At 42.8% G+C, this 57,671-nt stretch carries 51 protein-coding genes and 1 rRNA gene (1 of these 52 running past the window's edge); 21 read left to right on the top strand and 31 right to left on the bottom strand.

Translation table 11 applies throughout. The features are described from left to right. The 3 genes in view from FTU09_RS09480 to FTU09_RS09470 are tightly spaced (at most 32 nt apart) and all read right to left on the bottom strand, a layout consistent with a single transcriptional unit that may run on beyond the window. Positions 1-61: the beginning of a DUF6587 family protein gene (locus FTU09_RS09480; protein WP_154321146.1), read on the bottom strand. It extends 191 nt beyond the left edge of the window; 61 of the gene's 252 nt are visible here — the first part of the coding sequence; its start codon is at positions 59-61; its stop codon lies beyond the left edge, outside the window. Positions 62-93: 32 nt separating this feature from the next. Next, positions 94-1,950 carry a ferrous iron transporter B gene (locus FTU09_RS09475; RefSeq protein ID WP_004975715.1) on the bottom strand — a complete coding sequence of 619 codons (1,857 nt, stop codon included), beginning with the start codon at positions 1,948-1,950 and terminating at the stop codon, positions 94-96. Next, positions 1,947-2,207, bottom strand: coding sequence for a FeoA family protein (locus FTU09_RS09470; RefSeq protein WP_004975713.1), 261 nt, complete (start codon positions 2,205-2,207; stop codon positions 1,947-1,949). Before FTU09_RS09470 ends, FTU09_RS09475 begins: the two co-directional genes overlap by 4 nt. Before the next feature lie 185 nt (positions 2,208-2,392). Here FTU09_RS09470 and xerD point away from each other — a divergent pair, with 185 nt between their 5' ends. From xerD to thrC, 4 genes are all read left to right on the top strand, one after another. Then, positions 2,393-3,310, top strand: coding sequence for a site-specific tyrosine recombinase XerD (gene xerD, locus FTU09_RS09465; protein WP_004975712.1), 918 nt, complete (start codon positions 2,393-2,395; stop codon positions 3,308-3,310). A 149-nt stretch (positions 3,311-3,459) separates the two neighbouring features. After that, a complete protein-coding gene (locus tag FTU09_RS09460; RefSeq protein ID WP_004975709.1) occupies positions 3,460-4,275 on the top strand; it encodes a DsbC family protein in 816 nt (271 codons plus the stop codon). A 199-nt stretch (positions 4,276-4,474) separates the two neighbouring features. Further along, positions 4,475-5,779, top strand: a complete 1,305-nt coding sequence (locus tag FTU09_RS09455; RefSeq protein ID WP_004975708.1) for a homoserine dehydrogenase — start codon at positions 4,475-4,477, stop codon at positions 5,777-5,779. Between the two features lie 57 nt (positions 5,780-5,836). Then, on the top strand, positions 5,837-6,976 hold the full coding sequence (gene thrC, locus FTU09_RS09450; RefSeq protein WP_004975706.1) for a threonine synthase: 1,140 nt from the start codon (positions 5,837-5,839) through the stop codon (positions 6,974-6,976). A gap of 120 nt (positions 6,977-7,096) precedes the next feature. On the opposite strand, the gene FTU09_RS09445 is transcribed toward thrC, so the two are convergent. After that, positions 7,097-8,188, bottom strand: a complete 1,092-nt coding sequence (locus tag FTU09_RS09445; protein ID WP_131260992.1) for a serine hydrolase — start codon at positions 8,186-8,188, stop codon at positions 7,097-7,099. Between the two features lie 215 nt (positions 8,189-8,403). On the opposite strand from FTU09_RS09445, the gene FTU09_RS09440 reads away from it, so the two are divergent. The 3 genes from FTU09_RS09440 to FTU09_RS09430 all read left to right on the top strand — a co-directional run bounded on the left by FTU09_RS09440 (position 8,404) and on the right by FTU09_RS09430 (position 12,145). Next, positions 8,404-9,039 carry a response regulator gene (locus FTU09_RS09440; RefSeq protein ID WP_004975702.1) on the top strand — a complete coding sequence of 212 codons (636 nt, stop codon included), beginning with the start codon at positions 8,404-8,406 and terminating at the stop codon, positions 9,037-9,039. Between the two features lie 40 nt (positions 9,040-9,079). Next, the gene (locus FTU09_RS09435; RefSeq protein ID WP_004975700.1) at positions 9,080-10,642 is read left to right on the top strand and encodes a PAS domain-containing sensor histidine kinase; all 1,563 of its coding nucleotides are present in this window, start codon (positions 9,080-9,082) and stop codon (positions 10,640-10,642) included. Between the two features lie 69 nt (positions 10,643-10,711). After that, the gene (locus FTU09_RS09430) at positions 10,712-12,145 is read left to right on the top strand and encodes a sigma-54 dependent transcriptional regulator (RefSeq protein ID WP_004975695.1); all 1,434 of its coding nucleotides are present in this window, start codon (positions 10,712-10,714) and stop codon (positions 12,143-12,145) included. Between the two features lie 49 nt (positions 12,146-12,194). Here FTU09_RS09430 and FTU09_RS09425 read toward each other — a convergent pair whose 3' ends face one another. From FTU09_RS09425 to lptF, 4 genes are all read right to left on the bottom strand, one after another. Next, positions 12,195-13,358, bottom strand: coding sequence for a S41 family peptidase (locus FTU09_RS09425; protein ID WP_004975690.1), 1,164 nt, complete (start codon positions 13,356-13,358; stop codon positions 12,195-12,197). 24 nt (positions 13,359-13,382) lie between these two features. Next, positions 13,383-14,930 carry a 2,3-bisphosphoglycerate-independent phosphoglycerate mutase gene (gene gpmI / locus FTU09_RS09420; RefSeq protein ID WP_104852912.1) on the bottom strand — a complete coding sequence of 516 codons (1,548 nt, stop codon included), beginning with the start codon at positions 14,928-14,930 and terminating at the stop codon, positions 13,383-13,385. Positions 14,931-15,075: 145 nt separating this feature from the next. Continuing rightward, the gene (gene lptG, locus FTU09_RS09415) at positions 15,076-16,146 is read right to left on the bottom strand and encodes an LPS export ABC transporter permease LptG (RefSeq protein ID WP_004975683.1); all 1,071 of its coding nucleotides are present in this window, start codon (positions 16,144-16,146) and stop codon (positions 15,076-15,078) included. A 1-nt stretch (position 16,147) separates the two neighbouring features. Continuing rightward, complete coding sequence (lptF, locus tag FTU09_RS09410) at positions 16,148-17,248, bottom strand: LPS export ABC transporter permease LptF (RefSeq protein ID WP_004975682.1); 1,101 nt, start codon at positions 17,246-17,248, stop codon at positions 16,148-16,150. Positions 17,249-17,406: 158 nt separating this feature from the next. Here lptF and FTU09_RS09405 point away from each other — a divergent pair, with 158 nt between their 5' ends. The 4 genes from FTU09_RS09405 (at position 17,407) to FTU09_RS09390 (ending at position 20,287) form a co-directional block, all read left to right on the top strand. Next, positions 17,407-18,855, top strand: a complete 1,449-nt coding sequence (locus FTU09_RS09405) for a leucyl aminopeptidase (protein WP_179989748.1) — start codon at positions 17,407-17,409, stop codon at positions 18,853-18,855. After that, a complete protein-coding gene (locus FTU09_RS09400) occupies positions 18,848-19,255 on the top strand; it encodes a DNA polymerase III subunit chi (protein ID WP_096901966.1) in 408 nt (135 codons plus the stop codon). The genes FTU09_RS09405 and FTU09_RS09400 overlap by 8 nt, the downstream gene beginning before the upstream one ends. A 48-nt stretch (positions 19,256-19,303) precedes the next feature. Next, positions 19,304-19,924 carry a hypothetical protein gene (locus FTU09_RS09395; RefSeq protein WP_004975677.1) on the top strand — a complete coding sequence of 207 codons (621 nt, stop codon included), beginning with the start codon at positions 19,304-19,306 and terminating at the stop codon, positions 19,922-19,924. A gap of 144 nt (positions 19,925-20,068) precedes the next feature. Beyond that, complete coding sequence (locus tag FTU09_RS09390; RefSeq protein ID WP_004975675.1) at positions 20,069-20,287, top strand: hypothetical protein; 219 nt, start codon at positions 20,069-20,071, stop codon at positions 20,285-20,287. A 109-nt stretch (positions 20,288-20,396) separates the two neighbouring features. Here FTU09_RS09390 and FTU09_RS09385 read toward each other — a convergent pair whose 3' ends face one another. From FTU09_RS09385 to glnK, 7 genes are all read right to left on the bottom strand, one after another. After that, on the bottom strand, positions 20,397-20,942 hold the full coding sequence (locus FTU09_RS09385) for a VTT domain-containing protein (protein WP_004975673.1): 546 nt from the start codon (positions 20,940-20,942) through the stop codon (positions 20,397-20,399). Positions 20,943-21,065: 123 nt separating this feature from the next. Then, entirely contained in the window at positions 21,066-21,725 is a 660-nt protein-coding gene (locus FTU09_RS09380) for a riboflavin synthase (RefSeq protein WP_104852910.1), read from the bottom strand. A gap of 34 nt (positions 21,726-21,759) precedes the next feature. Further along, positions 21,760-23,052 (bottom strand): DNA adenine methylase, encoded by a 1,293-nt coding sequence (locus tag FTU09_RS09375; RefSeq protein ID WP_179989572.1) that lies wholly within the window; start codon positions 23,050-23,052, stop codon positions 21,760-21,762. Beyond that, entirely contained in the window at positions 23,049-24,152 is a 1,104-nt protein-coding gene (gene ribD / locus FTU09_RS09370; RefSeq protein WP_180080085.1) for a bifunctional diaminohydroxyphosphoribosylaminopyrimidine deaminase/5-amino-6-(5-phosphoribosylamino)uracil reductase RibD, read from the bottom strand. The genes FTU09_RS09375 and ribD overlap by 4 nt, the downstream gene beginning before the upstream one ends. Positions 24,153-24,188: 36 nt before the next feature. After that, a complete protein-coding gene (nrdR, locus tag FTU09_RS09365; protein ID WP_096902237.1) occupies positions 24,189-24,647 on the bottom strand; it encodes a transcriptional regulator NrdR in 459 nt (152 codons plus the stop codon). A 139-nt stretch (positions 24,648-24,786) separates the two neighbouring features. After that, entirely contained in the window at positions 24,787-26,196 is a 1,410-nt protein-coding gene (locus tag FTU09_RS09360; protein ID WP_167845702.1) for an ammonium transporter, read from the bottom strand. Between the two features lie 62 nt (positions 26,197-26,258). Further along, positions 26,259-26,597, bottom strand: a complete 339-nt coding sequence (gene glnK, locus FTU09_RS09355; protein ID WP_004650081.1) for a P-II family nitrogen regulator — start codon at positions 26,595-26,597, stop codon at positions 26,259-26,261. A gap of 276 nt (positions 26,598-26,873) precedes the next feature. Here glnK and FTU09_RS09350 point away from each other — a divergent pair, with 276 nt between their 5' ends. Further along, entirely contained in the window at positions 26,874-27,101 is a 228-nt protein-coding gene (locus FTU09_RS09350; protein WP_096902239.1) for an accessory factor UbiK family protein, read from the top strand. A 72-nt stretch (positions 27,102-27,173) separates the two neighbouring features. Further along, positions 27,174-28,661, top strand: a complete 1,488-nt coding sequence (locus FTU09_RS09345; protein WP_179996486.1) for a YifB family Mg chelatase-like AAA ATPase — start codon at positions 27,174-27,176, stop codon at positions 28,659-28,661. Between the two features lie 154 nt (positions 28,662-28,815). Here FTU09_RS09345 and FTU09_RS09340 read toward each other — a convergent pair whose 3' ends face one another. Then, positions 28,816-29,568 (bottom strand): TorF family putative porin, encoded by a 753-nt coding sequence (locus FTU09_RS09340; protein ID WP_026438393.1) that lies wholly within the window; start codon positions 29,566-29,568, stop codon positions 28,816-28,818. A gap of 1,128 nt (positions 29,569-30,696) precedes the next feature. Between FTU09_RS09340 and FTU09_RS09335 the strand changes: the two genes are divergently transcribed. Further along, complete coding sequence (locus FTU09_RS09335; protein ID WP_180080070.1) at positions 30,697-32,010, top strand: OprD family outer membrane porin; 1,314 nt, start codon at positions 30,697-30,699, stop codon at positions 32,008-32,010. A gap of 99 nt (positions 32,011-32,109) precedes the next feature. Here the strand turns inward: FTU09_RS09335 and ppa are convergent, their stop codons facing one another. After that, positions 32,110-32,646 (bottom strand): inorganic diphosphatase, encoded by a 537-nt coding sequence (ppa, locus tag FTU09_RS09330; protein ID WP_004975651.1) that lies wholly within the window; start codon positions 32,644-32,646, stop codon positions 32,110-32,112. A 124-nt stretch (positions 32,647-32,770) separates the two neighbouring features. Beyond that, a complete protein-coding gene (locus FTU09_RS09325) occupies positions 32,771-33,169 on the bottom strand; it encodes an MAPEG family protein (protein ID WP_104852906.1) in 399 nt (132 codons plus the stop codon). A 104-nt stretch (positions 33,170-33,273) separates the two neighbouring features. On the opposite strand from FTU09_RS09325, the gene FTU09_RS09320 reads away from it, so the two are divergent. Then, positions 33,274-33,654, top strand: coding sequence for a hypothetical protein (locus FTU09_RS09320; protein ID WP_180051991.1), 381 nt, complete (start codon positions 33,274-33,276; stop codon positions 33,652-33,654). A gap of 99 nt (positions 33,655-33,753) precedes the next feature. Here FTU09_RS09320 and FTU09_RS09315 read toward each other — a convergent pair whose 3' ends face one another. The 7 genes from FTU09_RS09315 to FTU09_RS09285 form a co-directional block, all read right to left on the bottom strand. Then, the gene (locus tag FTU09_RS09315) at positions 33,754-35,430 is read right to left on the bottom strand and encodes an AMP-binding protein (protein WP_179996483.1); all 1,677 of its coding nucleotides are present in this window, start codon (positions 35,428-35,430) and stop codon (positions 33,754-33,756) included. A gap of 148 nt (positions 35,431-35,578) precedes the next feature. After that, positions 35,579-37,798 (bottom strand): DNA topoisomerase IV subunit A, encoded by a 2,220-nt coding sequence (gene parC / locus FTU09_RS09310; RefSeq protein WP_180080067.1) that lies wholly within the window; start codon positions 37,796-37,798, stop codon positions 35,579-35,581. 174 nt (positions 37,799-37,972) lie between these two features. Continuing rightward, positions 37,973-39,292, bottom strand: a complete 1,320-nt coding sequence (locus FTU09_RS09305) for an MFS transporter (RefSeq protein WP_180080064.1) — start codon at positions 39,290-39,292, stop codon at positions 37,973-37,975. A 156-nt stretch (positions 39,293-39,448) separates the two neighbouring features. Then, a complete protein-coding gene (locus tag FTU09_RS09300; protein ID WP_178865912.1) occupies positions 39,449-40,093 on the bottom strand; it encodes a trimeric intracellular cation channel family protein in 645 nt (214 codons plus the stop codon). Between the two features lie 65 nt (positions 40,094-40,158). Beyond that, positions 40,159-40,626, bottom strand: a complete 468-nt coding sequence (locus FTU09_RS09295; RefSeq protein ID WP_154321159.1) for a YchJ family protein — start codon at positions 40,624-40,626, stop codon at positions 40,159-40,161. Positions 40,627-40,767: 141 nt separating this feature from the next. After that, the gene (locus FTU09_RS09290) at positions 40,768-42,351 is read right to left on the bottom strand and encodes a TerC family protein (protein WP_004975629.1); all 1,584 of its coding nucleotides are present in this window, start codon (positions 42,349-42,351) and stop codon (positions 40,768-40,770) included. Beyond that, positions 42,348-42,563, bottom strand: a complete 216-nt coding sequence (locus FTU09_RS09285; protein WP_180080061.1) for a hypothetical protein — start codon at positions 42,561-42,563, stop codon at positions 42,348-42,350. The genes FTU09_RS09290 and FTU09_RS09285 overlap by 4 nt, the downstream gene beginning before the upstream one ends. Before the next feature lie 121 nt (positions 42,564-42,684). Between FTU09_RS09285 and FTU09_RS09280 the strand changes: the two genes are divergently transcribed. Next, positions 42,685-43,305: a TIGR00730 family Rossman fold protein gene (locus tag FTU09_RS09280; protein WP_096902251.1), complete on the top strand. Its 621-nt coding sequence runs from the start codon at positions 42,685-42,687 to the stop codon at positions 43,303-43,305. 151 nt (positions 43,306-43,456) lie between these two features. Here the strand turns inward: FTU09_RS09280 and FTU09_RS09275 are convergent, their stop codons facing one another. Continuing rightward, positions 43,457-45,343 (bottom strand): choice-of-anchor I family protein, encoded by a 1,887-nt coding sequence (locus tag FTU09_RS09275; protein WP_180080058.1) that lies wholly within the window; start codon positions 45,341-45,343, stop codon positions 43,457-43,459. Between the two features lie 183 nt (positions 45,344-45,526). Here FTU09_RS09275 and mdtD point away from each other — a divergent pair, with 183 nt between their 5' ends. From mdtD to FTU09_RS09250, 5 genes are all read left to right on the top strand, one after another. Beyond that, a complete protein-coding gene (gene mdtD / locus FTU09_RS09270; protein ID WP_180080055.1) occupies positions 45,527-46,918 on the top strand; it encodes a multidrug transporter subunit MdtD in 1,392 nt (463 codons plus the stop codon). A gap of 133 nt (positions 46,919-47,051) precedes the next feature. Beyond that, a complete protein-coding gene (locus FTU09_RS09265; RefSeq protein WP_373685372.1) occupies positions 47,052-47,789 on the top strand; it encodes a GH25 family lysozyme in 738 nt (245 codons plus the stop codon). A gap of 34 nt (positions 47,790-47,823) precedes the next feature. Then, on the top strand, positions 47,824-48,834 hold the full coding sequence (locus tag FTU09_RS09260) for an MBL fold metallo-hydrolase (RefSeq protein WP_180080052.1): 1,011 nt from the start codon (positions 47,824-47,826) through the stop codon (positions 48,832-48,834). A 45-nt stretch (positions 48,835-48,879) separates the two neighbouring features. Further along, entirely contained in the window at positions 48,880-49,935 is a 1,056-nt protein-coding gene (gene dinB / locus FTU09_RS09255) for a DNA polymerase IV (protein ID WP_154321163.1), read from the top strand. Positions 49,936-50,398: 463 nt separating this feature from the next. Beyond that, positions 50,399-50,770: a RidA family protein gene (locus FTU09_RS09250; RefSeq protein ID WP_180080049.1), complete on the top strand. Its 372-nt coding sequence runs from the start codon at positions 50,399-50,401 to the stop codon at positions 50,768-50,770. Between the two features lie 97 nt (positions 50,771-50,867). On the opposite strand, the gene FTU09_RS09245 is transcribed toward FTU09_RS09250, so the two are convergent. The 5 genes from FTU09_RS09245 to rrf all read right to left on the bottom strand — a co-directional run. Next, positions 50,868-51,410 (bottom strand): DUF2726 domain-containing protein, encoded by a 543-nt coding sequence (locus FTU09_RS09245; RefSeq protein ID WP_180080046.1) that lies wholly within the window; start codon positions 51,408-51,410, stop codon positions 50,868-50,870. 345 nt (positions 51,411-51,755) lie between these two features. Next, a complete protein-coding gene (locus FTU09_RS09240; protein ID WP_180080043.1) occupies positions 51,756-54,128 on the bottom strand; it encodes a YgiQ family radical SAM protein in 2,373 nt (790 codons plus the stop codon). 194 nt (positions 54,129-54,322) lie between these two features. Further along, positions 54,323-55,531, bottom strand: a complete 1,209-nt coding sequence (locus FTU09_RS09235; protein WP_179997338.1) for an MFS transporter — start codon at positions 55,529-55,531, stop codon at positions 54,323-54,325. 423 nt (positions 55,532-55,954) lie between these two features. Next, entirely contained in the window at positions 55,955-57,304 is a 1,350-nt protein-coding gene (locus FTU09_RS09230) for an MFS transporter (protein ID WP_096902259.1), read from the bottom strand. A gap of 283 nt (positions 57,305-57,587) precedes the next feature. Further along, a 5S ribosomal RNA gene (rrf, locus tag FTU09_RS09225) occupies positions 57,588-57,671 on the bottom strand; the annotation flags it as partial.

Here is a 57,671-nt window from a genome sequence, read left to right as displayed (position 1 = left end):
TTTTAAAGACTACTACAGCACTCCACAGTACCAATGCAGCAACAATTAAAATTTCAACCATGTTCATCTACTCCTGTAGGTCAGGCATGTGCCTTAACCCAACAAATACGATGCCGTTTGATAAGTCAGGAATGACATGAAATAAGCCAAACCAAATAGATAGCAGGTCATAATACTGACCGTACGCCATGATCCTGTTTCGCGTTTTACCGTTGCTAAAGTTGCCAAACAATGCGGTGCATAAATAAACCACACCAATAACGATAAACCCGTTGCCAATGACCAGCCCAGTTCACCACCACCACTAATTAAAGCAGCCAAACCTTGGGACATGGCATCTTCATCCACTGCAGATAAGGCATAGACTGTGCCTAATGCAGCCACCACCACTTCACGCGCTGCCATCGCAGGAATCAAGGCAATCACGATCTGCCAGTTAAAGCCCACAGGAGCAAAAATTGGCTGTAATACATGCCCCAGCATCCCTGCAAAACTATAGTCAATTGCAGGCATGGTCGCGCCTTCAGGCGGCTGCGGGAACGTACACAAGAACCACAATAAAATCGACAGTGCAAAAATAATGCCACCGACACGCTTTAAGAAAATTTTGGCGCGATCTAGCAAACCAATCCAAACACTTTTTAGGTCTGGAAAACGGTAACTTGGTAGCTCCATCAACAAGACATGCTCAGATTTATCTTTTTGCAAAAATTTAAGCACAAAAGATACGCCCAAGGCACTCACAATGCCTGCCATATACAGACCGAACAAGACCAGACCTTGTAAATTAAACATGCCCCATACGGTTTGATTGGGAATGAATGCTGCGATGAGTAAGGCATATACAGGCAAGCGCGCAGAACAAGTCATTAACGGCGCAACCATAATCGTGGTTAAACGATCACGTGGGTCAGCAATACTACGTGTTGCCATAATGCCCGGCACTGCACAGGCAAAACTAGACAGCAATGGAATAAAGGCACGACCACTCAAACCTGCGCTAAACATCAGCTTATCGAGCAAGAATGCGGCACGTGGCAAATAACCCGATTCCTCTAAAATTAAAATAAACAGGAACAGAATTAAAATTTGCGGCAAGAACACCACCACACCGCCTGCGCCCGCAATAATGCCATCCACAATCAAGCTGTTCAGCAAGGGATGGCTAATGTTTTCGCCAATCACTTCACCTAGCCAGCCAAATAAACTTTCGATGCCATCCATAAACGGTGCAGCCCAAGCAAATACCGCTTGGAAGACAACAAACATCATCACCGCAAGGCTGACTAAACCGAATACAGGATGTAAAAAAATTTTATCGAGGAAGTCGGAGCGTTTGTCTTCTTGATCTACAAAGTGCACCACATCATGCAAAATGGTTTGAATCCGTTGATGCTGACTGCCTGTTAAGCCTGTCAATTCTGTCTGCGGAACAGCAAATTTACCCTGATCTAAGGCATGCATTAAGTTTTGAATACCTGAATCACGCACTGCCACGGTTTCCACCACAGGTACACCCAAACGCTCAGACAATTTTTGCGTGTTGATTTGCATGCCACGACGACGCGCCTCATCCATCATGTTGAGTACCAACAAAATCGGACGACCCAGTGCAATCATTTCCAAAACCAAGCCCAAATGCAATTTCAGGTTGGTGGTATCCACGACACAAAGAAAGGCATCTTGCTGACCTTCTTCGTCTATTTTGCCTTGTACAACATCTCGAGTAATAGCTTCGTCGGGACTGGTGGCTTCTAAACTATAGGTTCCAGGCAAATCCAGCACCCGCACCGCCTGCCCTGAAGGCAAGGTAAATTGCCCGACTTTACGCTCTACGGTCACGCCTGCGTAGTTGCCGACTTTTTGACGTGTCCCTGTCAAATGGTTAAATAAAGATGTTTTACCGCAGTTTGGATTCCCTACAAGTGCGATACGTAAGGCATCGCTCATGCAGACACCCCTTGTTCAATTTCAATGCGTTCAGCTTCTACTTTGCGCAAAGCAAAACGGGTAAATCCCACTTGAATCAAGATTGGATCACCACCAAAAATACCTTTGGTAATCACCTGCACCTGCGTACCCGGCACAAAACCCAGTGTTTCTAAGCGGTTTGCCACTAAGTCACTAAGGGATGTTCCACCATCGGCAGTACGTAATACCTGACGGATGATGGCTGTTTGTTTTGCTTTAAGTTCTGACAAACGCACCGTGAAATTCCTATACCATTTTGCACATTATAACATGCAAATGAGAACAATTAACAAATAAGGTCGACTTACATTTAAATGCTTTATATCACATCGACAGCCTTGCTGAATTGGATTAGAGTAGAAAATAACGCTGTTTATTATCGAATTTCTCAATTAATTTTGTGATTTCGTCTGTGATTCCTATGCTGAACAAAAAACCTCGTATTCCTGCTGCAATACAGATTCCAGAAGCTTTGAGCTTTTTGGAAGGCTATCGCAACGATTTAATCGCACAAAGTGTCAGCCCGCATACCCGCAATGCCTATCTGTCCGATTTAATTCAATGCAGCGACTATGTCAGCAAACCCATGCCTGAATGGAATCATGACGATATTTCAGATGTACTCATCGAACTCACCAAACAACAAAAAAGCCCCCGCTCTATTGCGCGCTGTCTGTCTGCACTACGTTCTTTTTATAAGTTTTTAAGAGAGCACAAACTGCGCTCTGACAACCCTGTTGCTGCGCATAAAACCCCAAAATTAGGTCGTGCCTTACCCAAAGATTTATCTGAAGCCGATGTTGAAGCTTTAATTCACGCCCCCGACATCAACACTGCACTCGGATTACGGGATCGTGCCATGCTTGAAGTCTTATATGCTTGCGGTTTGCGAGTGACGGAGTTGCTGAATTTACGCTTAGAGTTGATCAACCTGAAACAAGGCTATTTACGAATTGTAGGTAAAGGCAATAAAGAGCGTTTGGTGCCTATGGGGCAAGTCGCTTGTGAGTGGATAGAAAAATATTTAACCGAGTCGCGTCCGCAACTGTATAAAAGTGCCACCGATTATCTATTTTTAACGGTGCATGGCGGCATTATGAGCCGACAAAATTTTTGGTATGCCATTAAACGCTATGCCCTGCAAGCAGGCATTCAAGCCGAGTTATCGCCACACACGTTAAGACATGCCTTTGCCACACACTTACTCAATCATGGGGCAGATTTACGCGTGGTACAAATGCTGCTCGGGCACAGTGATTTATCCACCACACAAATCTACACCCACGTCGCACAAATCCGTATGCAGCAATTGCATGCCCAGCATCATCCACGGGCTTAAAAAAACAAAACGACGTAGAAGCATAGGGTCTGTTGACACTTCATCTATGAACGTAAGCCATTTATGAAATGGCAACAGACCCTAACGATCACGAATATTTTTTGTTATGCTAACGCTCTATTTTTTATGCCAACAAGAAAGGGTTGTTTATGACATTTACCCGCTCGACACTTTTGATTGCCTGTTCACTGGCAAGTGCTTTTGCAATCACCGCATGTTCAAATGCAAACAATGAAGATAAAAAGCAAACCACACTCACCGCCAGTGCGCCTGCAACGGGTGAAGCATCAACCCTGATTGAACGCAATGCACAACAGCGTTTAAGTACAACCTTGCAGCAACATTTTAAAACTGCAGGTATCAACGCCAAAATTACCGACATTAAAGCCACGGAAGTCCCAAATTTATTTTGGGTGAGTCTTGAAGGCATGTCATCGGTCTATGCCACCAGTGATGGCAAATACATTATTCAGGGCGATGTGATCCGTTTAGGTGACAAAGAACTACATAACGTCAGTGAAAACCTGCAAGCAGGCGTGAACAAGAAAATTTTTGCTGAATTAAAACAGGAAGATTTATTGGTATTCCCTGCCAAAGGCAAAACCAAACACGTCATTTATGTATTTACCGATGTCAGCTGTCCATATTGCCATCGTCTACATGAACAAATGGATGAAATGAATGGTAAAGGCATTGAAGTCCGTTACATTGCTTGGCCGCGTGGTGAACAGCACATGCCTGCTATGGAAGCAATTTGGTGTAGTGAAGATCGTCACGCTGCCTTTAATCAGGTCATGAATGGCGCACAAATTGCACCTGCCAACTGTAAAAACCCTGTTCGTGCTCAGTATCAATTGGGCTTAAATATGGGCGTCAATGGCACACCTGCGATTTATAATGCCGAAGGCGTATATTTAGGCGGCTATCTGTCTACCGCTGAATTGATCAAGCGCTTAGACAAATAAAAATAGCGGATCTGTGGATGCTGCATCATCCCAATACACCAAGACGTAGCATCTATGAAGCCAATATAAATAACGATTTTTTATGCGTTATTTTACTTTTTTTTATACTGTGAAGATAAGTGAGATCTGCCCTAGAGTCAGCGCGTTTTTTTAGCTATGATCTAGGCTTGCTTAAAGTTATTAAAATATGGAGTGTGACGTGAAACCAGTTCGTCTGGCAATCCTCGGTCTTGGTACTGTGGGTGGTGGTGCCCTTAAACTATTAAAAGAAAATGCTGCTGAGATTAGACGTCGCACCGGTCGTGAAATTGAAATCACTTATGTGGGAACACGTCGTCCGCGTCCTGACCTAAACTTGCCTGAATCGGTCAAGCAAAGCTCCGACTTGATGGACATTGTCCGTCAACCCGATGTAGACGTGGTGGTTGAAGTGATGGGCGGTATTCACCCTGCTTATGACGTGATCATGGAAGCCATGAAGCACGGCAAACAAGTAGTGACAGCCAACAAAGCCCTACTTGCAGAACACGGCAATGAGCTATTTAAAGCAGCTGAAGACAATGCCGTACAAATTGCCTATGAAGCTGCGGTTGCAGGTGGTATTCCAATTATTAAAGTCATCCGTGAAGGTTTGGCTGCCAACAAAATTGAATGGTTGGCAGGCATCATCAACGGTACAGGCAACTTCATTTTAAGTGAAATGCGTGAAAAAGGTCGTGCATTTGAAGACGTACTGAAAGAAGCACAAGAATTAGGCTATGCCGAAGCCGATCCGACTTTTGACGTCGAAGGTATTGATGCTGCACACAAACTGACTATTTTGGCTTCATGTGCATTTGGTATTCCACTACAGTTTGACAAAGTCTTTACCGAAGGTATTGGCAAAGTGACCGCACAAGATGTGAAATATGCCGAAGAACTCGGTTTCCGCATCAAACACTTGGGGATTGCCCGTCGTACCGATAAAGGTATTGAATTGCGTGTTCACCCAACTTTAATTCCTGAAGAAGAATTGATTGCCAATGTTAATGGCGTGAAAAACGCGGTCTTGGTACAAGCCAATGCGGTTGGTCCAACGCTCTATTATGGCGCAGGTGCAGGTGCAGGCCCAACAGCCTCTGCAGTAGTTGCAGATGTTGTTGATATTGTCCGTGACATTTCTTATACCGAAGATGGCGCAGGTACAATTCCGCAATTGGCATTTGAAGCCTTAACCGACTTGCCAATTTTAAGCCGTGAAGAAATGACCACGGGTTACTACATTCGCATTAATGCCGAAGACCAAACTGGCGTACTTGCTGATGTGACCACTATTTTAAGCCGCGCGGGAATCAGTATTGATGCCATCATGCAGCAATCACGCTTAAAAGACCTTATTCCTATCGTGATTCTGACTGACCCAGTCCTAGAATCAAAAATGGATGAAGCGTTACAACAAATTCAAGCATTGCCAACCATTCATGGCGAAATTGTACGAATTCGTTTAGAATCGCTTGATAATTAATCGGGTGGAGGGGAGTATTTCCCCTTGCCAAGCTCTACACACAATTGGAACATCATCATGTCGAATGCCAATCGTTATACTGGTTTAGTTGACCGTTATCGTGACCGTTTACCAGTGTCTGCAACCACACGTGCAATCTCTCTAGGCGAAGGAAACACGCCACTGATTAAGCTTGAGAATATTCCACGCATTATTGGTAAAGATGTTGAAATTTATGTGAAGTATGAAGGCTTAAACCCGACAGGTTCATTTAAAGACCGTGGTATGACCATGGCAGTTACTAAAGCAGTTGAAGAAGGTTCAAAAGCCATTATCTGTGCATCTACAGGTAATACTTCTGCTGCTGCTGCTGCCTATGCTGCACGTGCAGGCATCAAAGCATTCGTTTTAATTCCTGAAGGCAAAATTGCCATGGGTAAAATGGCACAAGCGATGATGTACGGTGCCATCACCATGCAAATCCGCGGTAACTTTGACGATGGTATGCGTCTAGTTAAAGAAGTTGCTGACCAAGCACCTGTGACCATTGTGAACTCGATCAACCCTTACCGCCTACAAGGTCAAAAGACCATTGCGTATGAAATTGTAGATGAGTTAGGTCGTGCACCAGATTACCACTGCTTACCTGTAGGTAACGCAGGCAACATTACTGCACACTGGATGGGTTATACCGAAGCGGTTGCCAACCAATCTGCCGATCAATTCGAGCAAGTGGTCTATGACGCAGCAACGGACAAATTCACAGGTCCAAACCCTGAAGGCCGCCCAATCATGGTGGGTTATCAAGCGTCTGGCGCTGCACCATTCTTACGTGGTGCGCCTGTAGAAAACCCTGAAACTGTTGCAACTGCAATTCGTATTGGTAACCCACAAAGCTGGAACCATGCCAAAGCCGTTGTACGCGATTCAGAAGGTTGGTTTGATGAGCTAACTGATGCTGAAATCTTAGAAGCACAACGCATGCTTTCAATGTATGAAGGCGTATTTGTTGAGCCTGCATCTGCTGCGTCTATTGGTGGTGCAATGCGCGACATCAAAGCAGGTAAAATCAAAGAAGGTTCTGTGATTGTATGTACCGTAACAGGTAACGGTCTGAAAGATCCTGACACTGCAATGAAACAATGTGCAGATGCGGTGATGCTCTCTATTGATGCTACAATGCAACAAGTAAAAGACTCTATCCTTTCAAACATGTAAGTTTTGAATCGTGATCAAAAAAACCTGCATTAGCAGGTTTTTTTGTATTTGGAATCATGCAACTTTAACGGAAGTTGAGTCATACGATTGATAACTCAACGCTCCAAGCTGAATGTGCTCTTAAATACGTTTAGGTAACTGGCTTGCCCAACTCATTAAGCGAGTTGCATCATTGGTACGTGCTTGTGAAGTATCTGCACCCAAAAGCACCACCACTGCAGGACGGTTATTCAAAGTGGTATGCATCACCACACAACGCCCTGCTTCATTGATATAGCCTGTTTTAGACAGATTAATATTCCAACCACCATTACGTACCAGTGCATTGGTATTGTTAGATTTTAAAACACGATAACCCAAGTTAAAGTCATAGGTTGGCGTGGTTGAGAATTGGCGAATCAAACCATATTGCGAAGCGGTGCTGACCAAAATACCCAAATCACGCGCAGAAGATACATTACGTGGGTCTAAGCCTGTTGCTTCGGTAAAACGGGTAGAATGCATGCCCAATTCACGCGCTTTAGCATTCATTGCGGCTACAAAGGCATTTTTCCCACCTGGATAAGTACGTGCCAACGCTGCTGCTGCAGGATTTTCAGATTTCATTAATGCAAACAGTAACGCTTCGGCACGGTTTAACTTGTCGCCCACACGCAAAGTTGAGCTTGAGTTTTTACCTGCTGCACCTGCAAAATCAATCGATTGCAAAGTGATTTGTTCAGACATATTCAAACGTGCATCAGAAGTCACCACGGCAGTCATCACCTTGGTCACAGATGCAATAGGTAATGCCACATTGGTATTTTTGCTATACAGCACTTCACCTGTTTGCGCATCCATCACCAAAGCCGCACGTGCATTAACTGATGGTTGGTTGCTATAAGCAGAGGTATCTAAAATACGGACTGTTTTAGGCGCAGTGGAAGCAGGTGCAACACCATTGCTACTACGCACTGTAGTGGTAATTTTCGTTGAACCTGGCGGAGTAGGTTCAGCAACATAGCTCTCTGGCGCAGCCTGAGCGCTCGCACTGGTACTTTCCAGATCACCATTTAAGAATTGATCGGCTTGCTCCGAAGACCAACTTAAGGTCGCCTGACCGTCGCTCCCAGAGGAAGGATTGATGACAAGTTCAGCAAAACTGACAGAACTTAGGCTGAACATCATAGATGCGACCAGCACATGCATGAACGACTTCTTAGAATTTTTCACGACTGCTTACTCAACTCAGGGAGGTAAGATACATTTGCGTATTACCTCAAATATGCCTTACATTTAAAAATACAACAATGAATCGTTTTTGACACCATATTGTGCAGAACTTTTCATTCTAGATTAAGAATAGCATTGCTAATTTTGTCGTTTCATTGCAAGCTAATTTTGCTTTATGTAACAAAAAAGATGATTTTTTCAAAGGGAGAGTGTAGGTGATCACAGTTTTAGTAGTCGACGATCATGAATTGGTACGTACTGGGATTTGCCGTATGCTCGAAGACCATGCCGATGTGCAGGTGATTGGACAAGCTGAATCGGGTGAAGAAGCGATTACCTTAGTGCGTCAGCATCATCCCAATGTGGTGTTGTTAGATGTGAACATGCCTGGGATTGGAGGCGTAGAAACCACACGTCGTCTATTGCAAACTGCACCAGACACTAAGGTCTTGGCGGTGAGTGGTTTGGCAGAAGAACCCTACCCTTCTTTATTGCTGAAAGCAGGTGCAAAAGGCTATATCACCAAAGGCGCACCTGTCAGTGAAATGGTACGTGCCATTAAAAAAGTCATGCAGGGCGGTAAATACTTCAGTGCCGACATTGCCGAACAACTGGCAAGTTCATACTTATCTGACACACAACAATCGCCTTTTGATAGTCTTTCAGAACGTGAAATGCAAGTGGCGATGATGGTGGTGAATTGTATTAGCGCACAGGAAATTGCCGATAAGTTGTTTGTCAGTGTAAAAACCGTAAATACCTATCGTTACCGTATTTTTGAAAAATTAAATATTGATAGTGATGTCAAACTGACTCACCTTGCCATTCGTTATGGACTGATTAAACCCTAAATTTTCAACGCTGTTGATGCACAAATAAGACCTTTACGATATGCCAGATTTAAAACAACATTCTGAGTTAAATCAGTATCATCTTGGCATGTGGTATGGTACTTACCGACTGCTGATTGCCTTTTGTTTGCTGCTGATTACCCTGCTCACCTTTCAGCAGCTTGGCACACAATATCAGCACCCGGGTTTATATCTGTATACCTTGGTCTGCTATTTTATTTTTAGCTGCCTGCAACTGATCAGCTATAAATATATTCCTTTTAAAAGCACGCAACAACTGACCCTGTTTTTTGCAGTCGATATTATCGCGCTCAGTAGCCTGACTTTTGCCAGCGATGGCCCTAATTTATATTTAAGTCTGCTGTTTGCGATCACGATTTTTGCAGCATCACTCTTGCTGCAAAAGCGTAAAGCCTTAGCCATTACCCTCATCGCGATGATTATGGTGATTTACCAACACTTTGTTGGGAGTTTGCTGGACTTTTCATCGCTAAATAATATTGGTCAAAGTGCGCTATTGGCATTTTTATTTTGGGTGGTTTATGGCAGTGGACGTATTGCAGTACGGCGTTTCCAAATTTTAGAAAATCTAAATTTTTCGCAATCTTTGGAATTAAACCGCCTACAAAATATCAACCGTTATATTTTAGAACAAACCGAAATGGGCTATTTGGTTTTAGATGAAAATTGCTATGTCGTCCTCAGCAACCCTGCAGCCTGTCATCTGTTGGGGATTCATCCTAAATATGCGCACGCGACCTATCCATTGTATAAAATTCAGCCCGATTTATTTGATCTGTTCAAATTTGATCAATTGCAAGATGGAGAAAAATTTCAATTCGAGTCGCAACTAAGTCATTTTCATGTGCATATTCAGGTACAAAAACTCAAAGTGCCACATCAAACGCTGACTTTATTGGCGCTGCAGGATGGACGTAAAATCAATCAGCAAGTCCAGCAACTCAAATTAGCCGCCTTAGGACAACTCTCTGCCAGTATTGCGCACGAAATTCGCAACCCGTTGGCAGCCATTGTACAAGCCAACAATTTATTTACAGGCAGTGATGCTGCACAGCAACAATTGCTGTCGGACATGATCAGCAAACAAGCGACACGGATTGATAAGATTATTCACGACACGCTGAGTATGGTCAAAAATAAACAAACCACGCCTGTCGCGATTCAGCTCAATCAATTTTTGCCACAATTCATTCAGGAAGATTTACCTGATGCAGCGAGTCAAATTCAGCTTACACTGACCGAACCACTGAGCATCCAGTTTGATGAATCACAGTTTCGCCAAGTGCTGATTAACCTGATTCGTAACGCCATTCGACACAATGCTGCACAGCAGCCCATTGAGATTACGGTCTACCCGCAAACAACTTATATTTATATTGATGTGCGGGATTTTGGTGCAGGTGTCGCCAGTCAAGATCTCCTCTATCTGTTCCAGCCATTTTTCAGTACCGAAATCAATGGAACTGGTTTAGGATTGTATCTATCGCATAGTTTTTGCGAGGCGAATCAAGCCAAGCTGAGCTATGTAGAACAAGAACAAGGCGCATGTTTCAGGATGAAATGTCTACGTGCCATTGAATAAACGCGATTGATATTGGATCAATCTTGTTGCTGTGGTTTTGATTTAATTTTGTGTGGTTTTGGGGAAAATATGCACGCTGTTCAACCTTTGGTTTTATTGGTCGATGACGAAGAAGACCTTTGTACCCTCATGCAGATGACTTTGGCACGTATGGGGATTCAAACCCATGTCGCGTATCGTTTAGCACAAGCCAAGCAATTATTGGCAGAACATCAGTACGATGCTTGCTTAACCGACTTAAACCTGCCCGATGGCAATGGCTTGCAACTGGTTGAATGGATTTCCGAACAATATCCGAATGTACCTGTTGCCGTATTGACCGCCTACGGCAATATGGATATTGCGATTGCTGCTTTAAAAGCAGGTGCATTTGACTTTGTCAGCAAGCCTGTCAATCAAATACATTTACAGCAACTCCTTGAAAAAGCACTGAATAAACCTTTCGACACCACCGATCATCACAGCCAAGATCAGCTTGAATATAAAATGTTGATTGGGCAGTCTTTGCCTATTCAACAATTGCGCAGCACCATCAAAAAAATTGCGCGCTCGCAAGCGCCTGTATTTATTACAGGCGAATCGGGTACGGGGAAAGAAGTTGTCGCCAATTTGGTTCACCGTTTAAGTAACCGCAACGAAGGACCATTTATTGCAATTAACTGTGGTGCAATCCCCACCGAACTCATGGAAAGCGAGCTATTTGGACACAAAAAAGGTAGCTTTACAGGAGCGACTCAAGACAAACAAGGTCTGATTCAATCTGCACATGGTGGCAGCTTATTTTTAGATGAAATTGCCGAACTGCCACTGAGCATGCAAGTCAAACTGCTGCGTGCCGTTCAGGAAAAGCGCATCCGTCCTGTGGGTTCAGATAGTGAAATTGATGTCGATTTTCGTGTGATCAGCGCCAGTCATCAGGACTTAGAAAGTTTGGTTCAGCAAGGACGTTTCCGTCAGGATTTATTCTTCCGTATTCACGTGATGGATTTGGTCTTGCCTGCCTTGCGTGAACGTGGACAAGATATTCTGTTATTGGCAGACCACTTCATTCAAAAAGTTGCACAAGAATGGGACATTCCTGCCAAACAACTGACACCTCGTGCCCAGCAATTTTTATTAGAACAGTACTATCCGGGTAATGTGCGTGAGTTACGCAATATTATTGAACGTGCCATTACCCTGAGTGATGATGATGTTATTGATCTCAAACACTTACAAACCGCACCCTTGCGCCAATTCAGTATGAGCAATACAGCAACCACTGAATCACAACCTACAGCAGAAACACCACAGCAGATCGTGACAGATGTATTGCTGACAGGACGCAAACTGCCTGAAGAAGGTTTAGAAGCCTACTTGGAAAAAGTAGAAAAAGACATTTTACTGAATGCGCTGCACCTGACCCACTGGAACCGTACGTTGGCAGCAAAAAAATTGGGCATGTCTTTCCGTTCTTTGCGCTATCGTCTGAAAAAGTTTGGATTAGATACTGAAGATGAGTAAACGCTAAACAATGAAGACTGTCTAAAAATACGTGTTACTCAGATGAGACTTAACGGCGGCTCAGCAGTAAATCTGCCACATGCTCAAGATAAGCCTCTTCTTTCATTTCAGGACTTTGAATATATTGCTGATTCGGCTGAATCCCAACCCCTTCAATCATTTGCTCGCGTGGGGTGTAATAATGCGAAACCGTCATTTGTAAGGCAGCACCATCGCTAAGTGGGAACAGCTTTTGCACCACCCCCTTGCCATAACTTTTTTCGCCCATCACCCAAGCGCGTGAATGGTCTTTTAAAGCACCGGTAAAGACTTCTGCCGCAGATGCAGAGCGATGATTAATCAGTACTCCGACTTTTAAATTTTGAAATTCAAAGCTAGGTAACGCCTGAAATTGTTGATCGCCTTCAGAACGACTTTTGGTCGATACAATCACACCCTGATTTAAAAATAAATCGGCAGATTCCACCGCAGCAGACAGTAAGCCTCCTGGGTTATTACGCAGATCAATCAATACGGCTTTTAAGCGTGGCGTGCTATGTTCTTCAATTAAGCGTTTAATTTCATTGGCGGTGTCTTGCTGAAACACACGTACTTTTAACAACAAGACCTGATTAGAAAGCATCTGCGCCTGAATATCGGTTTCTACTTTTTTGTTGCGTACCAACATAATTTCAGGCTGATTGGCTGCACGTTGTACGCTTACAGTCGATCCCACTGAGCCTGTGAGCAGGTTATTGACCTGATCTGCACTCAGCTTTTTCAGTTCTTGGTTATCAATTTTAAATAGGCTGTCGCCATTCTTCAGCCCTTGTTTAGCCGAGTCGGCATTGGCACTTAAATTTTGAATGACCCAATGTTGCTGGGCAGCGTCATAGCGCAAAGTAAAATCAACCGAGGCCAAGTCGCCTTCGGTATATTGTAAAAGTTGTTTATATTCTTCAGCAGTTAAATAGCGTGAATAACGGTCTAAACCGCTCACCAAGCCACGAATGGCTTGCTGAAACAAGGCATCATCACTTTTTTCAGTCACATAGTTGTCTTTGACAATGCCATAGATTTGTACAAATTCCTGTATCGACTCTACAGGCACATCGACATAGTCCTGTTGTAGTGTAGGGCCATCTAACTCCCAATCTGGCGCAGCCCAAACACTCGAATGACTGGCACACAACACGCTTGCCAACACAACCGCATAAATTTTGTGAGCCGTCATTCCATCATCTACCTGTCTCGAGGGTTATGCCTGTAAGCGAATTAAGTTGCGACCTTGCATATCTGCTGGCACTGGCAATTGCATCAAATTCAATAAAGTTGGTGCAACATCTGCCAACACACCTCCTTCCAAAATGGTGGCCTGAGTTGGGCCTACATAAATGAATGGCACCAATTCAGTGGTGTGCTGAGTATGTACCTGACCACTGTCATAGTCTTGCATTTGCTCGACGTTACCATGATCAGCTGTAATAATCATGTGACCTTGTTTCGCCATCACCGCTTCATAAACGCGACCTAAGCAGGTATCTACCGCTTCAACTGCTTTGACAGCTGCATCAAACACACCAGTATGACCGACCATATCGCCATTGGCATAGTTCACCACCAACAAGTCATATTCACCTGAGTTAATGGCTGCAACCAGTTCATCAGTCACTTCATAAGCGCTCATTTCAGGTTTTAAGTCATAGGTTGCTACATTTGGCGATGGGATCAGGATGCGTTTTTCACCCGGATATTCATCTTCACGGCCACCACTAAAGAAGAACGTCACGTGTGCGTATTTTTCAGTTTCAGCAATACGCAATTGCGTTTTGCCCAAGTCTGATAAATATTCACCAATGGAGTTTTTCAAATCTTCTGGCATGTACGCCACTGGTGCAGCAATGCTGGCTTGATAACGGGTTAGCATCACAAATTTAGACAATTGCGGCACAACTTTACGTTCAAAACCAGCAAAGTCTTGTTCCACAAAAGCTTTGGTCAATTCACGCGCACGGTCAGCACGGAAGTTCATAAACACCACGCTGTCGCCATCTTGAATTTTGGCAATTTCACCAATACGGGTGGCTTTCACAAACTCATCACTTTCCTCTGCCGCATAAGCCGCTGCCAAGCCTTCTACCGCGGTTGCCGCAGTACGTACTGCCTCACCTTCGGTAAGTAAACGATAGGCTTGTTCTACACGATCCCAACGGTTGTCACGATCCATCGCATAGTAACGACCAATCAGGCTGGCAATACGACCTTGATTTGGATATTGTGCAAATAATGCGTCCAATTTTTCCAAAGAAGGCTGCGCGCTTTTGGGTGGCGTATCACGGCCATCTAAAAAGGCATGTAGATAAACTTTTGCACCACGTTTTAATGCCAATTCTGCCATCGCCACGATATGATCTTCATGCGAATGCACACCGCCTTCAGACAATAAACCAAGCAGATGCACTGCACCGTTGGCTGCTTTGGCTTTTTCTACCGCATCGACCAACACTTCATGTTCAAAGAAAGCGCCTGTACGAATGTCTTTGGTAATACGGGTAAAGTCTTGGTACAACACACGTCCTGCACCCAAGTTCATGTGACCAACTTCAGAGTTACCCATTTGACCATCTGGCAAGCCCACATCTTCACCTGAACCAGAGATCAAACCATGCGGATGCTTTTCCTGCATAGCAGTCAAATTTGGTCGTTTCGCTGCTAAAAACGCGTTGTCTTCGACCGCTTCGCGATGACCCACACCATCCATAATCACCAATACGTGAGGGATTTTGCCAGCAGTTGCATCCGCCATAATCAATACTCTTTTTCGTCTACAAATTAATCATGCTATCTTAACGAATTTTGCGTCAAGACTCTATGTTCAGAAGATGGTTTCCGCCACTGATTCAGATAGGTTTACCCAATCATACGGAAAAAGCAGCAGCATCGGCCCGCACTTAACGCGCACGATGCAGTAAGTAACCGCCGATGACAAACATCAGAATAATAGGAATAAATACGAACCACGCAGGCGATGGTGCATAGACCAAGCTGGCATAGCCCAAGAAATCCTGTAAATAAAAGAAGGTTAAGCCGACAAATAAAGCAATCACCAAACGGAAACCCATAGATTGCTGACGTAACGGCCCAAAAATAAAGGAGCAAGCAATCACCACCAAAGCAATCAGCGCAAAGGGTGCACCAAGTTTTTGCCAGAACGCCAGTTGGTAGGTTTTGGGTACTTGGCTGTATTCATGCATATAACTCATGAAACTGACCAATTGACTTGGGGATAAATCTTCAGGGTCGATGGTGACCATGTGCACATATTTCGGTTGCAATGCTAAAGCCAAAGCCTGTTCGCTGTTTTTAGCTAAAGTCGCGTTGCCCGCCTGCAAAATATCCATCTGTTCAGTTTGATTGAGCAACCAACTACCGTCTTTAACAAACTGTCCCTGATCTGCAGACAATGTACCACGCAAGCGATAATTATCATCAAAATCGACCACTTGTACATTTTTGAGCTGCCCTTGGGCATTGGCGTAGTCAATATAAATAAAACGATTGCCTTCGCGCGACCAATAGCCACGAACTTCACCCAGCTCAGCGACGCTACGGTGACTTTTAACACTTTTGGCTTGTTCATTGGTGTATGGAATCACCCATTCACTGAGCACAAAAGACAGCAGTACCAATACCATGGCGGAACGAATCACCCATCCCACAATACGCCACAGGCTAATCCCTGCAGAACGCATCACAATCAATTCGCTGTTGGATGCCAACGTACCCAAGCCTAACACTGCGCCAATCAAGGCAGAAATCGGCAAAATTTCATAGAGATAATTTGGCGCACCCCACAATACATACAGCAATGCCTGCCATGCACTATAGTTTTCATTGAGTGAACCCAATTCGCCTAAATAGGTAAACAACACCTGCAAACCAGACAAAATTGCCGTTGCACCAAACATAGCCAGTGCAGTGGTCTTGGTGACGTGTTTTGCAACTATACGACGTGCCAACATCTTAAGACCTCACTCGCTGAATTTGCTGCTTAATTTTAGGTGCTAGTTTTTGTTTACGTGAGAACAAGGCTGCCGCAATCGCATAAGCCAACAACACCAACGGATAAGCAATCATGCCCATTTCTTGTTTGCTGATACGGGTTTTAACCGCCATGAGCGCCACAATCAAACTGGCGAAAATTAACAAGGCAGGAAACAGTTTTAAATAACGCCCCTGACGCGGACTAACTTCTGACAATGCCACGGCTAAAAACAACGCCACCACAATCGCAAAAGGCACAAAAATACGCCAGCCGAGTTCACTTGCAACCACAGGGTCTGCACGGTTTTTCCAAAGTTGCGAGGTGGTTAAGGCTTCTACTTCGGCACTTTCAAATTTGGCTTCTTTATCATTTTCTAAACGTAAACGATAACTTTGGAATTCTGCCTGTGAATATTTGGCTGTGCCCGGAAATATTTCATAACGACGCCCTTCGACCAAATCCACCACATTGGCAGGATCATTTTCCAACTCTACCCGTGTCGCTTCTTTTGCCAGAATCATGACATCAGGACGACCTGCTTTTTCTGCACGTTGATAAAAGAAAATATCTTTCAGGTTTTTACGATCTTCGGACAGATCACCTGCGTAAATGGTATATGGCCCTGAAGAAATAAATTCTTTGGGTCGCACCAAATCAAAACCTGTGCGTACTGCCTGACTGGTGGTCAATGCTTCAAACTGACGCAGTCCCCACGGTGATGCCCACAGCATTAAGAAACCTTGAACGATTAGAAATACCAAGGTCATTGGCACCAATAAACGTGCCAGTTGATGCCGACTCACACCACTACTATTGAGCACCGCCATTTCATGGTCGACATATAAACGACCAAATACCAGCATCAAACCAATAAAGAAACCCAAAGGTAAGATCAGCGTCAAAAATTCAGGCAAGCGATAGCCAATGATGCTGAATAAAATACTCGCATCCAAACGCCCTTGTGCCGCCACGCCAAAATACTTGATCAAGCGACCACCCATCATGATCAAAGTCAGTAAGGCAATCACAACCAAGGATGTCGACACAACTTGCTTGACCAAATAACGCCGAATAATCAAATTATTTCTTCCAAAATGTGAGGGAATCCAATTCGCGTTAGTTTACCTGAATGTTGAAAATATAAAACCTATCGCCTTGTTATACATTGAAACTCGACGCATAAAAATGTTTCAATGGTTGCATAGTTTGCACATTTAGATAGGCATAAAATCCAGTGATTAAATTTAGCTTAAGTCCCTCATTCCAAGAACACAGCGCGAGTGAATCTTTGTCAATTTTAGTGGCTGCAGAACAGGTGCCACAGGCAACTGCTGCTTATCAAATCAAGGATTTAGACAGCATTATTCAAGCGACACAATTTAAAGCAGGCTTTAATGAAAGTTTAAGTTTGGTGGCTAGCGTTGTTGAATGCGCCAATAGCAACCTGATCGGTTTGGGTAAAACCGAAGAATTACCAGCCGCAAAGCTGGCAAAAATTGCACAAAGCATTATCAAATCTTCACAAAAAAAATTTAAACAGATCAGCATTGACTTGTCTGCCCTGCCTAGCGAGCTGCATTATGTATTTGCACTCAGCCTGACCCAAGCAGCCTATGCTTTTGATGAATACAAAAGCAAAAAGAATGAGTTTCAGCTTGAACAAATCAACTTAATTGCCAAGGACAGCTCACTGACTGCCGATCAGTTGCAGTTAATTGAAGCCATGCAATCAGGTCAAAACATGGCTCGCGACTTGGGCAACCGCCCGGGCAATATTTGTTTCCCTGAATATTTGGCAGAACAAGCCCAAGCACTTGCGGCAGAATATCCAGACCTACTCAAAGTCACCATTTTAGATGAAGCAGAAATAGCGGAATTGGGCATGGGTGCTTTCCTTGCAGTCAGTCAGGGTTCAGACCGTCCAGGACGCATCATTAGCCTCGAATACCAAGCACAGCGTGATGAAGCACCTGTGGTATTGGTTGGTAAAGGCATCACCTTTGATACAGGCGGCATTTCACTCAAACCCGGCTTAGGGATGGATGAAATGAAATTTGATATGTGTGGTTCTGCTTCAGTTTTAGGCACCATGCGCGCGCTGTGTGAAGCACGTTTACCTATCCATGTGGTCGGCACGATTGCCGCTGCAGAAAATATGCCGTCAGGCAAAGCCACTCGCCCGGGTGATATTGTGACCAGTATGAGCGGCCAAACCATCGAAATTTTAAATACCGATGCCGAAGGTCGTTTGGTGCTGTGCGATACCCTAACCTATGTGAAACGCTTCAACCCTGCTTTGGTGATTGATATTGCGACTTTAACAGGCGCTTGCGTGGTTGCACTCGGTTCGGTACTGACAGGCATGTTTACCCCAGATGATGAACTTGCGGCGGAATTGGATGCTGCGGGACACACTGCATTTGACCGTGTATGGCGTATGCCCGTGATTGACGATTACCAAGAACAACTGGATTCACCATTTGCCGATATTGGCAATATTGGTGGGCCTAAAGCAGGTTCAGTTACTGCAGCATGCTTCTTGCAACGCTTTACCCGTGACTATCGCTGGGCGCATCTAGACATTGCAGGCACTGCATGGAATTCAGGCAGCAATAAAGGCGCAACAGGTCGTCCTGTACCGTTATTGATGCAGTTCCTCGCACAACGTGCAAGCAATAATGGCTAAAGTTAGCTTTTATTTGTTTGAAAAAAGTCCTGAACGGCAAGTGGAAAGCACTTGCCGTTTATGCCGCAAAATTTTGCGGCAGCAGGCACGCATTTGGCTGCATTGCCCTGATCCAGAGTTACAGCAAATATTGGATGAGCGTCTGTGGAGTTTTGATGCCAGCAGCTTTATTCCACATGGCATTAACCAAACACAGGCCAGCGTATGTATTTCTGCCGAATTACCGCAGCAATCGGACTGGATTATGTTTAATTTTAACAGTCAGGCACTTGAAGCCTATGCAAAATTTAGTCACATTATTGAGATTATTGAAAATCACGAAGCAGCTAAAGTGCTTGGACGTGAAAAATTTAAACAATATCGACGTTTGGGCATAGAACCACAGACGTTTAAGCTTTAATTTTAAAACGTTTTTTTAAAAATACTGCTCAAAATAAGGAGAGATGCGGTGACTTTAAATGTCGGCTCAGATTTTAAACAGCGCTGGTTAACCGCGCCTCAGGCTGTGCGCCAGACATTTATGGATGATCTGCATCGAATTTGTGAGGTCTTGCAACCTGAAACGCAATTACACAACTGGATTGCAGAAGATCAGCGCGCTCAGCAACAATCACAGGAAAAAATTGAACAAGCCTATGCTGACCTGAAAGCACGTTTGATTGAAGAAGCACGGCAACGTCGCCAATTGGCACTCGAACTCAAATTAGAACAGCAACGTGCAGAACAAGCCGCTTATGCTGCACAGCTACAGCAAGATGAAGCGCAACGCTTTGCAGAACAAACTCAAGCACTTGAGTTGATGCGTCAAAGTCTGGATCAGGAAATTTCAAACTATACTGCACGTTATGAGCAAAATCCTGAATTACCTGCAGTGACTTTTAATCAAGCCGCAACTGCGGTAAGTGATGATCAAATTGTTTCTGAACTTGAAAGTGTACGTTTGCGTTTAGAGCTAGAAGCCGAAACTCAAATTGAGCAGGCGGTAACGATCTTTCGTGCGCGACTACATGCTGCAGCCCAAGAAGAAATTGACTATATCTTAAAAAATTCAAATTTTTCTAAAGAATAATTTTACTTTTTATCCCCAATTAGCCCAAAGTCTTAAGCCCAATGTCATCAAAATGAAATAATTTTGTCACATGATAGTCATCCAGAAAAAGTTGAATTTTCAACTTTCATCTCCTTTAATGACTTTTGCAATCATGGGTTTCAAATGGATATCTTGACGAAAATTTCAGGCAAAATCGACCATCTTAATACGGGCGAACAGTGGAGTATTCGTGCTCAGGATTTATGGATCAGTCGTGCAGATTTCCAATCATTAAGCATGTACTTGTCTAAAGAAGCGGAAAAGGGGGAGTTTTCAATTCAAAGTAACGATACTTTTAGCCCGCGCTTGGGTGGCACAGAGTTAATTGTCACCAAACACTAAAACTGAACCAGATCAAAAGTCCACACGGTGGGCTTTTTTTGTGGCCATCAATCCACTTTTTTAGTTATCGCGGTGGATTTAGAATAAGAAAATAGAAAAAATGAGGAATTTAAATCCAATCACCCAACCAAGACAAAATATTACCCAAGCCATAACCTATTGCCATTAAAGAAAAAATCCATACGGCAGCACCCACCACATTATAAAAACTAAAGGTCGCCAAAGGCATGTGCCCTGACCCTGCAGCAAATGGTGCAAATGAACGAACAAACGGTATAAAACGCGCCATTAAAATAGTTTTGCCACCATGTTTCATAAAATAATGGTTGGTTTTGACAATATATTCAGGTTTGAAATAACGTGAATGTTGATGAAAATACTTCACCCCTAGAATTCGTCCAGTGTAATAGTTGACGCTATATCCCAAGACCGCAGCGACAAAAAGTAAAATCCCCATATAGTGCAAATGCACCACATCGGTGGTGGAACACAAGGCACCAATTGCGATCAGCAAACTATCGCCTGGTAAAAAGAACATGAACACAGAACCTGTTTCTGCAAAAATAATCAGAAACAAAATGGCATAGATCCACAGACCATAATTATCGAGTAATAATGGCAGCCAGTGTTCCAAATTCATTAAAAAATCAATCATCTACATTAAACCAAAGGGGTGTTTATGATGAAAAAAACATCTTTATCTTTTTAATTATCCCTAAAAACAAAAAAACAGTCTAATTTTTCAATCAGACTGTTTAAATTTCATTCGGCTCTGTGCTTATTTTAAAAAGCCATTTTCAGCCAAGAATTCCATGCTAATTTTAGATTGCTGCGTAGTTTCTGCAGCTTTATCACCCAAGAGCAAACGCTCAATATAACGCGCCAAGACATCCACTTCTAAATTGACCTTGCTGCCAACTTTCCATGTGCCAATATTGGTACGCTCTGCCGTGTGTGGAATTAAATTCAGACTGATAACACTGCCGCGTAAATGGTTAATGGTCAGGCTGATGCCATCGACGGTCACCGAACCTTTTTCTGCCAAATATTTGGCAATTTCTGCAGGTGCAGTCACTTCATAGTAAATTGAACGTGCATCTTCACGTACCAGCGTAATTTCACCGACTGCATCAACATGGCCACTTACGATATGTCCACCAAAACGTGTGGTCGGCAACATGGCTTTTTCGACATTGACAGGCTGACCCACTTTCCATGTGCCTAAAGTGGTACGGTTCAAACTTTCACGCGACACATCTGCGGCATACCAATTGTCGCCCCACTCGATCACAGTCAGGCAAATACCATTGGTGGCAATTGAATCCCCCAAATGCACATCCGACATATCCAAATCGGTCTGAATACGCAAACGTACATCACCGCCCACACTTTGCAGGCTTTCTACTTTACCTAAACTTTCAATAATGCCTGTAAACATAATCTTTTCTCTCATTCACTGAGGATTTGTGGATTTACCACAACGCCAATTGGGTACTCACACCTGAGGTATCTACACCACCCAATTCTGCAAAATGGTAAAGTTGCCCTAACAACTGGCGAATAGGTGGGCCTGACTTGGCATGCGTATCGGTAATCACAATAAATTCCAGCACGCGCGCACGCTCGGACTGACGCTGTTTACTCACGCGATAACGCGGAACATCTTGCGTCAATAACGTCACTCGACCGCGTTTTAAATTGGCTTGCAACAAGTCTGTGGCACTAATATTACCATCGGTAGAATAACTGGTCAGAATAAAACGTGCATTAATGGTGTCCAATAAGGTTTCATACGCCTCTTTGGCGTACTTAGATGAGTTGTATGGACTTGGACGTTCTTTGCGCCATGCACGGTCAATACCACTTTTAAAGCCTTTGGTGTCTGGGGTTGGTAAATCGACCTGATCCCACAAGGTTAAGGCATTTAAGACATGATAGTTACTGCTATAAGCATGTTGATTATACGGTGGGTCTAAATAAGCCACATCCACCTCAAAACCACTCATTTGATTGGCAAGATGCTGTGCATCGACACACCACATTTCTGCAGCAGGTTTATTTGGTTCACCAATGTCACAAAAACGACTTGGCGTGAGCCACAATAATGATTCTATTCGTTCGAGTGCAGTTTGAGTTTTGCCACCCCAGCCGTGGTGGAAGCTTTTAAATACCCCACTGGTATTACTGACAAAGCTGGCAGAATAGAGTAAAGGTGCCAATAAGGCCGACATCTCAACATCATCAATTGCACCCTGCGCTTGCCACGTGGCAATTTGCTGACGAATTGCATCGATACGCATACCGTTACGACGTTTAAAAAATAAACGGTCACGACTTGGGTCATAAATTTCGTCGTTGCGCGGACACAAATTATGCGTCACCCAGCCTTTGACTTCAGGCAAGCGGTTCAAATAATCAATGGCTTTTTGATAGCCGCCTAATTCTTTAAACGCAGGTGCTTCGGTGCAGGCCAAAATCGCATGGTTTAAGGCATGGCTGTAGGGTTCCCAGTCATTGGCAATTACCCGATAGCCATTTTGGCGCGCCAAACGTGATACCACCCCTGAGCCTGCAAAGAAGTCAGCAAAAATTGGGGCACGACCATCTTTAGGATGTAGCGTTCCTGTCTGTTCAAGGGCTTCTAAAATCAGATGCAGTAAACGGCGTTTATTGCCCAAATAAGGCACCAATTGATGAAATAAGTATTCATCGGTGGTGCGTGCCGCATGACGACGTTTGTGATAAACCGTTGACTCTGAACTCATAGTGTCTCTTGAGAAGGAATTAACCTAAGGCGCACGTCATCACCCAATTGAGTGACGTCGCAAAGTTTAAATCGAAGTTGCTCTGCCATCTGCTCAAATTCTGCATTAAACATGGCACGTGCTGATTGCCCTAATAATGTAGGCGCCACATAGCTGATGACTTCATCAACTAAGCTTTCTTGCAAGAAAGCGGTAGATAAAGTTGCGCCTGCCTCAACCAGTACATCATAAATTTGATGCTGTTTGACCAGTTCAGCCAGTAAGCTTGCCAAAGGCTGTACCGCCAATTGTATCACGCCTAAGGCTGCCAACTCTGCACGATACGGTCCCATCACCATCACGGTTTCAGGTTGCTGCAGAATTTGTGCAGTCAGCGCTAACCGCCCTTGACGGTCTAAAATAATCCGCTTGGGTTGTACTACTCTGTGAATGTCATCTACACCCTCTAAATGACGTACATTGAGCAGACAGTCATCGGCCAATACCGTATCTATACCCGTAATGACCGCTGCAGAAATTGCACGCCAATGTTGCACATCTGCACGTGCTGCAACCCCTGTAATCCATTTAGATTCACCCGAGGCCATGGCGGTACGACCATCCAAACTAGAAGCAATTTTTAAACGCATATAAGGCATGCCTGTAGCCATGGCTTTTAAAAAGCCTGCATTTAACTGCGCTGCTTCAGCTTCTGCCACGCCCACGCTAACCTGAATACCTGCATCCTGTAAAATCTGAACGCCTTTACCTGCCACCAATGGATTCGGGTCTGGACAAGCCACAACCACTTTAGCCACGCCTGCATCGACCAAGGCTTTGGCACATGGTGGTGTGCGCCCATAGTGTGCACAAGGTTCCAAAGTCACATAAGCAGTTGCACCCTGCGCTTGTTCAGCGGCCTGACGCAAAGCAAAGACTTCGGCATGTGGCTGTCCTGCACGAGGATGGAAACCTTCGCCCAATAATTGGGCATCTTTAACAATAACGCAGCCCACGTTCGGATTTGGCTTAGTGCTGTATTGCCCCAAACGTGCCAGTTCAATGGCACGACGCATCCAAAAAAGATCATCGGGTTGCGCGTCAGTATTGAGTTCAATCATGGATGGTTGCTGTGGAATAGATGATGGCATTGCGCTTTATTGCTCACGCGACTGCATTTGTTCAATTTGGCGACGGAATGCTTCGACATCCTGAAAGTCTTGATACACCGAGGCAAAACGTACATAAGCAACATGATCCAATGCAAATAAAGCCTGCATAACAACCTCACCAATGGTACGTGATTTCACATCACGCTCTCCCAAACGGCGAATTTGTAATTGGATGTCGCTGAGTACCGTTTCAATTTGCTCTTGGGTCACGGGACGTTTTTGCAAAGCATGCATTAACGAACGACGTAACTTGGCTTCATCGAAAGGCTCACTTTTACCATCGGATTTAATCACCCGTGGCATAACCACTTCATAACTTTCAAAGGTGGTAAAGCGTTCACCACAGCCAATACACTCACGACGTCGGCGAATTTGGCAGCCTTCTGCCGCCAAACGTGAGTCAATCACTTTACTGTCTGCAGTGTTGCAAAATGGACAATGCATAGCGGTTTAATTGCACAAATTTGAATGAAAATGCAGTGTAGCAAAAATTCCAAACTTTGTAGAGTTTTACGCAACATATAGAAAAAAAACAGCCCCGAAGGGCTGTTTTACACAATATATTGATTATGTACTGTCTAGATTATTCTACACGTTCACCATGTTGGCTTAAGTCGAGTCCCATACGCTCATCTTCTGCAGCCACACGAATACCAATGGTTAGATCAATTACTTTTAAGATGATGAAAGTCAGTACAGCAGAGTAAGCAATGGTCGCTAACACACCTTCAACTTGCACCCAAAGTTGGCTCATCAAGTTGCTTGGTGCAGCATCGCCCATAATAAACTCGCTGGCAAAGAAGGCTGTTAAAATTGCACCAACAATACCACCTACACCATGTAGTCCAAAGGCATCTAGAGAGTCATCAGCTTTCAGGGCGCGTTTTAAGGCAGTAATACCCCAGAAACATACCACACCACCAATTAAACCCATCGCTAATGCACCACCAACAGTCACAAAACCTGCTGCTGGAGTAATCACCACCAAACCTGCTACAGCACCCGATGCAGCACCTAATACAGAACCTTTACCACGTACCAGTTTTTCTGCTACAAGCCATGCAATTGCTGCGGCTGCGGCTGCCACTTGAGTCACAACTAAGGCATAACCCGCTGCACCATTGGCACCTAAAGCAGAACCACCGTTGAAACCAAACCAACCCACCCAGAGCAAACTTGCACCCAGTACAGTCAAAGTCAGGTTGTGCGGAGCCATAGATTCACGGCCCAAGCCCATACGTTTGCCCAACATGTATGCAGCAACTAAACCTGCAACACCCGAGTTAATATGAACAACAGTACCACCAGCAAAGTCGAGAGCACCATCATTGCCTAACCAACCACCACCCCATACCCAGTGGGTAATTGGTGCGTAGACCACGACCACCCAAATCGCGATAAAGGCAACAAAGGCACCAAACTTCATTCGTTCTGCAATTGAACCACTGATAATTGCCACAGTAATGATGGCAAAGGTCATTTGAAATATCACAAATAGAATTTCAGGAATACTGCCACTGAGCGCATCGGTACCAATGCCTGCCAGCATGACTTTGTCTAGACCACCAATAAAGGCATTACCTTCACCAAAAGCCAAACTATAGCCCACTGCCACCCAGGCAATACTGACCACGGCTGCTGCTACAAAGCTATAAGCCATAGTATTGAGTACGTTTTTCTTGCGTACCATACCGCCATAAAATAGTGCCAAACCAGGAATGGTCATGAGTAAAACTAAAGCAGTCGAAACTAAAATCCAAGCGGTATCGCCTGTATCTAATACAGCTTCAGGTTCAGCAGCTTCGGGCGTGCTGACTTCTGCTACAGCTGCAACTTCTGTTGCATTTGTTGTTTCGATAGGAGATGTTTCGGCAGTTTCAAGCACTGCAACATCTGAAGTTGGTGCGGTGGCTGTTACGGCTTCTTCAGCCCAAGCAACAGAACCACCAAGAAGTGCGCCTGATAGACTCAGCGCGAGTAGCATTTTTTTCATTTGTGTCCCCCGACCTTTGTTTTTGTGAGTTATTAGGTACTCAGCAAACTTCGTGCCATCTTTTAAACAGCATCTGCACCCGTTTCACCTGTACGAATACGGATGACTTGTTCGAGGTTAGTAACAAAGATTTTGCCATCACCAATCTTGCCTGTACTAGCAACACGAGTGATTGACTCAATCACCGAATCCACCATTTCATCGCTAATTGCGATTTCAATTTTAACTTTAGGCAAAAAGTCAACGACGTATTCAGCGCCACGATAAAGTTCGGTGTGACCTTTTTGGCGACCGAAGCCTTTGACTTCTGTTACGGTGATCCCTTGAACACCAATTTCAGATAATGCTTCACGCACATCATCTAATTTAAAGGGTTTTACAATTGCAGTTACGAGCTTCATGTTTGTTTTCCTTCGGCTTAATTCACCAGTAAGGTTTTATGTTCAAATTCCATGCCAAAGTTCTAAGGTCGGGGGAAATTAGAAACCGTGACATGAGTTTTCTTTATACCTTATTTTATACATTTATATGGTTGTGATCTTCAAAAAATAGACATATTTACTAGAAGATTTACGATTTTACTCATCGAATAAATCCATATTTCGTCTGAAATGCTATAGTCTATTCAAGACCAGTGCTACACTGCCTCCATTTTCTCCATCTTTGTGGAAACAACAATGATTGAAACTTTATTACAAGCCATTTTGGAACAAGTTGAACAACCTAAAAAAGATTTAGAACATAATTTACGTGCTTTGCTCAATGAAGCGGTCACCAAAATGGATTTGGTCTCGCAAGATGAGCTAGACCGCCAACGTACTGCGCTCAATAATGCCAACTTACGTTTAAATGAATTGTTAAAACAGGTTGAAGCACTGGAACAGAAAATTCAACTCAAAAAATAAGCACCAATTGAGTGCATAAAAACAAAAAACAAACATTATAAAAATAACGCACCAAAACGGATCATCATAAAAATGTCTTTTGCCAAAGTGTATACGCGGGGGCTGCTCGGCTTGCACGCCCCTGCAATTGAAGTTGAAGTCCATCTGAGTCAAGGTTTACCTTCTTTAACCATTGTCGGTCTAGCCGAAGCTGCCGTGCGTGAAAGTAAAGATCGGGTACGCTCTGCCATTATTAATAGTGGTTTTCAATTTCCGACCAAACGTCTGACCATTAATTTAGCACCTGCCGACTTGCCCAAAGATGGTTCGCGTTTGGACTTAGCCATTGCTTTAGGCATTTTAATTGCTTCGGGACAATTGCCCGAACAAAGCACTGAAGGTTTAGAGTTTATTGGAGAATTGGCTTTAGATGGTCAATTGCGCCCCACCACAGGCACACTCAGTATTGCGATTGCCTGCCAACAGGCACAGCATTGTTTGGTTTTACCTGAACAAAATGCACAAGAAGCTGCTCAATTGCCTGACTTTGAAGTCTTTGCCGCCACACATTTAAAACAAGTTTGCGAACATTTGGCACAAAGCCAGCCTTTAGATAAAGTCACCGCAATTGCCCAGCCACAGTTATCTCATTCCGCATTTGATTTAGTCGATGTTAAAGGACAATTGCGCCCACGACGTGCTTTGGAAATAGCAGCTGCTGGTGGACATTCATTGCTATTCAAAGGCCCACCCGGTACAGGTAAAACCTTACTGGCATCCCGACTTTCCAGTATTTTACCGCCATTGAATATGCAGGAAAATTTAGAGGTCGCCAGTATCTATTCAGTGGCCAATAGCCCGCATACGTTTGGACAGCGCCCTTTTCGCGCCCCGCATCATACCGCTTCTGCTGTGGCATTGGTCGGTGGAGGCTCATATCCCAAACCCGGTGAAATTACCTTGGCGCATTTAGGCGTTTTATTTTTAGATGAATTGCCTGAATTTGATAAAAAAGTGTTAGAAGTGCTGCGCCAACCTTTAGAGTCCAAAGAAATTGTGATTTCCCGCGCCTCTCGGCAAATTACCTTTCCAGCCAACTTTCAACTGATTGCCGCCATGAATCCCTGTCCTTGTGGTTATGCTTTTAATCAGGATGTGCGCTGCCAATGTTCTGCAGAAAGTATTAAACGCTATCAAAACCGTATTTCAGGGCCGTTATTGGATCGTATCGACTTACACATTGATGTACCACCTCTGCAAGCACATGAATTACAGGACACCCGACCTGTCGAAAATTCTGAAACTGTGCGAAGCCGTGTCATTCAAGCATATACACGACAATTGCAACGCCAAGAGTGTTTAAACATGGCGCTCAGTCCCAAACAATTAGAGCAATTTGCACATTTAGATGATACTGCGCAAAATATTTTAGCCATTGCGCAGCAGCGTTTGAACTTATCGGCACGTGCGTATCATCGGGTGTTACGAGTGGCACGCACCATTGCAGATTTAGCCCAAAGTGAACAGATTCAAAGTCCACATTTGAGTGAAGCACTGTCTTATCGTGCCCATGAAGCCTGATTGAAAGTCTAATTAAGAGTTCGATTAAGAATCTGATTAAAAGTCTAAGAGATGAAAATAGCCCATTGCCATGCCTGTACAATGGGCGAGTTGTTTTTATTGTTTTAAGTTTCACTCCTAACTGGAGCTTTTATTTATCGTCGTAGCCGTATCTTTAGAAGGCTTTAGTTAAAGTAAATACAGCTCCTGTTTCAACGCCACGCTTTGCCGCATGCGAAAAACCATCGGTATCAATATCAGTTCCTACAGCAGCCAATTCAGCAGATAAACCTTCAACTGAAGCAAAGTTATAGCTTACACCGACTTTCCAATCTACATAGCTGTCTTTTCCACCGCCAAAATCAAAGTCATCTGCTTGGGTGTAACCTAATCCAGCAACCCCAGAAAAGCCGGTACTTCCAATGGGTGCGGTATAAGTGGCATTGAAATACCAAGCATCGGTGTCACCACCTAAGAAATCATTACTGTAGTTAATGGCTGTTAATAAGCTGGCATCTTTAAACAAAACATCACTAAAACCTAATTTTGCATAAGCTTCGAGCCAGTTTAAATCGCTCTCACTTGGGTAGGCGTAATACCAAAAACCCACATCCAAAATGGGTTTGCTGGCAAAATAATCTAGGCTTGTGGTATAGCCCATATAAGGGTCAAGCTCTAAATGTGCCGTACCACCAAAATCGACATTGGAACCCCACACGCCTGCATACACGCCAGAATCATGGCTGAGAGCAAAACCTGCTTGCACTGCGGGATCATTAAAGGTTTGAGTTAAACCACGATAGCGATAATCACTGGTTAAGGCTGCTGTCCCGCTAAACGACATGCCTGTCGCATTTTCTGCAGCAAAGCTGAGACTTGATGTGGCTGCGAACATCGCCAAAGAAAGTGTTTGAAGTACGAATTTCATTTTAGATTCCCCCTGCATCGGATGAGATGCCTTTGTCTATTTTTTTTGACTCAATGAAGGAATTGCAAACTCTATGCCAACGATGAAATTCAGAACAGCAATTTTACGTTTAAAAGCAATAGATATAAATTTAAACTATTGTTATACATCAATTATTTTTAGTGTGTTTTTTATTTTGATTGGAATGAATTTTGATTTGCATCAATACTCGTCTTATAACCACTGCACTTTAAACATGAATTTACACAGTGCTATGATTATTTTTTGCATCCTTGCATAGCAATAAAGCTAAATCACATACCTAAAAAAGTGCAGTCAAGAATCACAAGCCTATCCTGATCAAAAAATAGAAAGTCATGCCTATCCTCTGTTCATCCTTACGCCATCAACTATCAAAACTCAGTGAACAGACAGAAATCCTGTCCTAAACTGCACTAGATTTCTGCACCAAAATTTGACATCAATATACGACGCGACACTTCAATCTTCACATCAAAAATAATTCAATGACCAAAACGATAGATCAATTTTAATTTTCGCAAGCCAACGACCATATAAAAGTTATGTATAAAATATCTGCTTAAACAGTTCTGTTTTCATCGTAATGCCAAAACTAAACACCGATGTTTCACATGAAATCCGTAATAGCCAAAAGCTATTACTCAAAGCTTAAATAAAATGTAATTTTTATACTCTTAATTCAAATAAAGATTCATAAATTTATTTCCCCACTTATCTCTTGCCCAAAATTCGACTTCATAGATAACCATTTCACAGGAAAAACTTCACCCTATTTTAAAATTTATGCTGTGCCTTATGCGCTTTGATCACACAGCAAGCTGTTGAAAAATTGAAAAAACTGTATTTTTAATGTACAAGTTGCAGATGCGCTGTATTTGGCTATGTTTCAGTGACTCAGTAAGTTTTAAATATGTTTATGTTTTTACTAAAAAATAAAATATTTATTCAACTTTTGAAAAGTCGATATTTTTAATGACCCCACAGTTTATCGAAAAAATGCTTAACTTTAGTGTCATAAGTGCTTTAAAAGTGATATTTTCGCGCATAAATAGCGATACAATTCGCCTACGTTTCAACTACACATTTACTGCATGAGGCCATCTCCCAATGCTGCAATCTAAAAAATTAACACTAGCGTTGCTCATCAACGCAGCGCTTGTTTCAACTGCATTTGCTAGCGAACAAAGTGAATCTAAAGGCTTTGTAGAAGACGCAAACGGTTCGGTTTTATTCCGTACAGGTTATTTAACTCGTGACTATAAAGGTGTAGAACCTGGTGACGATACAAGTTCATTTGCGCAAACTGCAATCGTAAAATTAGATTCTGGCTTTACCAAAGGTGTAGTTGGTTTTGGTGCAGGTATCATAGGTGATGCTTCATTCAAACTAGGTGAAAACAAAAATACTGGCAACCAAATGATTCCAGTCCACAACGATGGTTCTGCTTATGACCACTGGGCACGTGGTGGTGCTTATGTAAAAGCACGCGTATCAAACACAACGGCTAAATATGGTACGCAAGTATCTGAAATTCCAGTAATTGCAAGTAATACTGCTCGTTTAACCCCTGAGTACTACACTGGTCTTTATATTGAAAGTAACGAAATTAAAGACTTGACGTTAATCGGTGGTAAATTCACTAAAAACCAATGGTCAAATGACATCAGCTCAGACCAACAAAATTTGGACAGTGCTATTTTCTGGGGCGCGAAATACAAGTTTAACGACCAAGTTAATGCCTCTTATTATGGGGTAGACGTTAAAGATAAATTAGATCGTCACTATGGGAATGTGAATTATAGCTTCCCTACAGCAAATGGTGCGAGCGTAACTTTAGATGCAATGGGTTACAATACCAAATGGAAAGTTGGAGCAGAAACAACTGATCCACGCAGTGAAACTGAAGAATTGACTAACTCGATTTGGGGTGTATCTGCAAGCTATAACAGGGACGCACACAATTTGATGCTTGCGTACCAAGATAATGCGGGCAACATAGGTTACGACTATGCTTACAACGCAGATGGTCTACAAAGCATTTATGTACCAAACTCATACTTATCCGACTTTAATGGTAACGATGAAAAATCTGTTGGCTTACAGTACAACTATAATTTTAAAAACCATGGTCTTCCAGGTCTAAACTGGACAACAGCATTCGTTTATGGTTGGGATATTGATGTAGCCGAAAAAAATAATCCAGCACAAATTATCGACCAAGCTGAAGAACATGAATTCTTTAACCAAGTGAAATATACGGTTCAATCGGGTGCGTTGAAAGATGCAAGCTTACGCTTACGTCACTCTTACTTACGTGCAAGCGATACGTATAACAATGCGAAAGGAAATTACGTCAGTAATGCTATTGGCTCAACCAACGAATGGCGTATCTGGTTAGATATTCCAGTGAAATTATTCTAATTTCTCAGAATAGCCAATCCAATAAAAAAACCTGCACATATTCTGTGCAGGTTTTTTTATATTTTAGCTTTTATATAAAAGCCAAATAGGCTACGCAAATTATGGATTTGCAGCTTTGTAGCCTTCAATTGAGTTCAATACTTCTTGTTTTGCAACATCAGCACCTTCCCAACCACTTAACTTCACCCATTTGCCTGGCTCTAAGTCTTTATAGTGCTGGAAGAAGTGTTCAATTTGGCTGATCAATAATGGTGGAAGATCCGTATATTCTTGAACATCTTTATAAATTGGGGTTAATTTTTCGTGCGGAACGGCAACCAATTTCGCATCAATACCACCATCATCTTCCATGTTCAATTTACCCACTGGGCGGCAACGAATCACAGAACCTGGCTCTACTGGGTGTGGGGTCACAACCAATACGTCTAGCGGATCACCATCCAATGAAAGTGTATTTGGTACATAACCGTAGTTCGCTGGGTAGAACATTGCTGTACCCATGAAACGGTCTACAAATAATGCATCAGAATCTTTGTCAATTTCGTATTTGATTGGCGCTGCATTGGCAGGAATTTCAATGATCACATAGATGTCATTTGGTGCATCTTTACCCGCAGGGATATTGCTGTAGCTCATAGCATCACTCTTAAACAAGTTAAATCTTTTTAAAACCGCGTCAATTATAACGGTTTTCTGTCCTGAATTACTGCGCGATTATACATCTGCAAGGCAAAAATACATATTTTCAGACATGACTTGATCAGGTCAGTTTAATCACCATCAGCAAAATACAAATTGGACAAAGTAAAGACAGCATCCAAACAATTGAACGCAGCGTCGCCCAATTGGCTAAATAACAAATTCCATAAATAATGCGCAGCACAATATAAGCAATACCAAACATCATCACCACCACTTGTGGGATGACCATATATTCCGCCATGAGCACTGCAGCAATAAATAAAGGCAGGCTTTCAAAACTGTTTTGCTGAACGGCGTTAGCACGTGCAGCTAAACCTGTAGTTTTGGCTAAAAATTCACGTGGATTTTGGTTATCTTCGCGTTTAAAGCCGCCTGCCATTTTTGCGACAACAGCAAAGACATACGGCAATAAGCAAGCAATTATAATTAGATAAACAATTCCACTTATGCTTTGCATCAATTTTTTCTCATAAACTGTATTGAGAACTTATCATAACATGGCATTTCTTGAATAAATTTTGTTAAATAGCATGTTTTAAGCAATTATATAAAGGATCCATTATGGTCAGCCCAGATCAAAAGGAAATGTTAGATGTACTTGAAAAGCAGCGCCAACATCAACTGCGAGTGGATCGTGTTTTAAAAATTGTCTTGCCCATTGTGGCATTTTTATTGATGGTAATTTGCGCCAACATGAACGTATGGTCGACCATTTTTACCTTCATTGTGCTTTGGGTGGCATTTTATGCAGTGGGGATTAAGCGCTTACCACTCTGGCACTGGATTATTGTGATTGTGGTGTATTGCTTAATTGATAATATTTTAAGTTATGGCAGTTTTAATCAATCAGGTTTTAGCCGCCAATTTGGTGCGATGTTTATTTTCTTGGGTATTGTGGGTGTTGGGCGTCGTTACTTTGACCGTTGGCTGATGAAAGAGTAATACTTTTGCCTTTGTTGAACAAGAAACAATCTATTTTCTATAGCATATAAAAAACGCCCCTGAAGTTTCAGGGGCACTTTTATTTCAGAGCAGAATGAATTACGCAGTTTTACGCAAATCTTTACGCAAGATTTTACCTACGTTTGATTTTGGCAATTCATCCATAAACTCCACATAACGTGGGCGTTTATAGCCAGTTAAGTTCTCTTTAGCGAATGCTAATACTTCTTCTGTGGTTAATGATGGATCTTTTTTCACCACAAACAGTTTTGGCACTTCACCTGATTTTTCATCTGGTACACCAATTGCAGCCACTTCCAATACTTTCGGATGCTTCGCAATCACTTCTTCAATTTCAGATGGATACACGTTAAAGCCTGATACCAAAATCATGTCTTTTTTACGGTCTACAATTTTCACATAGCCGCGTGAATCCATAACACCAATGTCACCTGTACGGAAGAAACCATTAATCATCACTTTATTGGTTTCATCTGGACGGTTCCAATAGCCTTTCATGACTTGTGGACCACGGATTGAAATTTCACCTTGCTCACCCAGTGCAACTTCATTGCCGTCATCATCCAAAATAGCCACTTCAGTTAATGGTAATGGAATACCAATGGTGCCAGTGAATTCTTCAGATGCAGGCGGGTTTGCCGTTGCAACTGGCGAAGTTTCAGACAAGCCATAACCTTCAATGATGTTAGTGCCTGTCACTTTTTTCCATGCTTCAGCAGTCGATGGTAATACGGCCATACCACCACCCATCGCCATTTTCAATTTGCTGTGATCAAGCTGTTTAAACTCTTCATTGTTCACAAGCGCATTGAATAAAGTATTCACCGCAGGGAAGAAAGTTGGTTGATATTTGCGTAATTCTTTCATCACCGCAGGTAAGTCACGCGGGTTTGGAATTAAGACGTTTGCCTGACCTTTGTACATGCCGTAAAGCGCACACACCATGAATGCAAAGATGTGATACAGCGGCAATGCACAGAAAATACGGTCATCTGGCTGACCATCTTGTGCACCGAATTTACTCTGGAAAATACCATCACATTGCAGCATGTTTGCCACAAGGTTGCGGTGTGTTAATTCTGCACCCTTAGATACACCTGTTGTACCACCCGTGTATTGCAACACAGCCGTATCACTTAAAGTTAAGCTTGGGCGTTTGTAGTTGCTTGGGCTTACTTTAGACATTGCTGCGTTAAATTTAACGTGACCCGGAATGTTCCATGCAGGAATTTGCTTACGCACTGAACGTAAAACAAAATTCACCAACGTGCCTTTTAATGCACCTAGCATATCGCCCACAGAAGCAACAACAACATGCTTCACAGGGGTTTTACCAATAATCGCCTGATAAACGGATGCAAAGTTTTCAATAATCACTAAAACTTCAGAACCAGAGTCATTTAATTGATGCTCTAACTCACGCGAAGTATAAAGTGGATTCACGTTCACCAAAACTAAACCTGCGCGGAACACCCCCAGTGCAACCACAGGATATTGAAGTACGTTCGGCATCATCACCGCAACACGCGAGCCAGGTGCCAAACCTAAACTTTGTAAATAAGTTGCAAATTTACGGCTAGCTTCTTCTAGTTCACTAAAGCTTAAAACCTTATCCATAAAGATAAAGGCATCACGTGAACCAAATTTTTGGAAATTACGTTCAAAAATGTCTACGAGTGACGTATTTTCTGCAGGCAGTTCTACAGTTTCTGGAATCCCTGTCTTTTGGTATTCAGCAAACCAAATCTTTTCCATAATGCCAATTTCTCCAATCAATAATCCTTAGTTTTAAACTGTTTTTCTCAATACAGGACGTCGTTCTTTGCTTGTTTATGTCCCGTATTGCATCCATTTTCACGAATATAAACCATATATAACGTATTTTGCTTAAAAAACGCTAGTATTATCTTTGAATTAACAGTTTATTTGCTTTTTGGTAACCGCGTGGTAAGAGATGACCTTTCGTGCCGCGCTTCGCCACATACTTCAGCAAATCGTCGCCTTTGAGTTTGAGTTGTTGCTGTCCTGCAAATACTTGAATTGCTTCATCTAAACTTAAAGGCAACATAGACACCAACTGATCTTTTTCCTCAAGTTGTATCAATTTATTACCTTTACCTTTATTCAAAATTGGCAATTCTGACAGTTCAATCACCAGTAAACGCCCTGCTGAACTGAGCAGTGCAACATGACTCGCGTGTTCAATCATTTGCAAGTTCATCACTGTCGATTGTTCAGGCAAAGACAGGAATGCTTTACCTGCTTTGGCACTGGTATCTAACTGTTTGGCCTGCGTTTTAAAGCCGTAACCTTTGCTGCTGGCTGCTAGAATTTCAGTCTCATCATCGGCAATCAGCAATTGTTTAAAGCCAACACCACTGGCAGGAGCAAGTTTTGAACTTAATGGTTCGCCCAAGCCACGTGCCGAAGGCAGGCTATTAATTGGCAACGCATAACTGCGTCCCGTATCATCTAAAATATAGACGCGCTGATTGGATTTGCCTTGTGCATGACTGAGATATTGATCACCCGCACGGAAGTTTAGATTTTCCGCATCGACCTCATGCCCTTTGGCACAACGAATCCAGCCTGCTTCAGACAACACCACCGTTACAGGGTCGGCAGGTAGCATATCTTGTTCATTAATCGCAGTCGCTTCGGCACGCAATACAATTGGTGAACGACGATCATCACCAAACTTTTTCGCGTCTTCTTTCAACTCACTGATAATTAAATTTTTCAATGATTCAGGATTCGCCAATTGTTCACGAATAATGGCAGCGCGTGCTTCTAATTCTTCTTGTTCACGACGAATTTCCATTTCTTCAAGCTTAGCCAAATGACGCAGCTTTAATTCCAAAATGGCTTCAGCCTGAATTTCATCAATACCAAAATGCGCCATCAACTCGGCTTTAGGATGATCTTCTTCACGAATAATCCGAATCACGGTATCAATATCTAAATAGGCAATCAGCAAACCTGCCAAAATGTGCAGTCGCTTTTCGATTTTATTAAGATGATATTGCAAACGACGTGTGACGGTATTTTTACGAATCTCAATCCATTCCAGCAAAATACGACGAATCGATTTCACCTGCGGACGACCATCTGCGCCAATCATGTTCATATTGACACGATAGCTCGATTCTAAATCGGTCGTGGCAAACAAGTGACTCATCACCGCTTCGGCATCAATACGGTTAGAACGGAGTACAATCACCAAACGGGTTGGGTTTTGATGGTCGGATTCATCACGCACATCGCTCACCAACGGCAGTTTTTTCGCCTGCATTTGATCGGCAATTTGGGTAATGATTTTTGAACCCGAAACCTGATACGGCAATTCGGTAATTACGATTTCATTTTTTTCGATGCTGTACACCGCACGCATACGGTAACTACCACGACCTGTACTTTGCATTTTCAGCAATTCTTCAGGTGGGGTAATAATTTCAGCTTTAGTCGGTAAATCTGGTGCAGGAATATATTCTGCAACTTTTTCGTCGGTTAAATTTGGGTTACGAATCAGGGCAATTGTGCCTTTCACCACTTCACGCAAGTTATGCGGTGGAATATCGGTCGCCATTCCCACGGCAATACCTGTGGTGCCATTCAGCAAAATATTCGGTACACGCGCAGGCAAATTGACAGGTTCTTTTAATGAGCCATCAAAGTTATCTTGCCAATCACAAGTACCTTGCCCCAATTCCGCCAAAAGTACTTCACTATATTGCGATAGTTTGGCTTCGGTATAACGCATGGCGGCAAAGGATTTAGGATCATCGGGTGACCCCCAGTTGCCCTGCCCTTCAATAAATGGGTAACGATAACTGAACGGCTGCGCCATCAACACCATAGCTTCATAACAAGCATAATCACCATGTGGATGGTATTTACCCAATACATCCCCTACGGTACGGGCCGATTTTTTCGGTTTGCCACTGTGTTTGAGTCCAAGCTCACTCATGGCGTACACAATACGGCGCTGTACAGGTTTTAAACCATCGCTGATATGGGGTAATGCACGATCCATAATCACGTACATGGCATAGTTAAGGTATGCACGTTCGGTAAATTCTGCTACGGAACGGTTTTCTGTTGCATGATGCGCAAGGCTTGTCATAAAACCTGTCGTCCTAAATCATTTGTTTTTGTATCAATCGGCTTATGCTATGCCGCAGCAGCATCCTGCACAAGGGCTAGTAAGGATGCTCTGCGACAATTTGTGTCTTATGCCGTAAAAATATTCATTTTATAAAAAACAGCAATGCAAAATATACGATGGCTGGTGGTTATTTTACAAACCTATCGACTCTAAAGTTCTGCCTTTGGTTTCTTCACCCAACACCACAATCACCAAAGCAACGGCCAATAAAACCGCTGTAAACATCATAAAGACATAACTAAAGCCATTTTGCATGACCATCATGTGTGTGACCACCATCGGGGCGATAATACCGCCCATGCGTCCAATGGCCGAGGCCCAACCTGAACCAAAAGCACGAATATTGGTTGGATATTGTTCAGGAGTATAAGTGTATAGCACACCCCATGCGCCCAAGTTGAAGAACGACATCAAACAACCCCAGAACATGATCATTGCTACACTGTCGGCCTGACCAAAGAAATAAGCCGATACGGCACACATGCCAATAAAACCAGCTAGTGTGGCTTTGCGCCCTAATTTTTCGACCAGCCAAGCAGCTGCAATATAACCGGGTAATTGCGCCAAAATCATGCCCAACACATATTCAAATGACTGTACGATGCTGTAGCCTTGCTGCACCAACAGACTAGGCAACCAAGTGAAAATGCCATAATAGGAATAGACAATGCCAAACCAAATCAGCCACAGCATTAAACTACGGCGTGCAAATGGCCCCGACCACAGTTGGGTAAAAGAGATATGCTGTTTAGCGGCAACAGGCTGAACTTCAATCTGTTCAATGACTTCTACCCCACATTGACGCTCAAAATTTTGTACCAGTGCATGTGCTTCGGCAATACGACCACGATTGATCAGATATGGGATAGATTCAGGGACTTTTTTCCAGATAACCAAGGCATATAAGGCAGGCAAACCACCGATTAAAAATGCTGTATGCCAATCAAATTTTGGAATCACAAAATAAGAAACCAATGCCGCACATAACCACCCCAAGCCCCAAAAACTTTCCAGCAATACAATAAAACGCCCACGCACATGCGCAGGAATGTATTCACTGACCAAAGTCACCGCTACGGGAAGCTGCCCGCCCAAACCTAAACCGACAATAAAGCGAAAGACCAGTAACCAAGTTAAATTCGGCGCAAAGGCACAAGCGGCAGTAGCTAGACTGTAAATCACCAAGGTGGTGGCAAATACAGTTTTACGTCCAATTTTATCGGCCAGACCACCTGAAAAGACTGCGCCAATGGCCATTCCGACAAAGCCAATTGACACCACCATGCCTTTTTCGGCAGGGGTCATGCTCCAGTCTTCTGCCATTTTTGCCAAAATAAAGGAGATCAGTCCTGTATCCATGGCATCAAACATCCAGCCCAAACCAATCACCACCAGTAGGCTATAGTGGAATTTTCCAATGGGTAGACGTTGCACACGCGAAACTAAATCCATAACACACTCTTTAAGTTGGCTAAAAGGATATGGGCTAAAACACAACTGCTGTTGTATTTTTATACTATGAATTGACAGGATGTGGATAGCATTAAAAAACCGATCTAGTGATCGGTTCGCTTCTATTTAAATATTCAATACAATTCTTATAACCAATTAGGTTTCATCTTTAGAGGATGCTGAATGTTCATCATCATCCTGATAAATAAATTTAGGCATTTCTAAGCCAAAATAAATCGCAATCAAACGCAAGGTAAAACCAAAAATAAGTGTTGCGATCACGGTTAATTCAAGCGATAAACCGATTTCGATACACAACCAATAGCAAATTACGGAAACAAAAGAAATACTGGCATATAGCTCACGGCGGAACACTAAAGGCACATCGTTACACAGAATATCACGCAGAATCCCACCTGACACACCTGTTAAGACGCCTGCAACGGCAGACACCACAAAGCCATGCCCCATTTCCAAAGCAATTTGACAACCAATAATAGTGAAGCCAATTAAGCCTAAAGCATCGAGCACCAAGAAAATGGAACGTAAATGACGCATCCATTTGGCAATTAAAATGGTGATAAAAGCTGCAATACAGGTCAGCACCAAATATTCAGGATGTTTGACCCAAGTCAGTGGATAATGCCCTAATAACACATCTCGCACCGAACCACCACCCAATGCGGTGACACAGGCAATTAAGGTGACACCAAACCAATCCATGCTACGACGCCCTGCAGACAATGCGCCTGTCATCGCTTCTGCGGTAATCGCGATTAAGTAAATGACCAACAACAACATGGACTTGCCCTTCTTTCACTAGGCCAATAGATGCGCGTTATAATAAGCGAAAAACCAAGATAAAGTTATAAAAATTGCGCACAACATTGCTTAAGTTTTTTACCCGAACCACAAATACACGGCTGTTTCATAGTCGGCTGTTGCCCTGTGGTCGGATCTAGAAAATACCAACGGGCCTGATGTTGCACAAAATGGGAAATTTCATGGTGAATTTGCGCCTGCTTGGCATCGTGGTAATGGGCTTTAAATTCAACTTGGGCATGGCTTTTATCTAGCTTTTCATTGCTATTCAGCACTTCGAGCTTTAACCATTGATTCGACTTGCTCCAATCTGCAATTGCGTCAACATCCAAACTTGCCTGTTGTCCTAGCGCAGTAGTTTGCACAATATAATCAATTTGTTGCAAGGCAAAAGCGCTATAGCGTGAACGCATGAGTTGGCTCGCGGTTTCTGCATGTGCCTGCCCCACGTGTAAAGGTTGGCAGCAGTATTGATAATCGCCTTGCCCGCACGGACATGCCAAGTGATGCATAGAAAATTCCAGAAATTTAAATCAATAATAGGGTCTGTTGACACTTCGTCTATATTTGCAATGGCAACAGCCCCAAAACAGCCTGACAATGCAGGCTATTTTAGCGGAAGCACAAGACTGAAATGCAGTTTGGCGTTCAGTTTATGATGCGCTTGAAGATTCCTGCTGAATCAAATGCACTTTTTCAATTTTATGTCCATCCATGGTCACAATTTCAAAAACATAACCATCGGAAAGCAGCTTTTCACCGTTTTCAGGCAAACGCCCCAAATGGAATAAAATATAGCCTGATAAAGTTGAATATTGCTCGCTTTCATCCACCAAATCACGACCTAATAATAAAGATACGTGACGAATATCAATGGAACCATCTAGCAATAATGTGCCATCTTCCAAACTTTCAGCACTGGCTTCGAGAGCATCTTCATCAGGGAATTCGCCTGCAATTGCTTCCAGAATATCAATAGGTGTGGCAACGCCTTCAATCGAGCCATATTCATTCAGCACAATCGCCATTTGCAGCGGTGCTTGACGCAATTGCTCCATCACCATCAAAACTTGGGCATTTTCATGCACAATCACGGGTTCACGCAAATGTGTTTCAAAGTCCAGTACACCTGTTTCAATGTATTGATTCATGACTTTATGGGTTAAGACAATGCCTGAGATATTGTCCAGTTCACCACGTGCCACAATCACTCGTGAATGGGTCATACTTAATAATTGGCTGCGAATTGAGGCATCATCTTCGTCTAAATCAATCCATTCCAGTTCAGGACGTGGCGTCATCACCGATTTTACAGGACGCTCAGATAAGCCCAACACTCCTTGTACCATCACGCTGTGATAGACGCCATTTTCAGCATCAAAGACTTCATCAGCAAAGGCGCGGGTAGCCAAAACATCTTCGTTGATATGACTGCTTTCTGTCGTATTTTGACTTTTGCCACCTAACATCCGCATCACAGCCGAAGCAGTACGGTAGCGTAAATCGGTGGTGGTCACGGTTTTTTCCTGATTTCTGCGGATGGTTTGGTTCAGGAATTCAATCATCACCGAGAAGCCGATGGCGGCATATAAATAGCCTTTTGGAATGTGATAGCCAAAGCCTTCCACCACCAATGAGAAACCAATCATCATCAGGAAGCACAGGCATAGAATCACCACGGTAGGATGCTTATTGACAAAGTCCATGAGCGCTTTAGAGGCCCACAACATAATGCCAATGGCGATAATCACCGCAATCATCATGACCGATAAATGCTGCACCATGCCCACAGCGGTAATCACGCTGTCGAGTGAGAACACCGCATCTAGCACCACAATCTGCACAATCACCATCCAGAAAGTCGCGTGCACAGGGTTTTCTTCTTTTAGTGCTGGTTTGCCTTCAATGCGTTCGCGCAGTTCCATGGTGCCTTTAAACAACAGGAACACACCACCAAACAGTAAAATCAGGTCACGTCCAGAGAAAGGATGTTCAAAAATATGAAACAGTGGTTGGGTCAGAGTGACGACCCACGCGATAGAGGCGAGTAAAATCAGGCGCATCCCCAAGGCGAGAAGCAAGCCCACCACCCGTGCCGTATTGCGTTGTTCTGGCGGTAACTTTTCTGCCAAAATGGCAATAAACACCAAGTTATCAATGCCTAATACAATTTCAAGCACAATCAGGGTCAATAACCCGACCCACGCTGCGGGGTCAGACATCCATTCAAAGATCATGCGCTCTTCTCCTGAATATCATGGGTCATAAGTGCCACACGGCGATGACACTGAAAAGATAAGTTTGCTTGCTCTGGTTGGCACAGCATGTAATTTAAAAATATTCGTTCGGTGCGACTACTGCCACTGTCCATGACGATTCTATAGTTGTCAGACAAGCTTTGAGTATAGGAAAGTTTGCGCTCAGATTCATCCCCTTTTTGCGACATCATCCACGTCAATGCAGCACTTTCACAAATCTTTGCAAATTGAACACTGCATACTGACGGGTTTGTCATATTTGAGCACTAAGCTAGAGCCAACAAAAAGAACATGCTATGGTGAAGAAAATAAATGAATAGCGAATTAAGAATGACCCAATATATCAATAATCCATCTCCTCAAACCTCTCAACCTTTGGTGGCACTGTACTGTGGTTCGCGCTCTGGCAATAACCCGATTTATCAGGAAAAAGCAGTACAACTGGCAAGAAAACTGGCCGAGCAAGGCTTTGGTATGGTCTACGGCGGTGCGAGTATTGGATTAATGGGTTTGGTTGCCGACACCGTTGTGCAACATGGTGGGCAAGCGGTGGGAGTAATTCCTGAATTTATGCTGGATTATGAAATTGCCCACAGTAATTTAACCGAGTTACACGTAGTCAAAAGCATGCATGAGCGTAAAGCGATGATGGCAGATCGCGCCAGTGCTTTTGTGGCGTTGCCAGGCGGCTTGGGTACTTTTGAAGAGATTTTGGAAATTGCCACTTGGGGGCAATTGAATCAGCACCAAAAACCGATGATTTTATATAATGTAAATGGCTTTTATGATGCGCTGATTCAGCAGTTAGATCATGCGGTACACGAAGGTTTTTTACCACCACAGCACCGCGCTAAACTGATCGTGTGTAACCACTCCCATAAAATTATTAATGCCTTGAAGAATTTGGATTCTCCACGTCATTTTGTGGGTTGAACTTTTTTAGCTACATGAAATAGCAATAAAAATGAAAGTGAAAGCGAGTCGGTGACTCGCTTTTTTTAATTCACTGTTCATTGGTTTTTACAGCACAAAAAAGAGAACACCAAAGTGCCCTCTTTAATAGATTTCTAATTTTGCAATGCTGTTAGTTAAGCTTGATTTGGTAGACGGCAGTAGTTCCACTGACTTCATTACCCACAACTAACAGTGGCTTGCCGTTAGGCGAGTCTTTGGCTGCAATAAAGATCAAACCTTCGGGACCGAGATTTGAATTTTCAACGGTAACCTCATTACCTTCTGCATCGAAAGATGTACGGGTTTCACCAAACTTACGATCATTAAAATACTCAACAAAAGATGCTTGTGTCGGTTGGGTAATGTCGTACACCATAATGCCACCCATACGCTCCAACCCAATAAAGGCAAAAGTTTTTTGACCAATTTTACCTAAAGCAATGCCTTCAGGCTCAGGGCCTTTATTGTCACTACGATCATCTATACTTAATTTTTCATGATTGGTATTAAAGTATTCTGGAAATAATTCAGCAGCTTTACGTTCAAAGTCATTTTTTGAGTCCCAAACAATTTTTTTGGTTTTAGGATCTACAATACTGAATGAACGTCCACCATAAGCATATAGTTTGTCATAGGTCATGAAACCATCGCTGTCTAGCACAGGCTCACCATTTGTATCTTTCTTGTAACCTTGCGTCCAAGTAATCGTCAAACGACCCAATTGTGAATCTTTAATTAAATTATCTGCACAAACTTCATTGGCATCTGTAGTGGTACATGCTTTAAATACGTTTGAATCAAGCTTTGCGCCTTTAACCCCTGACTTTAATAGACGTAAATGCGCTGCATAATCGCCCATGGTACTGAAGCCTTTATTATTGAATAAGTGTTTAACACGAATTTCTTCTGCATAACCCTGAGTTATTTCATCCGTACCAAAATATAAGTCTTCATCAACCAACCATTCACGCGCATCACCTTCATTGGCAGTGACCAAGTAGCTTTGTCCATTGGCTTGATATTGCGCAATTGCATCTGGCATATACATGCCATATAAGCCTGGCCAAGCTTGAATATTAATCATCCCCTCATTTTTAGCACAGGCTGTAATCGTTTTACCGTTATAGTCTTGCTTACCAACAACACAATCACGATCACCTGCATCTAAAGCATTTGCAGCTAAGCCAAAGTTTTTATAACCCAATGGGAAAATATCGACCACTTGGTCTTGAATCAAATCAATCACAGCAATAGCATTGTTTTCTTGTAGACTTGCCCAAGCAGTTTTACCATCGTCACTCACCGCAATATATTCAGGCTCTAAATCTTGTGCGACAGTCGCATTTGGCCCAAAAATACGCACGCCCGCATCAAGCAATTCCTGCTTACGTGTATTCCATGCCTGAAAATCTGCAGTTTTTACAGTAGGCTTGTTGATGTCAGTTAGATTAATAATACTGATTGAACCTTCTGGATCAATCTTATAACCTTCATTTGGCTCACCTTCATTGGCAACCAAGACTTTTTTGCCATCTGGAGTAAAAGTCAACATATCAGGCAATGCACCGACTTCAACTTTGCTGATAAAGCTCAGGTCTTTGGCTTTAAAAAATGCCACGATGCCTTTATCAGTTTTAGGTGTTGCCTGAACAGCTAAAGCGACAATACCTTGATGTACCGCAACACTATTGACTTCAGAATTCGCCAAATGAGTCTTGGCATCCAAGCTGTTCAGCTTAACAGGTGCACTTGGGTTGCTTAAATCCAGTACATCGACCACGCCATTTTTCGCATTGACTACAAATAAACGTTTACTTTCAGCATCATAAGCAGAAATTTCCGCAGCACTCGCACCAAAAACTTGTGCATCGTATTCCCCTAAACGCTCCAAACTAATTGTTGTAGGTGTTGCTTCAACAACTTCTTCTTTTACAGGAATAGGATCATTATTATCATTACAGCCCACCATCCCCACAGACAATAAAGCCAACATTAATGCAGAAATTTGCGTTTTCATAAATTACTCATCATTTTTCTAAATGCACCCAACTTACAAACTCAAAGTGAATAATCGGTGACAAATAGATGACAATTTCATTGCATTTCCTTGAATTTTCAAACACTTTTCATGTTTTTATAGATGCAGTCCGCTAGATTGCAAAATGGTTTAAACTAGACCAAATGTCCATTTTGCCGAGTTATGAACCAAACACCGACCCATCAAGCCCTGCATCCTGAATACCGTCTTTTGGTATTTCTGGTTTCAATTGGCTTTTTTATGCAGGCGCTCGACACCACCATTGTGAATACAGCAATCCCTGCAATGGCGAATAGCCTGCAGGAAGACCCGCTGCGGATGCACAGTGTTGTGGTGGCGTATGTGCTCTCGGTGGCAGCGTGTATTCCATTAAGTGGATGGTTGGCAGATCGTTTTGGGGTACGCAATACCTATTTTGCAGCGATTATCATTTTTACCCTTGCCTCTTTGGGTTGTGCTGCAGCAGCGAGTCTGAATGAATTACTGTTTTATCGGGTGATTCAAGGTATTGGTGGCGCATTGCTCTTGCCTGTCGGGCGCTTGGCGATGTTAAAAATCATTCCACGTACCCAGTTTTTATCTGCCATGAGCCTGATGAGTCTGGCAGGGTTGATTGGCCCCTTAATTGGCCCAACTCTGGGTGGCTGGTTGGTCGAAGTCGCCACGTGGCACTGGATTTTCCTGATCAACATTCCTATAGGCATCTTGGGCTGTTGGATTTGTATTAAAGCCATGCCGAATGTGACTGAAACTGAAGTTAAAAACTTTGATTTTCTCGGGTTTATCCTATTAGTTGTGGCGATGGCGGGCTTATCTTTAGGCATCGAAAATTTTGCCAATCCACAATATAACCTGCTTTGGAATTTTGCGTTAATCTTGGCTGGTGGTATTGCTGCAGCATGCTATGCTCGCCATGCTCACACCCATCAAAATGCCTTATTTCGCAGTGATTTATTTAAAAATCGCTTATATGCGATTGGTATTTTAGGTAACTTTTTTGCCCGCTTCGGGGGCAATGCCATGCCTTTTATCATGCCAATCATGCTACAGGTGGCTTTTGGTTTTGAACCGTTTCTCACGGGTTTGATGATGATTCCGACTGTGCTCGGTTCTTTGGTATCTAAACCAATTATTCGGCCTTTAATTCAACGTTTTGGCTATCGGCAGTTTTTACTGACCAATACGTTATTGGTCGGGGCGTGTATTGCTAGTTTTGCGCTGACCACTGCTGAAACTGCGACTTGGTTACGTGCCTTGCATTTTTTTATATTTGGGGTGCTTAATTCATTGCAGTTTGTGGGTATGAATACCTTTACACTCAAAGATTTACCTCAACAAGATGCCAGCAGCGGCAATAGTTTTTTATCCATGATTATGATGCTGTCGATGAGTATTGGCGTGGCATTGGCAGGTACTTTGGTGAATATGTTTAGTGCCTATTACGGCGCAGGTCAGTTAGTCAGTGCCTTTCATGCCACTTTAATTTGTTTGGGTGTATTAAATATTTTGGCATTTTTAGTGTTTTGGAATATCCCCAAACACACGGCTGTTTAAAACGCCATTACCGAAAGCGCATGGTGCTACACCGCACTGCACGTTATGATATGACTTTGCTCCGCGAAGCTTTTTCAACATGCGCAAACCGTCCAATCAAGCTAAAAACTCAGCTTTTACACCGCACTATCGTATGACCATTGCGATGCTTGGCAGTGCTGTTTTGGCGGTTTTATTGTATTTGGGTGTGTTGCGCCAACAACCTGCGGCAACCGAAGAATATCCGATTCAAGGATTTGACGTGTCACATCATCAAGGCGATGTTCAGTGGCATAAAATTTCCCCACAAAAATATGCCTTTGTCTATTTAAAAGCCACCGAAGGGGGCGATTTTAAAGACCGTAAATTTCAGGATAACTGGCTCAAAGCCCGTGAACATGGCTTTTTGGTCGGCGCCTATCATTTTTATCGCTTATGCCGTGATGGAGCAATTCAGGCAGAAAACTTTATTGCGACTGTTCCAAAAAAATCCGACAGTTTGCCACCTGTAATTGACTTGGAGTATGACAGCAACTGCATCAATACCTATACCAAAGAACAGTTACTGCGCGAAATTCAAATCATGCATGATGCGCTATATCAACATTATGAAAAACAACCGATTTTTTATGTATCTAAAGCCTTTTACAATATGGTATTAACTGAAAGCTTTAAGCAAACACCACTTTGGGTCAGAGAATATCAGGGTAAACCACAACTGGCAGGTCAGCCAAAATGGTTATTTTGGCAACATACCAATCAGGGTCAAATAAAAGGTATTCACAGCCCAGTCGACCTAAATGTTTTTTATGGCAATACCAAACAATGGCAGCATTTTTTAACAGACAACGCAATTCAACCCACAAGACTTGAACCGAACCAGAAAAAATAACAAGATAGCTGCATCACAATAAAAAAGTACCGTCATGAAAATTATGAAAGGACTGCTTTGGGCTGCTCTTACGCTCAGCATTTGTGCAGGATTCGCACTGCTTTACCTATTACAACCCGCAGGCAAACTAGAACAATTTTCCGCATGGCAATATTCAACAAAAACCGCAAATGCCAACTTAAAAGTACATTATTTTGGCGTATCTACCCTATTGTTTGATGATGGTGAAAACCAAATTCTGATTGATGGATTTTTTAGTCGCCCCTCTCTTGCACAAGTCATGTGGAACAAGTTAGACAGCCAACCAGCCTTATTGCACAAGTTGATTCAACAGCATCAATTACAACGCACACGTGCGATTTTGATCACCCATTCGCATTATGATCACACGCTAGATTTGCCATTTTTGGCGCAGCAACTCAAACACAGTCAAATCATCGGTTCAGAAAGTAGTTTGAACATTGCCCGTGGTGCCGCAATTCCTGAATCTCGATTAAGCCTTGTCAATCCTGCCCAACCAATACAGATTGGAAAGTTTAAGATTACGGCTATTCCATCACAGCATACCCCTGCCACCGCTGTGAATAATGATTTAGGTGAACAAATTCAACAACGATTGTCCTTACCTGCCCGTTTTTATGAATTTAAAGAAGGCGGCAGTTTTGATTATTACATTCAGCATCCTGAACAGAACATTTTAGTCAAAGCCAGTACAGGCGCGATTTCTAAACAATTACAACACTTGCAGGTAGATACTTTATTTTTAGGGATTGCACAGCTCTCTAAACAATCGGTTGCTTTTCAACAGCATTATATAGATGAAACTGTGGGAACGTTGCGCCCTCGTGTCGTGATTCCAATTCATTGGGATAATTTTTTCCAGCCTTTAGCGCGCCCTTTAGAGTTTTTGCCCCGCATTGCCGACCATAGCCCACGGAGTTTACAGCGTTTGATCGACTATGCAGAACAGCAATCGACACAGGTGATTTTGCTGAATAGCAACACGCCTTATCCGCTTGCTCCGATGCTACAACCGACTTCCTAAACATGCGATACTGTTGAAATCTAAACGCTTCATCTAGTTTGTGCCATGCGGAAAATCATTCATATTGATATGGATGCCTTTTATGCCTCTGTTGAGCTGCGCAGTCGTCCTGAATTGCAGCATTTACCTGTGGTGATTGCTTCGCATCATCCTCGTGCTGTGATTGCCGCGGCATCCTATCCTGCGCGTGAGTTTGGTTTACGTTCTGCCATGTCGATGGCACAAGCCCGCAAACGCTGCCCGCAGGTGGTGGTACTCGAACCCAATTTTGCACTCTATCGTGAGGTTTCCACACAAATTCATCAGATTTTTCAGCGTTATACACCACTTATTGAACCCTTGTCTTTAGATGAAGCTTATTTAGATGTCACCGAAAATTTACAAGGTATTCCAAGCGCAACTGAAGTCGCAATGCGGATTCGGGCAGATATTTTTCAAAGTACAGGTTTAACGGCCTCGGCAGGTGTCGCACCGAATAAATTTTTAGCCAAAATTGCTTCGGACTGGCATAAACCCAATGGCATTTGCGTGATTAAACCCAGTCAAGTGCAGCAGTTTATTCAGGACTTACCCTTAAAGAAAATTCCAGGCGTAGGTAAAGTCACGCAGGAAAAATTAAAAAGCTTGAATTTAAATACCTTGGGCGATTTGCAACACATTGAAGAAAACCTGTTGATTCATCATTTTGGCAAATATGGAAAACGCCTGTTTTTATTTGCCCAAGGGATTGATGAACGTCCTGTGCAGGCAGAACGTGAGCGCCAGCAAATTTCCAAAGAAATCACCTTTGATGATGACTTAAACTTAGCCGAATGTGCAGCTTACTGGTCTAGCTTGATTGATCAGGTTTGGCATAGTTTAGTGAAAAAACAATATGTTGCACGTGGCGTATCGGCCAAATTGAAACTCAAAAATTTTCAGGTCTTACAACATAGCAAAAGTTTTAAACAGCCACTTGAGAGCAAAAACGATCTTGAAAAAGTCCTGCAACTTTTGCTTCACGAAATGCATATTCCCGCACAGGATCAATTCCGTTTAATTGGGGTCGGTCTGTATCAACTCAGCTCTGCCGATGAACAAGCACAACTGTCTTTACTGTAAATATCACGACTCGTAAATATCACGGATATTAAAGCTATAAACTCGCAGCACGGCATGACAGCCTGCCAAAGCAATGCTTACCGATGAATACTAAAGCTATTTTTGTATAAATTTCAGCCAAAAGAATAAAAATAAGACAATTTACCCTTCACAGTTGTGCTTTTTAGAGTAATCTATGCGCGCGATGTATTTATCCGTACATACGCTGAGATGTCAAAAATCACCATTACTTTTGGCATACTTGTCCTGTGATTGGCGTGACGATCAAATCCGAAGATTACAGGACAACTCTGCGCTTGGCACTTCGCCGCTTTGATACACCGTCTCTCTTTTCCTCGTATTTTCCATTCAACTACTTTTTATTTTAAGTAGACTGCTGCCTGCATATTTTCCACGTGCTTGCCTGCCTCTATAATACCTCACGCTTTTTATACCTAATCGCTTGGCGCGAGGATTACACCCAATGGCTGTTCAACGTCTACATATTCAAAAACGTTATTCTGAAATTGCAATTTCTGGAAATTTAGTCCATTTGGCAGGGCAACTGGCAGAAGACACACAACAAGATATTGTGGGGCAAACCCAACAAACACTTGCCCTGATTGATCGTTTACTGGCAGATGCGGGTACAGATAAAAGCCACATCATGTCGGTAATGATTTTTCTAAAAGACATTGAGCGCGATTATGCCGCAATGAATCAAGTTTGGGATGCTTGGGTGGCAGATATACAAACTTTACCGCGTACCTGCGTAGAAGCCAAGTTATATCATCCTGACGTTTTAGTTGAGATGACTGTGGTTGCAGTCAAACCTGAAGAGCAACCCAACGTATAACAGATGTGATTGGATCAGGAACATACCCAAAAAAATCAGCATGTCATGGCGACATGCTGATTCATGTTGTCTATCTAGTGATTTTAGTGGCAAGCGTTTAGCCCAATACCTTCACTTTATGGCGTACAGAATGCGCTAAAAAATCATACTTCTTTAAGGCAGTATCCAAATCTTCTAAATCTGCATAAGATGACGATGATTGCCCAAAAGCTTCGCGTAATTCGTGATATTCAGGCACATCTTCATAACGCAGCACTTTATAACCCGCCAAACGCAGCAATTCATCTTGGTATTGCGCATTGCGGCTACGTTTCAACATCAACAAATCATCTAAAGCCACAATTGCAACAACTTGATGATTGGCATCCAACACCACAAAATCGGCAATCATATTGCGGTATTTATGTCGAGTACGTGAAAATTTCGTGGTCAGCAAGGCATCAAAAGACACATGCGCCAAGATGATATGTTGAGGTAAAATTTCCTGCAAACGTGTATACGTCAGCTGTTCATTTAAGCTAAAAATTGCACGTTGCTTTAGTGCACTGTCCTGAGGTTTTTCTCTATTTTCCAAGCCCTTAACCGCCATCAAGAGAAAGAAAATCAGTATCAAAACCCCAATCAAAATATAAATGGTCATCATTCAATCCTTAAAATCATTTTTTATAGTTGTTTCGGCTTCATGCCGATTTTTTCATCAAATCAGTATATAACACGCTTTTATATTTAAACGTTCCATTTAAGAAACTACATGAAACATTGACAAAACCATCATAGAAACAGAAATTTTGTTTCACAAGCTCGCCTTTTGTCTAAGTGCTGTAGCATCTAAGCGTGTTTTTATCATTAGATACGAATACTGTATAGCATGCAAAAAAATAACAAAGCAATGCTTAACAGATTCGATTGTCGGACAATTCCGATGAAATGAAAAGCAAACAAAAAAGGCGCTGCAGCGCCTTTTGATGGATCTTAACTTCAAGTACTAAGCTTTCGATTTTGGCTTAGATTTTTTGTGTGAAAATGGACGTTTTTCACCTGTTTCACGTGGCGGCAAACCTGTGTGCTGAGTCAATATTTGCCCTTTCTTCGGACGATTACTGTTCTGAGCACGATTGCCACTTTGCCCCGTACGTTTTTGTGAATCACCCGCGACAGTCGAGTTTTTCTTACGTGCCGTTTGATACTGTCCATCTGTGCCTTGCGGCTGATAGGTTGGAATCAGGTGCTGTTTAGAGTTTCCGATTAAATCTGCACGTCCCATTTCTTTTAAGGCTTCACGCAACAACGGCCAGTTGTTTGGATCATGGTAACGTAAGAAAGCTTTATGCAAACGACGACGTTTTTCGCCTTTGACAATATCCACATTTTCGGTATAACGCGCCACTTTGGCCAGTGGGTTTTTACCTGTGTAATACATGGTCGAAGCGGTCGCCATTGGCGATGGATAGAAAGTCTGTACCTGATCGGCACGGAAACCATTCTTTTTCAGCCACAACGCCAAATTCATCATGTCGTAATCGGTCGTTCCTGGGTGTGCAGCAATAAAGTACGGAATCAAATATTGCTCTTTGCCCGCCTCTTTACTGAAACGATCAAACATTTGTTTAAAACGGTCATACGTACCAATACCTGGTTTCATCATCTTAGATAATGGGCCTTTTTCGGTATGCTCAGGTGCAATTTTTAAATAACCGCCCACATGATGCGTCACCAATTCACGTACATATTCAGGGTTCAACACTGCCAAGTCATAACGTAAACCTGAACCAATCAGAATTTTTTTAATACCTTTCAGTTCACGCGCTTTACGATATAACTGGGTTAAAGGTGCATGATCGGTATGTAAGTTTTGACATACGCCCGGGAATACACAAGAGGGTTTACGACAATTCTTTTCAATTTCAGGGTCTTTACAATGCAAACGGTACATATTTGCAGTCGGGCCACCTAAGTCTGAAATAATGCCAGTAAAGCCAGGCGCAGTATCCCGAATTTTTTCCACTTCACGCAAAATGGATTCTTCAGAACGGTTTTGGATAATTCGTCCTTCGTGTTCGGTAATCGAACAGAAAGTACAGCCACCAAAACAACCACGCATGATATTGACCGAAAACTTGATCATATCAAAAGCAGGGAAACGTGCATTGCCATAAGATGGATGCGGCAAACGTGCATACGGTAAATCGAATACATAGTCCATTTCTTCCGTAGTCAACGGAATAGGCGGTGCATTCAACCACACATCACGTTCACCATGCTTTTGCACCAAAGCACGCGCATTGCCTGGGTTAGTTTCTAAATGCAAAATACGGTTAGCATGCGCATACAGCACAGGATCATTCGCCACTTCCTCAAAAGAAGGCAAACGAATCACTGCCAATTCACGTGGGGGTAATTTGTGTTTAATTGCTTTTGAAGCAGGCTGCAATTGCACAATCTGGGTATCTGCATCTAGCTGATCACCTTCACGAACAATTGGATTGCTGACTACATCTTTCTGGAAATTTTGATATTGCGCGAGGTTGTTGCCCTTATCTTTTTCAATCTCACAACCGTCTAAATCTTCGGTCATCACATAAGGGTTGATGATTGGATCGACACGGCCCACGCTATCTACATCATTAGATGCAATTTCAACAAATTTGGATTTAGACGCACGGTTATGTTTATTGATAATAAATGCTGTACCACGTACATCTGTAATTTCGTGGATTTTTTCACCTTTGGCCAAACGGTGGATCACTTCAATAATCGAACGCTCGCCATTGCCGTACATCAATAAGTCGGCTTTAGAATCCATTAAAATTGAGCGACGAACTTTATCCGACCAATAGTCATAATGTGCAATACGACGCAACGAGCCTTCAATCCCGCCCAGTAAAACAGGCACATCTGGAAAGGCTTCACGACAACGCTGACAATATACCGTAGCCGCACGGTCAGGACGTTTATTCGGCTGATTGTCTGGTGAATAAGCATCATCAGAACGGATTTTACGGTCTGCAGTATAGCGGTTGATCATCGAGTCCATATTGCCCGCGGTAACACCCCAAGCAATGGTCGGCTTCCCTAGTACCCGAAAAGATTCCACATTGGTCCAGTCTGGTTGGGCGATGATCCCGACACGAAAGCCCTGCGCCTCAAGCACACGACCAATCACGCCCGATACAAAAGATGGATGATCAATATAAGCATCACCACAAACTAGAATAAAATCACAGGCATCCCAACCGAGCTGATCCATTTCTTCGCGTGACATCGGCAAAAATGGCGCAGGCTCAAAACATGACGCCCAATATTTGTCGTAATCAAACAACGCTTTGGGTGCGGTCTGAGCAGTATAAGCAGTAGACATGGCTGGCAATTCTCGGCTGGGAAGTGGAAGATCAGAAGTCGATCAAAGATGAAAGCCGACTATTTTAGCATGAATTCCATTCATCTTGCTTGATTAAAAAACACACAAAATCAGCAAAATATTTTTATATCCTAAGTTTCTATCTGAATAAGAAAAGCGTAAACGGATACGCCCAAAGCAATAATCCTGAATGCTTATCGCAGCGCTGTTGGTTTAATCTTTAAACGCCACGCACCATAAAGCGCCACACCCAAGACTGCAGTCATCACCCATGTCAGACCAGACCATCCCCATTGTTCCCAAATCAATCCGCTACCACTGCCGAGCAAACTTGAACCCATGTAGTAGCTAAATAAATATAATGATGATCCCACTGCACGATACTGCAGGGCTTGAATCGACACCCAACTACTGGCAGTAGAATGTGCAGCAAAAAAGGCAAAGGTAAATAACACTAAGGCAGCCAATACAACAGCTAAATGTGCAATCGACATCAACCACAATGCAATCAACATGAGGACAATCACCATAGGCAACACACGTTCACGTCCAATACGATTGCCCCAGCTTGCTGCGCGTGGTGAACTGTAAATACCCGCCAAATAGGCAATTGAAATTACCCCAATCCAAACTTGAGAAAGCTCAAATGGTTTAGCCAATAAATAATAGCTAATGTAATTGAAAATACTAACGAAACAGCCCATCAGCAAAAAGCCCTGTAAAAACAGGATTCTTAATTTACGGTCTGCCAAATTGGCAACAAAAGCATCTCTAAACCGCGAGAAGCGAATCGGATACGCTGTAAAATTTTTCGATGCAGGAAGTAACATATAAAAGGTGATTGCAATTAGTAAATTCAAACCACCAATAATTAGGGTTGCCGCTTGCCAAGATATAAAATCGACCAAGACCCCAGCAATTAAACGTCCACCCATGCCACCAATGGCCGTACCCGAAATATACAGCCCCATGGCAAAACCAATGTCTTGCTGTCGAATTTCTTCACCAATATAGGTCATGGCGACCGCAGCTACACCACTCACAGCAATGCCAATAAAAATTCGTGTGGTTAAAAAGAATGACCAGATTGGAAGTAAGGCACTCAGAATTAATAAAATGGCAGCTAAAAATAAAGCCAAAACCATAATAGGTTTACGCCCAAAACGATCTGAAATAAAACCTGTGAAAAGCAAACCTATCGCCAAAGCCACAGTAGAAAATGACAGCGGGAAACTACTTTGGGTTGGTGTAACCGTAAAAAAATCGGCCAAAATTGGCATCATCGGTTGCACACAGTACAAGGTCGAAAAAGAAGCGAAACCCGCTAGAAACAACGAAAAAAGAATGGCTTTAAACGGCTTAGTACCATACTGAACATGAGATGCTGCAGCTAAATCAGACATATTTACTCCAATCACGCAATCAGTATACGCCTGTTTATGGACAAAAATAAGCTCGGTATTTTATCGTTTGCTCAAAAACAGCGTCAGTATCATTCATCACTTTGTCAGTTTTTGCTTACATGCACTGAAGCAAAATGAGGCTAGGCAGTATTTTGAGCTTACGGTATTCTTTAAAGCATAAGGAGACAGGATGTTTCCCAAACAGAAAACAACAATAATAGGTTTGAGCACCAAGATCGTGAGGTACGACAGGAGTTATACCTAAACACGAAATACAAAGAAACCCCGTCAGGATGATGGGGTTTCTTTTTATCTGTGTCTTGAGTATATAACTTTATCTATCATCACTTTCTATTTACACACCCCATAATCAAAAAGTCCCCAAACAAGGTTGAGGACTTTTGAACTTAGCACATTACAAGTTTAAGCTTTGGCAGCAACTGCTTTGCCTGCTTTAATTTGCTCAGCTTCATCTTCACTCATAATCAAGGCAACCGCAATTGCAGTGATCAACACTGGCAAACCTACTGCCATAAAGTTGAAGTGTGCAGGTAAATTCATACCCAATAAGCCGCCAATTAAAATTGGACCCACAATCGCACCCATACGACCAATGGCAGATGACCAGCCAATACCTGTTGAGCGTACCGCAAGTGGGTAATATTGTGCCACATAGCTATACAACAACATTTGTGAACCAATAGATGCTGCACCCGCCAAGAATACTAAGATGTAAAGCAAGAATTGATTAGATTGGAAGCCCATGAGGCTCATCACCAATGCACCCATGATTCCCAAGAACATCAATACAGGTTTTAAGTGGAAACGGTCTGCTAAAATACCACCACCCACGATACCAACGACTGCACCTACGTTCATCACCATCATGAACATTAAGCTGTTGTCCATAGAATAGCCTGCCGCCATCATCAGTTTTGGCAACCAGCTGCTGAGTGCATACATGGTTAATAGACAAGTAAAGAACGCTAACCAGAACAATAAAGTATTCACTGCACGACCGCGTTTGAACAAGCTCACCACGTTAGCAGCTTCAGGCACACCAACCTGATACAATTCAAAAGTGGTGTCTTCGGTAATTTTTAAATCTGGTGCTAAACGCGCTACGATTGGACGGGCTTGATCTTGCTTATTTTCTTTGACAATAAAGGTTAAAGATTCTGGCAAGAATTTCCAAATCACAGGCAATAAAAACAATGGGATACCCGCAATAAAGAACATGATTTCCCAGCCAAAACTTGGGGTAAACCATGAGCCAAGTAAGGCTGCCATTACACCACCTACAGCATAACCACTAAACATAGTAGTCACTAAGGTGCTACGCATGGTTTTAGGTGCATATTCAGAAGTTAAGGCCACAAGGTTTGGCATTACACCACCAATGCCTAAACCCGCTAAGAAACGTAAAATTGCAAACTCAGTTGGATTAGAAGCAAAGCCACCTGCAAAGGTTAAACCACTAAACAGAACGATACAGATCATGATGACTTTCTTACGACCAATTTTATCGGCCAAAGAACCAAAAATCATCGCACCAAACATCATACCTGCCAATGCAGTACTCGCGAGCATCCCCGCCTGAACAGCACTCAAGCCCCACTCATCCATCAATAAGGGTAAAACGACCCCATTAATTGCCAAGTCATAGCCATCAAATAAAATGATCAGTAGACACCATGCCACGACATTGAAATGAAATGGTTTGAATTTTGCGTGATCGATGACATCATTCACGTTAATTGCTTGATGTGCCATTCCTCACCTCCTGTGAGTTTGTGTTTCAGTAAGCTTGAATAGCAATTTTTACAGTGAAGACTTTCATTTTTATCAGTCATCCATGTCCACTTTTGCCATTCAAGTAGATTGTGTAACTTTCACACAAAACACAAAAAATAAAAATTCAACATTAGTCTAAAACATTTTATTAATTATGGGTTTATTGTTATTTTAAACACAATAAAATGTGATTATTCTTCTTAATATTTTCTTTCCCGCATAAAAAACACCCCCAACGCTAGTTGAGGGTGTTTGAATAATGAGCTGGCGATGACTTACTCTCACATGGGTAACCCCACACTACCATCAGCGCGAAGAGGTTTCACTTCTGAGTTCGGGAAGGGAT

The sequence above is a fragment of the Acinetobacter sp. YH12058 genome (assembly GCF_013419805.1).
GTDB lineage: Bacteria > Pseudomonadota > Gammaproteobacteria > Pseudomonadales > Moraxellaceae > Acinetobacter > Acinetobacter towneri.
This window is presented reverse-complemented; position numbering and strand designations above follow the sequence as displayed.

What these genes read in the sequence shown, in the direction of transcription:
- FTU09_RS09475 (WP_004975715.1), bottom strand. Translation starts at nt 1,950, where the DNA reads ATGAGCGATGCCTTACGTATCGCACTTGTAGGGAATCCAAACTGCGGT.
- xerD (WP_004975712.1), top strand. Translation starts at nt 2,393, where the DNA reads ATGCTGAACAAAAAACCTCGTATTCCTGCTGCAATACAGATTCCAGAA.
- FTU09_RS09460 (WP_004975709.1), top strand. Translation starts at nt 3,460, where the DNA reads ATGACATTTACCCGCTCGACACTTTTGATTGCCTGTTCACTGGCAAGT.
- thrC (WP_004975706.1), top strand. Translation starts at nt 5,837, where the DNA reads ATGTCGAATGCCAATCGTTATACTGGTTTAGTTGACCGTTATCGTGAC.
- FTU09_RS09435 (WP_004975700.1), top strand. Translation starts at nt 9,080, where the DNA reads ATGCCAGATTTAAAACAACATTCTGAGTTAAATCAGTATCATCTTGGC.
- FTU09_RS09430 (WP_004975695.1), top strand. Translation starts at nt 10,712, where the DNA reads ATGCACGCTGTTCAACCTTTGGTTTTATTGGTCGATGACGAAGAAGAC.
- FTU09_RS09425 (WP_004975690.1), bottom strand. Translation starts at nt 13,358, where the DNA reads ATGACGGCTCACAAAATTTATGCGGTTGTGTTGGCAAGCGTGTTGTGT.
- gpmI (WP_104852912.1), bottom strand. Translation starts at nt 14,930, where the DNA reads ATGGCGGATGCAACTGCTGGCAAAATCCCTCACGTATTGGTGATTATG.
- lptG (WP_004975683.1), bottom strand. Translation starts at nt 16,146, where the DNA reads ATGTTGGCACGTCGTATAGTTGCAAAACACGTCACCAAGACCACTGCA.
- FTU09_RS09400 (WP_096901966.1), top strand. Translation starts at nt 18,848, where the DNA reads ATGGCTAAAGTTAGCTTTTATTTGTTTGAAAAAAGTCCTGAACGGCAA.
- FTU09_RS09390 (WP_004975675.1), top strand. Translation starts at nt 20,069, where the DNA reads ATGGATATCTTGACGAAAATTTCAGGCAAAATCGACCATCTTAATACG.
- FTU09_RS09385 (WP_004975673.1), bottom strand. Translation starts at nt 20,942, where the DNA reads ATGATTGATTTTTTAATGAATTTGGAACACTGGCTGCCATTATTACTC.
- FTU09_RS09380 (WP_104852910.1), bottom strand. Translation starts at nt 21,725, where the DNA reads ATGTTTACAGGCATTATTGAAAGTTTAGGTAAAGTAGAAAGCCTGCAA.
- FTU09_RS09375 (WP_179989572.1), bottom strand. Translation starts at nt 23,052, where the DNA reads ATGAGTTCAGAGTCAACGGTTTATCACAAACGTCGTCATGCGGCACGC.
- ribD (WP_180080085.1), bottom strand. Translation starts at nt 24,152, where the DNA reads ATGATTGAACTCAATACTGACGCGCAACCCGATGATCTTTTTTGGATG.
- nrdR (WP_096902237.1), bottom strand. Translation starts at nt 24,647, where the DNA reads ATGCATTGTCCATTTTGCAACACTGCAGACAGTAAAGTGATTGACTCA.
- FTU09_RS09360 (WP_167845702.1), bottom strand. Translation starts at nt 26,196, where the DNA reads ATGAAAAAAATGCTACTCGCGCTGAGTCTATCAGGCGCACTTCTTGGT.
- glnK (WP_004650081.1), bottom strand. Translation starts at nt 26,597, where the DNA reads ATGAAGCTCGTAACTGCAATTGTAAAACCCTTTAAATTAGATGATGTG.
- FTU09_RS09350 (WP_096902239.1), top strand. Translation starts at nt 26,874, where the DNA reads ATGATTGAAACTTTATTACAAGCCATTTTGGAACAAGTTGAACAACCT.
- FTU09_RS09345 (WP_179996486.1), top strand. Translation starts at nt 27,174, where the DNA reads ATGTCTTTTGCCAAAGTGTATACGCGGGGGCTGCTCGGCTTGCACGCC.
- FTU09_RS09340 (WP_026438393.1), bottom strand. Translation starts at nt 29,568, where the DNA reads ATGAAATTCGTACTTCAAACACTTTCTTTGGCGATGTTCGCAGCCACA.
- FTU09_RS09335 (WP_180080070.1), top strand. Translation starts at nt 30,697, where the DNA reads ATGCTGCAATCTAAAAAATTAACACTAGCGTTGCTCATCAACGCAGCG.
- ppa (WP_004975651.1), bottom strand. Translation starts at nt 32,646, where the DNA reads ATGAGCTACAGCAATATCCCTGCGGGTAAAGATGCACCAAATGACATC.
- FTU09_RS09325 (WP_104852906.1), bottom strand. Translation starts at nt 33,169, where the DNA reads ATGCAAAGCATAAGTGGAATTGTTTATCTAATTATAATTGCTTGCTTA.
- FTU09_RS09320 (WP_180051991.1), top strand. Translation starts at nt 33,274, where the DNA reads ATGGTCAGCCCAGATCAAAAGGAAATGTTAGATGTACTTGAAAAGCAG.
- FTU09_RS09315 (WP_179996483.1), bottom strand. Translation starts at nt 35,430, where the DNA reads ATGGAAAAGATTTGGTTTGCTGAATACCAAAAGACAGGGATTCCAGAA.
- parC (WP_180080067.1), bottom strand. Translation starts at nt 37,798, where the DNA reads ATGACAAGCCTTGCGCATCATGCAACAGAAAACCGTTCCGTAGCAGAA.
- FTU09_RS09305 (WP_180080064.1), bottom strand. Translation starts at nt 39,292, where the DNA reads ATGGATTTAGTTTCGCGTGTGCAACGTCTACCCATTGGAAAATTCCAC.
- FTU09_RS09300 (WP_178865912.1), bottom strand. Translation starts at nt 40,093, where the DNA reads ATGTTGTTGTTGGTCATTTACTTAATCGCGATTACCGCAGAAGCGATG.
- FTU09_RS09295 (WP_154321159.1), bottom strand. Translation starts at nt 40,626, where the DNA reads ATGCATCACTTGGCATGTCCGTGCGGGCAAGGCGATTATCAATACTGC.
- FTU09_RS09290 (WP_004975629.1), bottom strand. Translation starts at nt 42,351, where the DNA reads ATGATCTTTGAATGGATGTCTGACCCCGCAGCGTGGGTCGGGTTATTG.
- FTU09_RS09285 (WP_180080061.1), bottom strand. Translation starts at nt 42,563, where the DNA reads ATGATGTCGCAAAAAGGGGATGAATCTGAGCGCAAACTTTCCTATACT.
- FTU09_RS09280 (WP_096902251.1), top strand. Translation starts at nt 42,685, where the DNA reads ATGAATAGCGAATTAAGAATGACCCAATATATCAATAATCCATCTCCT.
- FTU09_RS09275 (WP_180080058.1), bottom strand. Translation starts at nt 45,343, where the DNA reads ATGAAAACGCAAATTTCTGCATTAATGTTGGCTTTATTGTCTGTGGGG.
- mdtD (WP_180080055.1), top strand. Translation starts at nt 45,527, where the DNA reads ATGAACCAAACACCGACCCATCAAGCCCTGCATCCTGAATACCGTCTT.
- FTU09_RS09265 (WP_373685372.1), top strand. Translation starts at nt 47,052, where the DNA reads ATGACCATTGCGATGCTTGGCAGTGCTGTTTTGGCGGTTTTATTGTAT.
- FTU09_RS09260 (WP_180080052.1), top strand. Translation starts at nt 47,824, where the DNA reads ATGAAAATTATGAAAGGACTGCTTTGGGCTGCTCTTACGCTCAGCATT.
- dinB (WP_154321163.1), top strand. Translation starts at nt 48,880, where the DNA reads ATGCGGAAAATCATTCATATTGATATGGATGCCTTTTATGCCTCTGTT.
- FTU09_RS09250 (WP_180080049.1), top strand. Translation starts at nt 50,399, where the DNA reads ATGGCTGTTCAACGTCTACATATTCAAAAACGTTATTCTGAAATTGCA.
- FTU09_RS09245 (WP_180080046.1), bottom strand. Translation starts at nt 51,410, where the DNA reads ATGACCATTTATATTTTGATTGGGGTTTTGATACTGATTTTCTTTCTC.
- FTU09_RS09240 (WP_180080043.1), bottom strand. Translation starts at nt 54,128, where the DNA reads ATGTCTACTGCTTATACTGCTCAGACCGCACCCAAAGCGTTGTTTGAT.
- FTU09_RS09235 (WP_179997338.1), bottom strand. Translation starts at nt 55,531, where the DNA reads ATGTCTGATTTAGCTGCAGCATCTCATGTTCAGTATGGTACTAAGCCG.
- FTU09_RS09230 (WP_096902259.1), bottom strand. Translation starts at nt 57,304, where the DNA reads ATGGCACATCAAGCAATTAACGTGAATGATGTCATCGATCACGCAAAA.